A 57,671-nucleotide genomic window follows, 5' to 3' on the forward strand; every position below is an offset into this window, starting at 1 on the left:
AAGGTAAGCGGCACGGCAATTTCGCCCGCGCCTTTTACCGCCGCATCGCGCAGCGAATAGCCTTCTTCACGGTAGCTGTAGATGTTTTCGCCCACCATGATTGCATCATCGACCACAATCCCTAGCGCGATGATGAAGGCAAACATCGACATCATGTTCAGCGATACGCCGATCCAGGGGAGAAACAGCATGGCGCCCAGAAACGCCGTGGGAATACCCAGCGTGACCCAAAAGGCCAGCCGTGCTTCAAGAAACAGCGCCATGAGAATCATCACCAGCGCCAGACCCATCCAGGCGTTTTTCAACAGCAGGCTTAACCGGTCTTCGTAGACCTCTGAGCTGTCGCGTGAGACATCCAGGCTAACGCCCGGGGGCAGTCCCGCTCTCAGGCGCTCCAGCTCGCCGTATACCGCCTCGGAAATGCTGGTCGGGGTCTGGTGGCCGATCTGATAAATATTGACCGATAGACCCGGTTCGCCGTTATAGAACTCTTCGCGATCAGTTTCGGCGAAGCCGTTACTCACGCGGGCGATATCCCCCAGCACAATGGGCGACCCCTGAGCGGTGGTAAGAATCGGTAGGTCGGCAAACTCGGCCGCGCTGTTGCGACGTCCCTGATAGCGAATCAGCCATTCGCCTTCGGCGGTGGTTAGCTGGCCGCTCGCCAAGTCCAGCGCTTCAGCACCAATACGGCTGGCAAGCTGCTGGTGATCAAGCCCGTAGCGTTCAATGGCTTCTTCATCCAAATGGATCTGAATCTCCCGCTCGCGGTTGCCCGAAAGCTCGGCGCGCGAAATACCCTCGGCGGCCTGCAGCTCAGCGCGGACATCCTCGGCGGCATCGTGAAGAGCTGCAAGTCCAACCGAGCCGTAAACCTGAAGGCTTACCACGCTGCGTGAACGGCCAGCCAAGGTGAAGCGCGGCGGGTCGGCGGCGCTGGGCAGGGTGGTAATCGCATTGACCGCCTGCTGAATGTCCTGATAAACGCGCATTACATCAACGCCGTCGATCAGCGTGGCGCTGACCATGCCGCTGCCTTCACCTGCGCTGGACGTCAGCTCATCAATGCCTTCCACATTCGATACCGCCGCCTCAACGGGGAGAAGCAGACTCTGCTCGACATCTTCTGGTGTGGCGCCGGGGTAGCTGATGCTGACCTGAACGATTTCAATTTCAAACTCAGGGAATACCTCTTTTTTTATCGCGAGTGATGCCATAAGGCCCCCCACGATAAACAGCAGCATCAGCAGATTAGGCGCAACACCATGGTCGATCATCCAGGCAAGCGGGCCACGGCGCATTAGATATTCTCCCTATCGCTTGCAGGAGTATCGCCACGCGAGCGAACGCGCACCTGCTGCCCTTCACGGGGTTGGGCAAGCCCTGAGATCACGACGCGCTGGCCAGCTTCTAGACCACTACGCACCAGCGCTTCCTCTTCACCCCGGTAGGCAAGTGACACCGTTGTGCTGCGCAGGCGGTCCTCATCATCCACCCACCAGACGCGCTCGCCCGGGCGCAGCGCCGCCGAGGGCAGAGCGATCAGGCCTTCCTGCGCCTGAGTCTGAAATGCAACCCGCATGACATCGCCCAAGCGTAGCGCCGGGCCATCGGTTTCCAGCGCCAGCGGGTCATTCACCGCAATCAATAGCTGCGCCTGAAGTCCGCTCTCTTCCAGGTTGGGTAAAATGGATACCAACGTGCCGTCCCTCGTGGCCCCTTCCGGCCAGCCTCGGCTGGTAAGCATGACCTGGCTACCCGGGGCCAGCCATTCAAGCGCATCGCCGGGTAGCGAGGCGCGCACCCAAAATTGCTCAATGCCGACCAGGTTCAGGATCTCGGTTCCTTGGCTTAGCAAGCTGCCAGCGCCCACCAAGCGCTCTTGCACCATGGCCTTCCAGGGCGCGGTCAGCGTTGCCCGCTCCAGATTGAGCGCTGCCTGGTCACGTACCACGCGCGCCTGGGTAAGCTGGGCCTGGGCCTGACGAAGCTGGGGCTCGCGCAGCACCAGGGAACGCCGCTCGGCGGAGAGTTGGCGTCCAAATGACTCATACTCACTGCGGGCACGCTGCTGCTCGGCATTTTCCAGCGCCAGCTGCGCCTGGGCATTACTGAGCTGAGCTTCGGCGTCTTCCAGCGCAAGGCGCAAATCGGCCTGGTCGATGTAGGCAACCGGCGCGCCATCCTCGACCACTCGGCCGGGTAGAACGCCTTCCCCAAAGCGCTCCAACTGACCCGCCACACGGCTGGCAAGCATAGCTGTCTGCTCTGCTTCCACGCGGCCAAAGCCGCTAAGCAGCGGCGACTGGGGGCTTTGAACGACCGTCATGACGTTTACTACGGGCGGTGTGGGAGGCGGTGGAGGACGTCGCTCAATACGCGGTGGCTGGCTGATAATCCACCAGGCGCAGGCCAGGCCGACGGCAAACACCAACAGGGCCATCAAGGCGCCCAAATGGACACGGCCCTGTTGCGTCGAGGAGAAAGAGTCATGAGGTTTTATCAACACGGGGTACCCGTAGTAAGAGCGAAAATTCCGGTAAAAGAAGCGTATCATGCTAGCATCGCGCATTGGCTCGCAGCGATTGGGTAAGCATTATGAAAATAGCGTGTAACTCTTCGCTAACCCTTGATGCCTGCGACTTTTTATAGCGTGATCTATCCATCATGAAATAACGGCCGGCCGATGAGTCTTGTGCAAGCGTATGAAAAACACCGCCACTCGCGATAAGTTAATTGATACTGGTGCCGAGCTGATTACCCAGCAAGGGTATAACGCAACGGGCATCAATGCCGTACTTAAAGCATGCGGCGTACCTAAGGGATCGTTTTACCATTACTTTTCCAGCAAGGAAGATTTTGGCCTGGCGGTGATCGAGCACTTTGCCAACGACTACGAGGCAAGTCTAGTCGCATTGCTTGAAGATCCGATGACGCCTCCACTGGAACGCTTGCGGCACTACTTTGCCGTTGGCCGGGCCTATATGAGCGAGCATGACCATGCGACCGGCTGCTTGATCGGTAATCTGGGCCAGGAACTCGCCGGCCAAAGCGTTCGTTTTCGCGAGGCGCTTAACCATGCATTCCAGCGTTGGGAGGCCCGCTTTGCCCACTGCCTGCAGGCCGCTCAGTCCCAGGGGGCGCTCACGTCAGGTCTTGATCCTCATCAACTGGCAAGCTTTATCCTTTCCGGCTGGGAAGGGGCTATTCTGCGGGCCAAAACGCTGAAGTCGGACGCCCCCATGGAAGTGTTTGAGACCTTGTTGTTCGAACAGGTGCTTACCCCGCCTGCTGGCTGAGTGGCTAGCCTGGAAATGTCGTAAACTGCTCGCTTGCGCTTACCCATTCCAGGACAGGAGCCCGCCATGTTTACCGGCTATGAAAAACATACCCGTCAGGTCAACGGTGTCGAAATCGCTTTTCGTCGGGGTGGCAGTGGCCCCGCGCTTCTGCTGTTGCATGGCCATCCGCAAACCCACGTGATTTGGCATAAGGTAGCTGAGGAACTTGCCCAGCACTTCACCGTGATCGCGGCGGACCTGCGCGGCTACGGCGATAGCGGCAAACCCGACGATGATGCCGAACATATCAATTACTCCAAGCGCACCATGGCGGCCGATATGGCCGAACTGATGAGTAATCTGGGATTCGAGCGTTTTAAGGTCCTGGCCCACGACCGGGGCGCGCGGGTGGCTCATCGTTTGGGCATGGATCATGCCGACCGGGTCGAACGCATGGTATTTCTGGATATTGCCCCCACCCTTGCCATGTACCGCGGCACTAATGAGGCGTTTGCGCGCAGCTACTGGCACTGGTTCTTCCTGATTCGTCCCCAGCCGCTGCCCGAAATGCTCATTCAGGCCGATCCGACTCAATACCTGAAAAGCGTGATGGGCGCGCGCAGTGCAGGTATGGCGCCTTTCTCTTCAGAAGCGCTCGCTGAATACGAGCGGTGCCTGGCACTGCCCGGCACCGCCACCGGTATATGCGGCGATTACCGCGCCAGCGCCACGATTGACCTAGTTCATGATCAGACGGATATCGAGTCAGGGGTTAAGCTTACCTGCCCGCTAAAAGTGATGTGGGGCGCTGAAGGTGCGATTGAGGCCTGTTTCAATGCCTTGAGTGAGTGGCGCAAGGTGGCCACTCAGGTTGAAGGCAAGGCGCTGCCCTGCGGCCACTATATAGCCGAAGAGATCCCGGAGATTCTTTTAGACGAGGCCTTAGCATTTCTACTAGGTAGTGAATAAGCGCTTAACGAGACTTACCAAGACGAAGCGGGTCAAAAACTGGATAATGGGTGGCAATTCGCCGACGGCTCTGTGTTCAACAGCCCAGGCACACTCATTGCTCCGGATGCCCGCTCATGGAAATCAAAGTCAACTATCTCGACAACCTCCGCCTGGAGGCCAAATTCGACGACTTCACCGTTATTTCAGACCAGCCGATTCGCTACAAGGGCGACGGCTCGGCGCCTGGTCCGTTCGACTACTTCCTGGCGTCATCCGCCATGTGCGCCGCCTACTTTGTGAAGGTGTACTGCAACGCTCGGGATATTCCCACCGAGAATATTCGCCTTTCCCAAAACAATATCGTCGACCCGGAAGATCGCTATAAGCAGATCTTCAAGATTCAGGTCGAGCTACCCGAAGATATTTCTGAAAAGGATCGCCAGGGTATTCTGCGCTCGATTGATCGCTGTACGGTCAAGAAAGTCGTTCAAACCGGGCCTGAGTTTCAGATCGAAGTCGTCGAGAATATCGACGAGGACTCCCAGGCGCTTTTGATGGGCGCGCCGGAAGGCGGCGAGCGTACCTACATTGAGGGTAAGGATTTACCCCTTGAAGAGACCATCGCCAATATGAGTGCGCTTCTTGCGGATCTGGGCATGAAAATCGAGATCGCTTCCTGGCGCAATATCGTGCCTCACGTGTGGTCGCTGCATATTCGCGATGCGGCATCGCCCATGTGCTTTACCAATGGCAAGGGCGCGACCAAGGAGAGCGCGCTGTGCTCGGCACTGGGCGAGTTTATCGAGCGCTTGAGCTGTAACTTCTTCTATAACGACCAGTTCTTTGGTGAAGAGATTGCCAATAGCGACTTCGTGCATTACCCCAATGAGAAGTGGTTCAAGCCGGGTCCAAACGACGAACTGCCCGAGGAAATCCTCGATGAACACTGCCTGGCGATCTACAACCCCGAAGGCGAGCTTTGCGGCTCGAACCTGATCGATACCAACTCCGGGCGTGAAGACCGCGGCATCGTTTCGCTGCCCTTTGTGCGCCAATCTGACGGTGAGACGGTTTACTTCCCCTCTAATCTGATTGAAAACCTGTTCTTGAGCAACGGCATGAGTGCGGGCAACACGCTGGTGGAAGCCCAAGTGCAGTGTCTGTCGGAAATATTTGAGCGGGCCGTTAAACGGGAAATTCTGGAGCAGGAGCTCACCCTGCCGGACGTGCCACAGGACGTGTTAGCCAAGTACCCAAGTATCGTCGAAGGTATCAAGGCGCTGGAAGCCCAAGGCTTCCCGGTGTTGGTAAAAGATGCCTCCATGGGCGGGCAGTTCCCGGTGATGTGCGTGACCTTGATGAACCCGCGCACCGGCGGCGTGTTTGCCTCCTTCGGCGCGCATCCAAGCTTTGAAGTGGCGCTCGAGCGCAGCCTGACCGAACTTTTACAGGGGCGCAGTTTCGAAGGATTGAACGATCTGCCTCTGCCCACCTTCAACTCGCAGACGGTGTCCGAGCCCAACAACTTCGTCGAGCACTTCATCGACTCGGTGGGCGTGGTGTCCTGGCGCTTCTTTAGCGCGAAGCCTGACTTTGAGTTTAGCGAGTGGGATTTTTCCGGCACCAATGAAGAAGAGGCTGCTACACTTTTCAGTATTTTTGAAGAGCTGGATGCCGAAGTGTATATGGCGGTCCACGAAGATCTGGGCGCGCCGGTCTGCCGTATTCTGGTGCCGGGCTACTCCGAGGTGTACCCGATTGAAGACCTGATCTGGGACAACACCAATAAGGCGCTGGATTACCGCGAGGATATTCTCAATCTGCACCAGCTGGATGATGATCAACTGCTTGGTCTGGTCGAGCGGCTGGAAGAGAGCCAGATGGATGATCACGCCGATATCATCACGCTGATCGGCATTGAGTTCGATGAGAACACGGTGTGGGGCCAACTGACGATTCTGGAGCTCAAGCTTTTGATCTACCTGGCGCTTGGCCGCCATGAAGAGGCGCTGGACTGCGTACAGATGTTCCTGCAGTACAACGACAACACCGTTGAGCGCGGACTGTTCTACCAGGCGGTGAACGCGGTGCTGGAAATCGCGCTGGATGATGAGCTTGAAATCGACGACTACCTGCCCAACTTCCAGCGCATGTTTGGTGAAGAGACCATGGCGGCGGTCGTGGGTTCGGTGGAGGGCAGCGTACGTTTTTACGGCCTGACGCCCACCAATATGCAGCTCGAAGGTTTGGAGCGCCACCAGCGCTTGATCGAGAGCTACAAGAAGCTTCACGCCGCGCGGGCGGCTCGAGCTGAGTAAGTTCGGCGTTTGATCGCGCCTAGTTTTCACTTATTTAACGGGAATGCCATGACTTCGATGACATATAGCTCGCCCTTGATTGCTGCGGCGCTCACACTCGTTTCCACCGCAACCCTGGCCCAGAGCTCCGAGCAGAGCCAGGCTGAGGTGCGCAAGCTCTACAGCGGGCGCATGATGCCCGACGAGCAAGTGGAGCTTTCCCGCCATATCGACCGGCTTTTCCCGACCCGTACGGTGAAGGCGGCAAGTTCCCCGCACGAGTTCGGCACGCGCGATGCGTCGCTCGAGGATTTCTCGCTTACCCATGAAGGCGTGACCTACGATATTTACGACTTCATGGCGCTCAACCGAGTGAGCGGCCTGATGGCGGTGCACGACAACGACGTGGTGTTCGAGCAGTACGCCTTGAGTAACACGGCGGACACGCCCTGGATGTCGATGTCGATCGCCAAGTCGATCTCCTCGACACTTATTGGGGCCGCGCTCAACGACGGCCATATCGAAAGCCTTGATGATGCCGTCAGCAAGTACGTGCCCGAACTCGAGGGCAGCGTGTATGACGACGTCACCGTCGAGCAAATTCTGCTGATGGCCTCCGGCGTTGCCTGGGATGAAACTTACGCCGACCCGGACTCCCAGCGCCGTCAGATGCTTGAAGTGCAGCTTTCTCAGGAACCCGGTGCACTGCTGGAGTTCATGGGCGGGCTCGAGCGCGCCGGTGAGCCGGGCGAGGTGTGGAACTACAGCACCGGCGAAACCCAGCTGCTCTCGGCAATCATCAACGGCGCAGTGGGCAAAAGCGCTTCCGAGTATCTGTCTGAGAAGATCTGGTCAGGCTACGGCATGGAAACCGATGCCAAATGGTGGCTGGATAGCGAGGACGGCCAGGAGATTGGCGGCAGTGGACTATTAATCACGCTCAAAGACTACGCCCGCTTTGGGCAGTTCGTTCTGGATGAATATAACGAGCCAAACGTGCTGCCCGAAGGCTGGGTGGCGGAGTCGGCCAGGCCTCATGAGATCGGCGGTGAAGAGATCGAGTACGGCTACTCCTGGTGGCCGGAAGGAGAGGGCGCCTTCTCGGCGGTGGGTATCTTTGGCCAATGGGTGTTTATCGATCCCGACAACGACATGGTGATTGCCATGACCGGCGCCCAGCCCAAGGCTGAAGCCTTCGAGATCGTCCCGGTCACTCAGTTCTTTCACGCGCTAAGCGATCATCTGGCTGGCGAAAACCAGTAAGCGCCTAGCCGAAGAACCAGTAACAGACGCCGATTGCCGTGAGGATACCCGCGGCATCGGCGATCAATGCACATCCCAAGCCGTGACGAATACGGCTGATCCCCACCGCACCAAAGTAGACCGCGAGCACGTAGAAGGTGGTTTCGGTGCTGCCTTGCAGCGTGGCCGCCAATAGCCCCGGGAAGCTGTCCACGCCGAAGTTGTTCATGGTCTCTATCATCATTGCCCGCGCGCCGCCGCCGGAAAGCGGCTTTATAAAGGCGGTAGGCAACGCATCCACAAAGCGCGTGTCCCACCCAAAACCTTCTACCAGCCAGCGCACGCCGGCAAGTCCTGCATCCAGAACACCGCTGGCGCGTAAGACGCCCACTGCGACCAGCATGGCGATCAGATAAGGCAGAAGCGTCAGGGTAAAGCTCACCCCTTCCTTGGCACCTTCGATAAAGGCGTCGTATACCTTGACGCCCCGCAAGGCGCCCACCACCAAAAACATGATCACAATGCTGAACAGCGTCAGATTGCCCACCAGGGTCGAGGCCGCGGCCAGCGCTTCGGCGGAAAGCCCAGCCAGTGTGGTAATCAGCAAGCCCAGGCCAAGGGCCGCCACGGCAAAGTAGGCAAGCACCGTGGGGTGCCAGAGCTTCAAGCGTTGAACCAGCGCGACTGCCAATAACCCCACAAAGCTGGAGGCGCTGGTGGCAAGCAGTATGGGCAGAAACACTAGGGTGGGGTCGGCAGCGCCTTGCTGCGCCCGGTACATGAAAATAGTCACCGGCAAGAGGGTCAGCGATGAGGTGTTGAGCACCAGAAACAGGATCTGCGCGTTGCTTGCCGTATCGCGACTGGGATTAAGCGATTGCAGCGAGTGCATGGCCTTGATCCCGATGGGCGTGGCGGCATTGTCCAGACCCAGAATATTGGCCGCAAAGTTCATGCTGATCAGCCCCATCGCCGGGTGGCCCCGGGGTACTTCCGGCATCAACCGGCAAAACAGCGGGTCCAGCACCCGGCCTAGCAGGCGAATCATGCCCGCCTTTTCAGCGATGGATAAAAACCCCAGCCATAGCGTCATGGCGCCCAGCAGCACCAGAATGATATCCACACTTACCTTGGCCATATCGAAGAGCGACTGAACCAAGCGTGCAAACACTTCCCCATCCCCACCCACCAGCCACTGCCAAAGCGCGCCGGCAAACGCGGCCATAAAAAAGCTTAACCAGATTCCATTGAGCATGGCGGGCGGCGATCCTGAGCAGGTAAATAAAACGTGGCGGTTATCCTACCTAATTTATGCACGTGCCACAGTAGCGGCTCACCAACGGTTAATGCGATGCTAATCAGAAGCTAGGCGTTACCTTACTCATTTCAAACAGGAGGGGGCGGCGGTGCGTAGACATTTAAACAGCAAGTTGAAAAGCTGTCGTACTCTCTGATTGGAGCCGTCATTTACTGTATTTCGAAGTAAAAAAGCCCCTGGCGCGTTATCGCGCCAGGGGCTTTAGGGGTCTTAATTTATAAAGGCTGAGCCTAAAGCGCTCCAGCAGGACGTAGCAGCAACACCGCCAGCGGTGGCAGAGTGAGTTCAAGGCTGGCGCTTTGGCCGTGCAGCGGGGCATCTTTTGCGGTGATGCGTCCCAGATTACCCATGTTGGAGCCGCCGTAGCACTCAGCGTCACTGTTCAGGCGCTCTTCCCAATCGCCCGCCAGCGGTACGCCCAGGCGATACCCATGGCGGGGAATCGGCGTCATGTTGGCAACCACCAAAAGAGGCTCGCCGGATGCACTCAGGCGCAGCCAGGCAAACACGCTGTTGGTGTCGTCGTTGCCCACCACCCAGGTGAATCCCTGAGGTTCGCTATCGCACTCGTGCAGTGCGGGCAGCTCCTTGTAGCAGCGGTTGAGGTCACCCAGCAGCCGCTGAATGCCGGCGTGGCGGGGCTCGGCAAGCAGCGACCAATCCAGTTCCCGGTCATGGTTCCACTCACGCCACTGGCCAAACTCGCAGCCCATAAATAAAAGCTTCTTGCCGGGCTGCGACCACATGATGGAAAGGTAGGCGCGCAGGTTGGCAAACTGCTGCCACTCATCACCGGGCATCTTGCCGATCAGCGACCCCTTGCCGTGTACCACCTCGTCGTGGGAAATCGGCAAGACGTAATGCTCGGAAAAGGCATAGACCATGGGGAAGGTCATTTCGTGATGCGAGTAGGCACGATAGACCGGATCTTTAGAGATGTACTCCAGCGTGTCGTGCATCCAGCCCATGTTCCACTTGTAGGCAAATCCCAGCCCGCCTTTCTCGGTCGGCTGGGTGACGCCGGGCCAGGCGGTGGATTCTTCAGCGATGACCACCGTGCCCGGGACTTCTTCGGCGATGACCTCATTGAGGTGGCGCAAAAAGTCGATGGTCTCGAGATTCTCCTGGCCGCCGTGGCGGTTGGGAATCCACTCGCCTTCCTTTCGCGAGTAGTTGCGATACAGCATCGAGGCTACCGCATCCACGCGCAGCGCATCAATATGGAAATGTTTCAGCCAATGCAGCGCCGAGGCCAGCATGAAGCCGTGCACTTCGCGTCGGCCCAGGTTGTAGATATAGGTATTCCAATCCTGATGAAACCCCTCGAAAGGGTGTTCATACTCATACAGGGCGGTGCCGTCAAAGCGGGCAAGGCCGTGAGGGTCGGTAGGAAAGTGGGCGGGTACCCAGTCAAGAATCACGCCGAGCCCGGCGCGGTGGCACTCATCGACGAAATAAGCGAAGTCGGCAGGCGTGCCGAAACGGGCGCTGGGGGCAAACTGGCTGAGCGGCTGATACCCCCAGGAGCCGCCGAAAGGGTGCTCCATGATGGGTAAAAGCTCAACGTGGGTGAATCCCATGTCGAGCACATAAGGGATCAAATGTGTGGCCATATCGCGCCAACTGTAGAGCTCGCCGTTGTCGCCACCATGCTTGCGCCAAGAAGCCGCATGCACTTCGTAGATACTGATGGGGCGTGATGCGGTATGAGCCTTCCCGCGTCTGGCGAGCCACTCGTCGTCATGCCACACAAAGGGCGTGGTATCGGTCACCACCGAGGCGGTGCGGGGCGGTGCTTCGGTGGCGAGTGCCACGGGGTCTGCGCGCAGGCCGAGTGTGCCCTGGGGTTCGAGAATCTCGTATTTATACGATTCTCCTGGCCCAAGCCGTGGCACGAACAGCTCCCACACCCCGGCTGGGTGGCGCAGGCGCATGACATGGCGACGCCCGTCCCAACTGTTGAAGTTACCGACCACCGATACCCGTCTTGCATTGGGTGCCCAAACGGCGAAGCGCACACCCTGCACGCCTTCCACCGTCATGGGCTGCGCGCCCAGGCAATGCCCCAGGTTGCGGTGATTGCCTTCGCCCAGCAGGTAAAGATCCATTTCACCCAAGAGCAAACCGAAGCTGTAAGGATCCTCGGTTATCTGCTCGCCTTGGGGCCAACGAATACGCAGCCGGTAAGGTGCGCTGTGAGACAGCCTGGCGGCGAATAGCCCGGGGAGCTGCATATTCGTCAGGCAACTGCGCAAGGTATCGTCGTCACGGTCGAGGACATCTACCCCCACGGCGCCGGGCATAAATACCCGCAGGAAAGGGCCTTTGTCATCAGTATGCAACCCGAGCAACGAGAAGGGATCACGATGGGTACCTTGTACCAGCGCATTGGCGTCGTCTTCGGTCAGCCACAGGGTACGATCAACCGTGAGACTTGAAGTGGGTCTGGTGTGCATAGCCTCATTCATGGGGCTCTCCCGGGCTTAGTTGTTCGACAAGTGCTGCCAGGCCGCGCAACGGTACTCCCAGCCAGGCGGGGCGGTTGGCGGCTTCGTAGGCAATTTCGTAGGCGGTCTTTTCGAGAACGAACAGATCGACCGCTGCCGCGGCGCCGTTTGCCTGTTTCCATTCGTGAGGAATATCCAGCGTGGCCTGCCAATAGGCATTCAGAAATACCTGACGTCCTTTAAGCAGGTACTGCTCTACCACGTCGTGGTTGGTACCTGTGTGGGTATCAGTGCCTTCATTGCCGCTGGGCTGGGATTCTTCAATCTTGGCATAGGCGTAGTCGAAGGAGCGCAGCATGCCGGCCACATCGCGAAGCGGGCTATCCTTGGCGCGTCGCTCCTCAAGGGGGCGGGCAGGCTCGCCTTCAAAGTCGATGATATAGGCGTCGTCATGCGCCACCAGTACCTGGCCAAGATGCAGGTCGCCATGAATACGGGTGATGAGGCTGCCCTCGGCAAGGTCTGCCATATAAGCAATGGAGGCCAAGAGAGTATCGCGCTGTGCCAGTACGTCAGAGGCAAGCAGCTGTTCGGCTTTATCCGCGGCGCCAATGTGACGTTCGAGCAGGTCAAGCGCTTCTTCAACGCGCTGAGTCACACGCTGTTTCCAGTGCGTGACATGGCTGGGGCCGGCCACTTCGGTAGCGAACGCCGGGTCATTGCTGGGCATTGCCAGCACCATATGCAGCTCGCCCAGCCGCTGCCCCAGAGTGGCGGCAAACGCTTCCAGCTCCTCAAACGCACCGTAATGGGCCTCATCCCGGGCGAACTCGCGCCCTTGATGATCATCCGCCAGCGCTTCACGAATGGCGCGCTCAAGCGTGGTGCGGGTCCATGACCAGGCATCACCCTGGTTATCGATAAAGCCCTGCAGAATCATCAGGGTTTGCGGTGCGCCCTGTTCGTCGATCTGAGTCACTTCCCCAAGCAGCGGCGCGGTGTTGATAAAGCCCCGCTCGGTCAGGTAGCGACCGATTTCTGCCTCCGGGTGAACGCCTGACTCCAGGCGGCGAAACAGCTTGAGCACCAGTTGTTGATTGATCACCACCGAGCTATTGGACTGCTCAGCACCCTGCTGCGAGATTTCGGGATGCTCGGGTAGCGTGAGTTCAACAAGCTCCGGGGTGGGCAGGAAATGGATGGCGCCTTTTGAGCTTGGCAGCACAACTGCCTGGCGCATGGCGTCAAGCACGGCCAGGGTAAAGGCATCCAGGGTAAGCGCATCGGTGAGCAGGCCCACTTCATGGAAGCGGCGTACTCGCGCCATGGCAAGCTGTTGGGCAAGGGGACTGCTCTGCTCATCCTCACCTAGGAATGCCAGGGGTAATTGGTAGCGCTCGATGCCTTGGGCATGGGTGATTTCCAGCTCGCTGAACAGCAGGGTATGCCCGCTATGCTCAAGGCTTGCCAGCGAATGTAAACGGATATCCTCGATACGCGCCTGCTTGGACGCGAACCAGCGCCGTTTGGTCAGGTAGTGAGGCAATGTCTCACGTTCAAGCAGCTGCTTTGATGAGCCTGTAAAAATCTCTTCAAGGCGCTTTTTAATAATCAGGGTGACATAATCCGGCATTGGCTCGGGTACCGGCGTGTGCCACTCGGGCATGGCGGTTGCCGGAGCCAAGAAGAACCAGAAAAAACCGTAGGGCTGAAGCGTCAGCAGGTAAGACAGGCTGCCCACCGGCGGAAAGGCGCTGCCACCGACCATTTCCACCGGCACCTTGCCGGCGAACGCTGAAAGGTCAAGCTCCACCGCTTGTGCCGTACTGGCGACGTTAGCCACGCAGAGCAGCGTTTCCGTCTCCCCATTGTCGAGCGTCATCTCGCGCAGATACGCCAGGATATGCCGGTTGGTCGGGTGTAGCGGTCGCATGGTGCCACGGCTGAAGGCCCGGTGCTGACTACGCACCGCGAGTAGCCTGCGCATGTTATTGAGCAGCGAGTGCGGATCACGCACCTGCGCCTCGACATTGACGGTCTGGTAGCCATACAGCGGGTCCATGACCGGCGGTAGTACCAGGCTTGCCGGATCGGCGCGGGAGAATCCGCCGTTACGGTCGATTGACCACTGCATGGGGGTGCGTACGCCGTCACGGTCGCCAAGGTAAATATTGTCACCCATGCCGATCTCGTCACCGTAATACAGCACCGGAGTGCCCGGCATGGAAAGCAATAGACTGTTGAGCAGTTCGACACGTCGCCGATCACGCTCCAGAAGCGGCGCCAGGCGTCTACGGATACCCAGGTTAATACGTGCCCGACGATCAGCCGCGTAATGGTTCCACAGGTAGTCGCGCTCCTTGTCGGTGACCATTTCGAGCGTCAGCTCGTCGTGGTTACGTAAAAAGATCGCCCACTGGCAGGTAGCGGGGATTTCCGGCGTCTGACGCAGGATGTCGGTGATCGGAAAGCGGTCTTCTTGGGCGAGAGCCATGTACATGCGCGGCATCAGGGGGAAATGGAATGCCATGTGGCATTCGTCACCATCGCCGAAGTAGGGGCGGGTATCTTCAGGCCACTGGTTGGCTTCGGCGAGCAGCATGCGATCAGGGTAGCGCTCGTCGAGTACCGCACGGATCTTCTTGAGCACCACGTGAGTTTCGGGCAGGTTTTCGTTGTTGGTGCCTTCGCGCTCGACCAGGTACGGAATCGCGTCTAGGCGCAGGCCGTCGACCCCCATATCAAGCCAGTACTCCATGACCTTGATTATTTCGTCGAGCACCACGGGGTTATCAAAGTTGAGATCCGGCTGGTGGGAGTAAAAACGGTGCCAGTAGTAGGCACCTGCTACCGGATCCCAGGTCCAGTTGGAGGATTCGGTATCCAGGAAAATGATGCGCGTGCCGGTGTACGCCTGATCGGTGTCTGACCAGACATAAAAGTCCCTTTCTGGTGACCCTGCTGGGGCATGCCTGGCACGCTGAAACCACTCGTGCTGATCAGAGGTATGGTTGATGACCAGTTCGGTGATTACCCGCAAGCCGCGTTGGTGCGCTTCCTTGATAAAGCGCTTGGCATCTTCCAGCGTGCCATAGTCGGGGCTGACGCCGGTATATTCGGCAATATCATAGCCATCATCGCGACGTGGTGACGGGTAGAAGGGCAATATCCAGATCGTGTTGACGCCTAAGCTGACGATATAGTCCAGCTTCTGGATCAGGCCTTCAAAATCGCCGATACCGTCATCGTTGGCATCAAAGAACGACTTCACATGCACCTGGTAGATCACCGCATCCTTGTACCAGAGTGGGTCATCCAGAAAATCCAGGGCCTCGACGGCGTGTGTTTCACTGCTGGCATCCATCATGGGTTTGCTCTCCCTGCTTTGATCGGTGTAAACGAATCAACCGGAGCCTCGATAGAGCGGCTCATCGTTGAATCCACTACAAATACATTGCCCTGAATAGTGAGTTAGCCGACTAGTGAACCGGGTAAATGCGCCAGACGGCGAATGGCAGGACGTCGGGTTCGAGCCGCACCGACTGCCATTTGCCCTGCCACGTCCAGCGTTTTCCACTCATCAGATCCTCTACATGCAGCGCTGCCTCCTCCGGTAGACCGAACAGCGCCAAAGGCAACTCGAACGTGCCCTCCTGAGGTTCGAAAGGATCAAGATTCACAGCAACAAGAATCACGTTATCAAGTGCGTCGGTGGCCTTGGTGAAGAGCAGCAAGCGGTCGTTGTGTACCGTGTGGAAGGTCACACCCAGATGGGTATGCAGCGCCGGGTTTTCGCGCCGAAGTCGGTTAAGCTGGGTGATCTCGTAGACGATATTACCGGGTGCGCTGTAATCACGCGGGCGAATCTCATATTTTTCAGAGTCGAGATACTCTTCCTTGCCTGGCACCGGGGCGCCTTCGCAGAGCTCAAATCCTGAGTACATGCCCCATAAGCCTGAGCCCATCGTGGCAAGTGCGGCGCGAATTAGAAAACCGGCCCGCCCGGAAGACTGCAAAAAGTAAGGGTTGATATCTGGCGTGTTGACGAAGAAGTTCGGCCGGTAACCATCGCGCAGCGGCGCCTCGTTCAACTGGGTAAAATATTCCGTCAGCTCGGCCTTGGTGTGCCGCCAGGTAAAGTAGGTGTAGCTCTGGGTAAAACCCAGCTTGCCCAGGCGCAGCATCATGGCCGGGCGAGTGAAGGCTTCCGCCAGAAAGATCACATCAGGGTCACGCCTGCGGATATCGCCGATTAGCCACTCCCAGAAAGGCAGCGGCTTGGTATGCGGATTATCAACGCGAAAGATCTTCACTCCTTCATCGACCCAGCCCTGCACCACATCGCGCAGCTCGGTCCACAGCTCAGGAACAGCATCCTTGGCGTAGAAATCGACGTTGACGATGTCCTGGTACTTCTTGGGTGGGTTCTCGGCGTAGCGGATCGAGCCGTCGGGACGCCAGGAGAACCAGCCGGGGTGCTCCCTAAGCCACGGGTGATCCGGCGAGCACTGGATGGCGAAATCAAGCGCTATCTCCATGCCATGTTCGCCAGCCACACGCACCAGCTCGCGGAAATCCTCGCGGGTGCCGAGCTCAGGGTGAATGGCCTCGTGACCACCTTCATTGCTTCCGATCGCGTAGGGGCTGCCGGGATCGTCTGGCCCGGCTTCCAGGCTGTTGTTGGGCCCTTTGCGATGCTTGCGGCCAATCGGATGAATGGGCGGGAAATAGAGCACGTCAAAGCCCATGTCGCGGATGATGGGTAGCCGCTTGTGAACGTCCTTGAACGTGCCGTGGCGGTTGGGGTTGTCAGTTTCCGAGCGGGGGAACAGCTCATACCAGCTGGCAAAGCGTGCCTTGAGCCTTTCCACATCTAAAGGATAGGTAACATCGCTTTGCGTGAGGTGCGGGCGTGAGTCCGCTTCGTGCATCAACTGTGCCGTGTCGCTATCCAGCAGCAGCGCAACACGTTCGCCCTCCTGAGGAGCCAGTTGAAACTGTTCATGAAGAGCAACCAGTGCCTCGTTGAGCGCTTCATTGTTGTTTCCAGAAGCGCGCTCAGCGGCGCGTTCGATCAGTTGTCTGCCTTCTTCGAGTTCGAGGCTGATGGGAACGCCTGCCTGGTGCTTCTTGGAAAGCTCATAGCGGTAGGTAGCGTAAATATCCCACCAGGCTTCGATAGTAAACGTGTGGCGGCCCACGCGCGTCGGGGTGAAGCTGCCTTCCCATACATCCAACCCCAGAGGCTTGGCCGGCTGCATGGGAACACGCTGCTGTCGTCCCTCATCATCTTGCCAGCACACGGCTGCCGCCAGCACATCGTGGCCGTCAGCGAAAATTGTCGCCTTGACCAGTACTGGCTCGTCAATCACCGTCTTAGCTGCAAAACGTCCGTTATCTAGGGAGGGCATGACGGCTTCAATCGCAATGCGCGGTGCCTGGACAGCCGTCAGAACATCGTTAGGTTCCTGCTCTTGCGCCGGTAGGGCAGGTGAGGCTGGAGTGACAGATGAACTCATTGCATGCTTCTCCTTGCAGCACGAAAATGCCCTTAAGCTTAGACGCGCTGCCTCATGGCTAGGTTGCGGCGTTATCAGCCTGCTGCACTTGCTCTAGTTGAACCAGCTCCAGCAGGGCCAGCGAACGGCTTTCCATTACATGTTCCTCTCCAAAAGAACGTTGGCCAGAAGAACGCTGGCCATTAGCGCCCTGGAAAGCTTCTTCCTCGGTGGACCAACTGGTATCGAGTCGGCATAACCAGCCCCCACCGCTGGGTGCTTCGGGTAAGTGAAACGCCACTGAGTCATGGTGAGCATTAAAAATCAGCAGTAAGGTAATGTCGGCACCGGCACGGCGTATGCCGCTGGGCTGGGCACGACCGTCCAGCATCAATCCTAGTGTTCGGGCCTCAGAGTCTTCCCAGCGCTCAACGCTCATTTCATTGCCATCCGGGGCCAGCCAGGTCACTTCCTTGAGCCCCATTTCCTCGTTATATTCACCCGAAAGGAAGCGTCCGCGCCGCAGGATGGGGTAGCGCAGCCGCAGCGCCGTCACTCGGCGCACATACTCGATCATGGCGTGGGCGTTACCGTCGAGGTTCCAGTCCAGCCAGCTGATCTCGTTGTCCTGACAGTAGGCGTTATTGTTGCCCTGCTGGGTGCGCAGCAGTTCATCGCCCGCCAGCAACATGGGTGTGCCCTGGGAAAACAGCGTAGTGGCGATAAAGTTACGAATCTGGCGTAACCGCAACGCCTGAATCTCGTCATTGTCGCTCTGACCCTCTTCGCCGTGGTTCCACGACAGGTTGTCGCTGTGGCCATCCTGGTTATTCTCGCCGTTTGCCTCGTTATGCTTATCGTTGTAGGCCACCAGATCAAACAGGGTATAGCCGTCGTGAGCGGTGACGAAGTTGACCGACGCAAACGGTCGCCGACCGCGGCGATTGAATAAGTCCGCCGAGCCCATAAGCCGTGTGGCAAGCTCTGGAAGTTTGCCTTCATCGCCGCGCCAGAAAGCACGCACGGTATCGCGGTAACGGTCGTTCCACTCCGCCCAACCCGGCGGGAAACCACCTACCTGGTAACCGCCGGGGCCGCAGTCCCAAGGTTCGGCAATCAGTTTGACCCGGCTAAGTACCGGGTCCTGGCGGCAGGAGTCGAGAAAGCCGCCACCTTCATCAAAGCCGTGAGGCTCGCGCCCGAGTATGGTCGCCAGATCGAAACGGAAGCCATCAACGCGCATTTCCGTGGCCCAGTAGCGCAGGGAGTCGGTAACCATTTGCAGAACGCGCTGGTGGCTCAGGTTCAGCGTGTTACCGGTGCCGGTGTCGTCGATGTAGTAGCGCGGCTCATCCGGCATCAGTCGGTAGTAGGAGGCGTTATCGATCCCCTTGAGGGAGAGCGTTGGGCCGAGCTCGTTACCTTCAGCCGTGTGGTTGTAGACCACGTCAAGAATAACTTCCAGGTCGGCGGCATGAAAGCGCGCGACCATCTCCTTGAATTCATTCACACTTTCACCAGACAGATAGCGCGAATGAGGGGCAAAGAAGCCTAGCGTGTTGTAGCCCCAATAGTTGTGCAGCCCTTGCTCCTGCAGGTGCTGATCGTCGGCAAACGCGTGGATGGGCAGAAGCTCGACCGACGACACGCCCAGCGAGCGAATGTAGTCGACCACATCGTTGACCATCAGCCCGGCAAAGGTACCGCGTAGCGCTTCAGGTACCGACGGATGACGCATGGTGTAGCCACGAACATGGGTCTCATAAACAATGGTCTTGTCCCAGGGAAGCTGCACCCCTCGCGAGCGCCCCCATGTGAAGGCCGGGTCAACTACTTTGCATTTCGGCATGAACTCGGCACTGTCGCGTTCATCGAAGCTCAGATCGCCATCCGGATGGCCAATGGTGTAACCGAATAGCGCCTCGTCCCACTTGATCTCGCCCACGATCTGCTTGGCGTAGGGGTCAAGCAGCAGCTTATTGGGATTGAAGCGATGCCCCTCTTCGGGTGCGTAAGGCCCATACACACGGTAGCCGTAGAGTTGACCAGGCCGCACGTCTGGAAGGTAGCCGTGCCACACTTCGTCGGTATATTCGGGGAGTTCGATACGTTCCAGCTCGTGCTCGCCCGTTTCATCAAACAGGCATAGCTCAACCCGGGTAGCATGCGCCGAAAAAAGCGCGAAATTCACCCCCAGGCCATCCCAGTTAGCGCCTAAGGGAAACGACCATCCTTCGTGCACGCGCGAGCGCCGCATGACGCTAGGGGCTTCGTCGGTCGCAACGGAGTCATCGCCGTCCCGCGTGGTTTGGCTTGTCTGCATCTCATTCATCCTTGAGCCTTTTGAGTGCTCTTATGAGTGGTCGCTTTACTTCCGCTCGCTTGGCTTCTTCGCTTTGGTCGTGGTTTTCTTGGTAACTGTTTTACTGGACTGTGATTTTCCTGATCCGGGCGTCTTTTTAGGCTGAGCGGGTGTTGATTTCTTGGCCGGTTGGGGCGCATCAGCCTCGTCGGTTGCAGTCAAAGCTTCACTGCTACGACGCGGGCGCTGGGCGCGTTTTACAGTGGCGGACTCTTCCGGCATTGGCTCCATTGAGCCTACCGCTTCGTCGGGTGTAGGTTCCTGGGGCGGATGGCCACGGTCCTGTACAGGCACGTCCTGTCCTACCGACATATCATCTCGAAAGGGGGCTTCATCGAATGAGGGATCGCCATTGGGATCCTCTAGCGGCAGGCGACTCTCCTGAATGCCCATCTCGTCCTCTTCCAGAGGGAGGTCATCTTCCAGAATGGGCGCCTCGTCAAGGGGTTCGCCCACTTCGTCAAGCTCGGCTTCGTTGCCAGCGGCTTGTTCGGCAGCCACTATCTTGGTTGCCCTGTCCCAATGTTGTTGCTGCTGCCCTTCGGGGCGCCCTTCAGCTTCCCAAATGCTGTAGGCCAATTGACGTACGCGTTCTTCGTCAGTCATCTCAGCTCTCCCTATGCCTATTTCGATAATTCACTATGTGGATGGAAGGGCGGGGCTTCAGTGCTGCTGTCCATGTGGTCAGCGCGCAGAAAAACTCCCACGGGTAGCTCAGCAAGCAAGCTGGCAACAGAAATGCCGGCGCTGCCTGCTTCCAGGGTTGCCTCGGTTAAAACGCTTCGCCAACAACCGGGGTCAGGTTGCAGGCACGTGTCCTCCCAGCGTTCTTGTGGAATATGCGGCCTGTCGGTGTTATCCAGCAGGTTGGCGGTGAGTCGGGGGACCACCACCAATAATTGGTAGCCGGTATAGCGGCGGGTAAAAGCCACCACGTGATTGGCAAGTTCGCCGTCTGCCATAAGCGGGCGATAGTCGCCTTGGTCGAACAGCAGCGGATGGCGTTGGCGAAGCTTGAGCAAACGGGCAATCAGTGCTTGTTTTACTCGCCCATCACGCCAGGTGCGCAGGGCCTCGGCGGGCGGCAGCGCCTGATCAAGCCCTGTTTTACGCAGGCCGTAGTCGACTGGGCGGCGGTTATCCGGATCTACCAAGCTGTAGTCCCAGAACTCGTTTCCCTGATAAAGATCCGGCACGCCGGGTACGGTTAGGCGCAGTACCGTCTGTACCAGGCCGTTAATGGCGCCCGGAAGGTCAAGGGTGCGCGCAGCTGCGGCGATCGAATCTCGCAAGGGCGCTGTGGTCAGCAACCCTTCTAAAAATGTGCGGCAAGCCGATTCGTAAGCCTCGTCGGGCCACAGCCAGTGGCTACGCAGCTTGGCTTCGCGCAGGGCTTTTAACTGCCACTCGGCGAGTCGCTGGTTAAAATGCTCAAGCGCCTCATTGTCCTGCGAATCAAACGTCGGCGACCAGGCGCCCAGTACAATTTGATAGAGAATCAGCTCATCGCCCGGTGAGGGCGCAAGCCCCTCAGGCAATGACTGGCGCAGCGGTGCAGCCATTTTCCGCCAACGCTCAACCTGGCTTGTAAACATCACCGCGTGCTCGCTCAGCGCGGCAAGCCGGGCACGTACATCTTCGCCTCGCTTGTGGTCGTGGGTAGCGGTGGTCACCATGGAGCCAGGGAAGTCACGGGCACGCCGGGCATTCGCCTTATGGAAGTACTCGGCGGAGTGGCTAAAGTGCTCCCCGTCAAAGCCCACATCGTTACGCGAAATCAGTACCGCACTACGATACCCAGCGGTATCTTCCACCGCCTTGGCGGCAACCGGCGAGGTCAGCTGTTGAAAGCGAGTAATCGCGCGCTGGCGCAGCTGTCGCTCGTTATCCTTGGTGCAATCATGCGGTGGCTCACCGCCCAGCCAACGCTCAAGCGCTTCAAGAACGCCAATGTCCGGCGGGTTAAGCGCTTTGCGTGCACCCTGCATTGCCTGGGTAAAGAAAGGGTGATCGGCATCGGGGCGGCCGGTGTCATCGGCATAGCTGCGGTAGATAGGGAAGTGGACAATCAACGCTTCCAAGGCACGGCGAATCGCGGCCAGGGTAATGTCGCGACTGCTCAATTGAGCACGCGCGACAGCATGCAGGGCGCGGGCGCAGGCAGAAAACTCGCTGGCCAGCAAGGAGGCAAGTACCTCGCGTCTGGCCAGGCGCACCTCGGACGAAAAGTCAGGATTACGACCACTGACTTCATGCCATAGTTGACGTAGGGGGGCAGCGTTAGCTGGGTCGTGCTGTATCCCCGAGACTTCGTTCATGAACTCGTAGCCGCTGGTGCCGTCTATGCCCCAGTCGGTATGTAGCGTCTCGCCGTCGCCCAGAATCTTTTCCACATACAGGGTGACATTGCGCGGCGCATCGCTTGGGCGTTTTTCCTCTAGCGCATCCAGGTGCTGGCGCAGACGCAGGCAGTAGCCCCGAGGGTCGGCCAGCCCATCAACGTGGTCAACGCGCAGGCCGTCGACCCAGCCTTCCTCGACCAGACGTAACGGCAGGGCATGTACGGCCTCAAAGACTTTCGGGTCTTCAATGCGTAACCCGCCCAGTTCGGTAACGTCGAAAAAACGCCGCCAGTTAATCTCATCGGATGCGGTGCGCCACCACGCCAAGCGGTAGTGCTGACGTTCCAGCAAGGCATGAAGCCTAGTGGCGGCGTTAGTACTCGTGCCATTGAACAGTTTCATGACGGCGCTGAGCGACGCCTGGGCCTCGGGCGATTCCATCACCTTGTTTAACTGACGACGCGCATCCTGGGTAGACGTGTAAGCGTCTTCGTCTTGCTGCAGGGCTTCAAAAAAAGCCGCCTGCTCATACAGCGCGTTGTGCTCGGAAAAATGCAGTATGTCGCCGTAGTGACGCGGGTCGATAGGAAAACGGTGCTCGTGATAATCGACGTGAAAGCTTGCCGCCTCGGCGTCGTAGTCCAGTGTCAATTCGCCTGAGTTGAGTACTTCGGCATAGGCGGCGCCAAGAAACGGCACGAGCAGTTTGCCGTTAAGCGTAGGGTCAGGAGAGTGCCAATCGATATCGAAGAACCCTGCGTAGGGGCTGTCGCCACCCCAGGCCAGCACGTCCTGCCACCACGGATTTTCCGAGCCGCCCACCGCCAAGTGATTGGGCACAATATCCAGAACCAATCCCATATCGTGGGCGCGCAGTCGGGTCACCAGGCTTTTCAGAGCGGCCTCACCGCCTAGTTCAGGGTCGATGCGGGTGGGGTCAACGCCGTCGTAGCCATGCGGGGACCCCGCGCGTGACATTTGAAGCGGTGAAGCATAGATATGGCTGATGCCTAAAGCAGCATAGTAGTCTACCCAGCGTTCAGCATCCGCCAGTGTAAAATCGCGATGAAACTGGAGCCGAAGCGTCGCGCGAATCTCATTCATGAGACGGCCTCCCAAACAGGGCAGATGGTGAGGTCGGTTCTTTTAGCTCACCGCTGCGCGAAAGCGCCAATGCGCCAAGCCGCTGATGAACTTCGTCGGATGCCAGCAGGTCGCTGGCATCCGTTGCCCAGCGACGGCGCCAATTCGGATGTTCAGCTGTGCTGTTGGGCAGGTTGGCCTGCTCTTCGAGCCCCAGAACATCCTCTACCGGCAGTAGTACCAGCGGGGCGGAGGTGCCGCCCAGATGGCGGGCACAGGCATCAAGCACCTGCGAGGCGGGAATGTCGGCAGCTTCCAGGGTCTGGGTGGTCGGTTTGCTGCCCAGCAGTCCAAGCGTTGTGGCAAGCTTGGCCCGTTCATGACGACGGGCCTGTTGTTCGCCCTCCAGGCTCTGGTTAGCCTTGAACAATCCAAGACGGTCGCGCCATTCAATATCGCGGCCCGCCCACCAGCCGGCTACAGTGGGCAGGTCATGAGTTGAGGTGGTAGCCAGCGCATCGGGGGACCACTTATCTACAGCCAAGTAGTTTTGCTCCTCATCCTGCTCGAACCATAGCACCTGCATGCCCAATATGCCGCGTGCGGCCAGCTGCTGGCGAAAACCCGGCGCCACGGTGCCAAGATCCTCGCCAATGACAATGGCGCGATGACGCCAGGATTCCAGCGCCACCAGGCGTAGCATGTCGTCCAATGGATAACGCAGGTAGCCACCCTCAGTGGCGGAAGCACCTTGAGGTACCAGCCATAGGCGCATCAAGCCAAGAACGTGATCAATCCGCAGTCCACCGGCATGGGCAAAGGCACTACGCAACATATCGATAAAGCTACGAAAACCCGAACGTTTCAGGCCGAAGGGCGAAAAGGCAGCCAGCCCCCAGTTTTGACCCTGGCCGTTAAACAGGTCAGGGGGCGCGCCTATGGAGACGCCTTCCAACATATCTTCCTGGCGGCTCCATGTCTGACTACCCGCGGCGTCCGCGCCCACGGCCAAGTCAGCAATTAAGCCTATCGCCATGCCGTTCTCGCGAGCAGCATGCTGGGCGCGCGTCAGGCCATCGGCGGCTAGCCACTGCAGAAAGACGTGAAAGCCTATTTCGTGGGCGCGGGTCTCGGCAAAACGAGCCAATTCAGGGCTGGCAGGGTCGCGAAGCGCCGTCGGCCAGTCACGCCAGTTACTGGGCCCGAACTCCCTTTGCAGGGCCTCAAAACGGCAGTGATCTTCTAGGAGTTCGCCCCCCACCTCGCGGAATGTCTGCATTTTACGGCGTAGGGCTTGAGTGTCGTCATCCTGGCAAGCCATAAAATCATCGTAAAGAAACCGCAGCCAAGAGAGCTTGGCCCGGGCCGCCTCGGGCCAGTCGAGTAAATCGTCGGCTTCCAGGCGGCGAAGTTCTGCCTGCAGCCCATTGCGTGCCTGGGCATCGCGAACGCGGTCTTCACCTAACATGGTTTCCGGTGCGCTATACAGCACGTTGTTAAGAAGCCGCGTAGAAGGCGAATAGGGGCTGTAATTATCAGGGTTGGCACTGAACATGGCGTGCGTGGGGCTGATAGCCAGCGCGTCCGCGCCAAGTTTTGCCGCCGGGGCGACAAAGTTTTCCAGCGCCAGGACATCACCAATGCCCCCATCCCCAGAGCGGCGCAGGGCGTAAAGCTGGGCGGCCAGGCCCCATAAGCGGGGCGTGGATTCATCGCCAGCTCCATTAGGGAAAAAACACCGCTGTGGAGCGACCGCCAGGGTCAGTTGGGTATCGGCGATGTGCAACTGGTGATAACCGATTTCTGCAATACCGGGCAGCGTGCCATCGCTATCTAGCGTGCCCTCTACGCGGCTGCCTTGCTCAAGCATTAATATAAATGCTGTGCCGGGGGCCAGTGACGATGGCAACGTGATGGACGTATCAAGATCAGCGGTGATCAACGGTGGCCACTCGGCAGGGCGTTCCGGCGCGTGCAGACGTTTCAGACGCTGCAGGCTTTCATCAAGCGCCGCTTCATTCTCGGTTGGAAACCCGAGTATTTCCAGCAGGGTACGTTGAACCGACTCAGGCAACTGGCACGGTTCGCCGTCACTGTTTTCCCAATCAAGCAATAACCCGGCGGCTTCAGCGAGTTGTCTCAACTTATCTTTCATGCGCTTACCTCCTCGTCACCCGGGTTATGGAGTAACCAGGCGGTAGCGGCGCGGGGCGGTATCCGGCCGCTTTGGGCAGCCTTCGCAACCCCCACGTCGGTTTCATAAAGTAATTGGCCTACCCCCAGGCCCCGAGTGGCTGCCGGATGCTCCCCAAGATTGAGTACTATCACCAGGTGGGTTTCGTCACTCATTTGCCAGCGGGCCAGTATGGCCTTGTCGCCGATTTGCTCGGCGCCTAATGACCGTGCGCCTTGAAGGCGCGGCACGATATGCTGATGACGGAGTGCCAGCAGGGTGCGATAGCGTTCCAGGCAAGCGTCATGGGGAGCCGTTCCACGTGCGTCAAAGTCGGGAATTGAAGCTTCAAAGGTACTCAGGGCATTGGGGTCAGGTATGCGCTCACGGGCCTTCTCATCCAGAAAGGCGCTGAAATCGGCAAACTCAGCCCGGCGCCCCTCGCGCACTGCCTGAGCGAGCTCTTCGTTATGTTCGGTGAAGAATAAAAAGGGCTGAGTAGCCCCCCACTCTTCGCCCATGAACAGCAAGGGCACCATGGGTGAAAGCAGCAGTAGTGCTGTGGCGGCTGCTAGGGCGTCGGGGTTCGCCAGAGAGTTTAGCCGCTCGCCAAGGGCGCGGTTGCCGGTCTGGTCATGGTTTTGCAGAAACGCCACAAAGGCCGTGGGAGGCAAATGGGCGCTAGGCTCGCCGCGGGTATGGCCATGGCGTGTCTGCGCGCCCTGATAGATAAATCCTTCGCTTAAGCAGCGGGCTAGCCGAGCTGTGGCATCGTCGACAAAATCACTGTAATAGCCCTCGGTCTCATCGGTCAGGAGAACATGGATAACGTTGTGCCAGTCATCATTCCATTGGGCGTTAAACTGCTCAGCATTGAGTAGGCTGGCGGTATTGCCTTCGTTCTCCAGCACCAGATGAACATGCCGCTCAGGAGTTATCCGGGTGCGTACCGTTTCGGCCAGCTCGACCAGGAAGTCCTGCTCGCTGATGGCATGAACGGCATCGAAGCGCAGGCCGTCCAGGCGATACTCCTCAAGCCACATCAAGGCATTGTCGATAAAGTAGCGCCGTACCTGGGGCTGACGAAAGTCGATGGCAGGGCCCCAGGGCGTGGTGAGATCTTCACGAAAGAAAGTACTGGCGTAGCTTGCCAAGTAGTTACCGTCCGGGCCGAAGTGGTTATACACCACGTCGAGAAACACCATCAGGCCCAGGCCATGGGCTTCATCGACCAGAGCTTTCAGTTCATCAGGGCTGCCGTAGGAGGCTTCCACCGCGTAGGGCAGCACACCGTCGTAGCCCCAGTTGCGCGCGCCGGGAAACTCCGAGACCGGCATAAGCTCGATGGCCGTGATACCCAGTTCGGCAAGATAGGGAAGGCGTCGGCGAACGCCCTCAAAGCCGCCCAGCGTGCCAGCATGAAGCTCGTAGAGCACCGTTTCATGCCAGGGGCGCCCTTGCCAGCTTTGATTCCGCCATTGATAGTGGTTGGGATCAATCACTACACTAGGCCCGTCGATATCACCGGCCTGAGCGCGAGCGGCAGGGTCGGGTATCAGGCTGCCCTCATCGTCATCATCACCGAATATGCGGTAGCGGTAACGAGCGCCGTGTCCGCAAGCAATCTCAGCGGTGAGACAACCGTCATCAGCTTTCACCATGGTGGCGCTGGGTAGGTCTTCGACCTCCACATCTACCCGTTGCGCGTCCGGCGCCCAGAGCGCAAACCGTGTCTGCTCTTCCCCGATAACCTGCGCGCCGAAAATGGGTTGAAATCGAGTTGGGTCAGACATTGTTTACCAACTCCTGCTCAAGTGCCTGCTGGTAAAGCTTGGTATAAGGCACGATGGACTGGCGCCAGTGATAGCGTCCGGTCATGGCCGCGCCGCGCATGGCGTTGAACAGATCAGTCGACTTATGTACCGCAAAAGCGCGCTGAATCGCCCTCATATAGCTGCCGAACTGCATGTCGTCGAACAGAAAGCCCGTCACGCCATCTTCAATCGTGTCTGCCAGTCCGCCGGTTCTGTGGGCAATGGGAAGTGAGCCGAAACGCTGGGCATACATCTGGCTCAATCCGCAGGGCTCAAAGCGTGACGGCATCAGCAGGAAATCACTCCCGGCGAACAGGCAGCGCGCCTGGTATTCGTCGAAACCGATGTAGGCGGCAATGGCCCCCTGAAAGCGCATGGCCAGCTCGCGCAGCGCTTCCTCAACATCCCACTCACCGCTGCCCATAAACACGATCTGCCCACCGGCATCGACAATCGCCTTGGCAGCCTTGATGGTCAGGTCAAGCCCCTTTTGATGGACAAGGCGCGAGATCACCACGAATAGCGGCCCCTGACTGGGCCGCAGGCCGAAATGACGGCGGACATGGTCAGCATTGGCACGCTTGCCGCGCCAATCGTTGGAGGAGAAGGCCTGAATCAGGTGGCTATCCGTACGCGGGTCCCAAGAGTCATCAATACCGTTGGGAATACCGCTTAGTAGCCCCTGGTCGGCTTTGCAGCGCAGCAGGCCATCAAGGCCACAGCCGAATTTAGGCGTAGTGATTTCCTGAGCGTAGGTAGCACTGACCGTAGTGACATGCGAGGCATAGACGATGCCTGCTTTCATGAACGAAAGGTCACCGTAGTACTCAACACCTTCAATATGAAACGCCTCATCGGGGATGCCGAGCGCTCCCAAGCGCGAAGCATTGAATATGCCCTGATACGCCAGGTTGTGAATCGTGAATACGCTTGGAATGGACCGCCCTTGCCAGTGCATATAGGCCGGCGCCAGGCCGCACGCCCAATCGTTGAGGTGCAATAACTGGGGCCGCCAATCAAGATTTGCCTCGCCTAGTGCGATATTGGCCGCCGCCTTGGAGAGTCTGGCAAAACGGATATCGTTATCCTGCCAGCCGTTATCTTGACCATCGCCATAGCCGCTGGAGCCCGTCCCGTAAGGAGTACCTTCGCGGTCATAAAGTTCAGGGCACAGCAGTACATACAGGATCAGACCATCGCGGCAAGTTATCTTGCCTATATCGCAAGCAGGTAAGTCGGCGAAGGCGGGCAAGTGGCCAACGGGAATAATGTCATACCCGGATTCGAGTATTTCCCGATAGGCAGGAATGAGTACACGTACATCGTGATGTACCGACAGGGCTCTGGGTAAGGCCGATGAAACGTCACCTAAACCACCGACTTTAACGAAATCGGTAATTTCGGTGGTAACAAATAAAATGCGTTGTGGAGAATCAGGGGGATTTTTATTGTTTTTAACAGTAACATTATTATGAGGGTTATCAGTAACGCTGCGGTTACAATAATTAGTAACTGCATCATGAGAGATAAAAGAAGTTCTGACTGGGGTTAGCTTCAAGTTTCTGCCAACTTCTTTTATGCTCTCGTCCGGCTCGCTTTTATCAGTAGTAACCTCACCCAAAGCCACTCCCCCCATGGTCCACCTCCCTGGATTATCATGGTAATACTTGCTTAATTAGATAACTCACTTTTTCTAAAAAATTCCTGTCTCTTTGCCACCAACCGCTCAGCCATGCCTCTCGTTGAAAGTTTTTATGAAAGTAGCTTAGTTGAAAAAGCATACGCTGGTGAGGTTTTAATCAACCATAACCTAAATCAACCCTCCACGTTGGGCAATGGTGAAGTAGATATCCCTAACGTTGAAAAAAAGGCTCTTTAACGTTAATAAGCATTTAAAAAATATGGTGTTTAAGTAAGATATTAACGAGAGTTAAATATTTCCTTTTTTTATACTTATTTGAATTTATTTTATTTCTTAACAGATTGGTAAGTAAGTGTGGATCATTATTTGAATAAAATTTCTATTCATTTGTTAAAAGTTTAAAGAGGTTGAGTAAAGTGGCCTGAAAATTGGATGATGAGAAAACGCTCTCTGGAGCGAATTGAGTCAGAGAGCGTTTTGGCTTGCAGGTAGACCGTTCGGCAGAAAACGATGCCGTTAGTTATTGCAGATAGCTTGGATAGATAGCCTGACAGCTAAACACCCGCCACCTTAGGCAGAAAGTGAAAGAAAGAACAAAATCAGCGGAGGGGAAAGCAGCGACAGGATAAACCCGCTGACAACCGCGATGGGTACACATGCGACGCCGCCATGCTGCTGAATCACAGGGAGGGTAAAGTCCATAGAGGTCGCACCGCCATAACCAATGGCGAGTGCCGTATGGCGATGAATTACTAGTGGGATCAGAACAAAAGCCAGTAACTCGCGAGCCAAATCGTTAAAAAACGCCACGCCGCCTAGTAACGGGCCTAACTGGTCACCGATCAAAATGGCTGAAAGCGAATACCAGCCAAAGCCAGAGGCCATGGCAAGGCCTTGATTCCAACTAAGTGAGAGTAGGGGCGCCGCGGCCAGCCCAGCCAGAAGAGAGCTAATCGCCAGCGTTATAGCAATAGCCAGCCCTAGCCGGTTGAGCAGTATTTGCCTAAGCGGCATGCCGGAATTACGCAGCTGACAGCCAATCAGCACCAATAGCGCGTAAAGCACCCACTCGGCCATGAGGTCGGCAGTGGTAAACAGCGCTTCACCTAGCCAGGGGCCAAGCAGCAGGCCTGTTATAACGCCGCCCGCTACCACGGCCAGCAAGAGCAATGAACCCTTCATCGCCGCAAGCTTACTGGTAGGTGCATCTTTGACCACGGGTGAATTGCCCGCTTTTAACGCTACCCGGCGCGATAGCCACCAGAGAGCGGCCAGATTAAACGCCGTGGTGATACCAAACAGCAGTAACGCATTACCCCCCAGGCGTGAAAGCTGGTTTGCCAGATTCTCAAGCCCGGCCAGGCTAATCCCCATGAATAGCAAAATAAGATAAACCGAGCCGCTGACGGCCCGGTTGATAAATTGCTGCAGATGAGTAGAACGAATGCGTATTAAATAGCCCACTATCAGGGGCAAAAGAACAATCAGTAATCCAGACAGCATCTAAAGAGTGAGCTCACGCTTAGGGGTTAAATTGAGTAAGCCTGATACGGGTTTGACGACGCTCTTCCTTGCGGTACTCCGCTGAAAGAATCAGGCCAGGCCAGTCAGGGTGAAAGTTGATTTCCAGGTGGCGGTCGGGTTTTTCGATATCGCTTAATATCACCCGCTGAGCTTCGAATTCACCCGCTGGCACGCTCACCGCCTGCAGTCCTGGCACGGAGTAATACTGAAAATGCTCATCGCGGCCGCGATGGTCAACAAACTCGATATCGCATGGTGCGCTTTGTGTGCATGCCTCATGGCCCGCACGACGGGACAAATCTACCAGGGCAGCCTGGCGGTCAATGCTTGGTATAGCGTCTTCATTCAATTGGTAGCTATCGCCCACGCCGAGTAGCGAGTAGCTACTGCTATACAGCAGCGAGTGGATTGAATCCTCGCTGACCGAGAAGCGGCTGTACTCCTGGCCGCGCGCAATGGTGACTGAAAAACTCATATCGCTTAGCCAATGCAAGCCTTCTTGAGTGAGCGTATGGGTGATCGTGGCCCCAGGCCAGCCACGGGTTTCCAGCCGGTATTGAGCTGTAAAAGGCATAAGATCGGCAAGTCTGCCGGACGCCTCTTCGCCCGCATTTGCCTGCAGGGAAAATAGGCACAGGCAGGCACTACCCAGTAATGTACTAGCCGATAAAGCATCAACAGCGCTGAACGGGAACTTTAAACGGGTTACTCGCATGATCACTCTCCTTGTTAACAAGCGATTGCCCAATAAGTCGGGCAGTAGGGTAGGGCTAAAGAGTGTTTAACAGAAAAAAAGCGACGGCACTGATCCCTATGTATAGTCTTCGCTCTTTATCCATAACGTACCTAGGTATGAAACGATGCCTGCCCCGCTTCTCTATAGCCAGATATAAACATATCTAAACCCACAAACGTAAATCTTAACATTTAGCATAGACTGATTCTTGGCCTCCTTATGACATATCCACGGGAATGTCGTCGGCGTTTATCAGGCATGCGGGTTATCGGCAGTTTAAACGTGCTCAATAACCTTGGTCTGGATTGACGGTAGGAAGTGTTTCACCCGCCTCAAAGGCATGTAAATAAGAAATTACCTGGTCAATCGCGTCATTAAGCGGAGTCGGGCCCGCCATATGGGGCGTTACCATGACGCGCGGATGCTGCCAAAGAGGGTTATCGTCAGGTAGCGGCTCGTGGTGGAAGACATCCAGCAGAGCACCGCGCAAGTGACCCGTTTTACGGTGATTACCAAGGGCATCAACAAGCGCTTGTTCATCAATAAGACTGCCCCGGCCAGGATTGATAATACTGGCGCCTTCAGGTAGCTGGGCCATCCGCCTTGCATCAAGAATATGTTTGGTTGCCGCCGTGTCGGGCAAAATAGTGACCAGGCTTTTCACCTGAGGCAGGAGGATGTCGAGTCCATCGTCACCGTGCAAACACTTCACCCCTTTTATGGTTTTAGGTGAGCGGCTCCACCCCAGCACGGGAAAACCTGCCTGCTGCAAGGCACTGGCCACATACGCACCGATGGCACCCAACCCGAGTACGCCTACCGGCCAGTCGGTTTTTTCAACCACACCATGGGGCTGCCAGCGGGCGATGGCTTGCTGAACGGCATAACGGTCCATGCTGCGGTAAAAGTGCAAAACGCCGTAGAGTACATAGTCAGCTATAAGCTCGCCCATGCCCGCATCACGCAGTTTAACGATAGGCACATGCGAGGGCAGGCCCGGCGTATTTAACAGGTGATCCACTCCAGCGCCCAGGTTGATAATGCCTTTCAGCTTCGTTTGTTCTTTCAAGAGGTGTGAAGGCGCTTTCCACACGGCAAGATAGTCGGCCCCCTGGCGCTCTTCTTCAGCGGCGTCGCTGGTCACGACGGTTGCGTTGGGCAGCGCCTGTGTCAGGGCGTCACACCACTCCTGGGCGTTGTCGGTATGCACAACAATTTTCATCTCGCCTCCGCAAACATGATGACATTATTAGATTCTCTATCATGAGCGAGGCGCCTTGTGTGCTGCAAGCTGCCCATGCCGTGGGACACGTACTGCTCGTCGTCCACTACGAAGAAATGCCAAGGTTGGCCTACGCTTAGATGAATATCCGGTAAAGGGAAATTACCATGCACGAGACCTCACTTCGTAAGGTGACTCGCCATCGCAGTGGCAAAGGGTTCACCTATAAAACGGCAACAGGAAACACCCTTCGCGATTCGCGCTGGCGTGAATGGATTGATTCGCTGGCCATTCCACCCGCCTGGCATGAAGTCGAAATAACGCTGAACCGCCGCCACCATATTTATGCGGTAGGGCGCGATGATGCCGGGCGCAAACAGTACATCTATAACCCCAAATGGCGTGAAGCCCGCGAGGCGAAAAAATTTGATCGCATTGTCGATTTCGCCCAGCGGCTGACCACCATGCGGCGTATAACGGGGCAGCACCTAACGCTTGAGGGCCTGCCCCGGGAAAAGGTGTTAGCCTGCATGGTACGCCTGATCGACAGCGCCTATTTTCGCCCAGGCAGCGAGCGCTATAGGCGCGAAAACGACTCTTACGGGCTCACCACCATGCGCTCCAAACATCTTACCATTGAGGGCGACGAGCTTATTTTCGATTATCAGGGCAAAAGTGGTCAGCATCAGCATCGTGTCGTGGAGGACGCTAAACTCGCCCAAGTGGTCGCCGAGCTTGATGACGTTCCCGGTTACGAAATCTTTAAATATTTCGATGAGGAGGGTAATAAGGTACGCGTCGATAGTACTGATCTGAATGACTATATCCATGAGGTGATGGGTGAAGCCTTCAGCGCGAAAGATTTTCGTACCTGGGCAGGTACTTCGCTGGCAGCACTAGCGCTTGAAGAGTTAGGCATTGGCGAAAACGAGAAAGTCAGTCAGAAAAACGTGCGCCAAGCAGTCGAACGGGTGGCCCAATCCCTAGGCAATACGCCCAGTATCGCTAAGGCCAGTTACATTGACCCTCGAGTGGTCGAGAGCTATCTGGATGGTCGTACGCTGGAGCATTTTCGCCAGTTAGTTGAGCATGAGCTTGAAAAGGAACAGCTAATTGGCCCAGATGAGCGCGCCGTACTGGAGCTTTTACGTAGCCGGCTAAGAGAAGAGGCAACCTGAGTTAAATAAAGCCTTTGACCCGCAACCACGCAGTGGTGCTAGTATCGGGCTAAGGCGACGTTGGCAAGCCCTTCTGCGGCGGGGCCAGGTCGAACCTTTGGCCCGTTGCTTGGCGTAACGTAAACGCGCACCGGTTCTTGGTGATCTTTGATGGTGAGTTGCCCGATGACTCAGGTTTCCCTGCCCTTCACGCGCGAAGAGTATGCCCAACGCCTGTGGAAGGTACGTACTGAAATGGCCGTCCGCGGCATTGATGTATTGATCGTTAGCGACCCCTCCAACATGGCGTGGCTGACCGGCTATGACGGCTGGTCGTTTTATGTGCACCAATGTGTTCTGGTCGGATTGGAAGGCGAGCCAGTATGGTTTGGGCGTCGTATGGATGCTAACGGAGCACTGCGCACCTGCTGGATTGACCCTGCCAATATTACCTATTACCCCGATTACTACGTCCAGAATCCGGATATGCACCCGATGGACTATCTGGCCCAATCAGTCTTGCCCGACCGCGGCTGGCATACCGGCGTGGTGGGCATGGAGATGGACAACTACTACTTTTCCGCCAAGGCCTATCAGAGCCTGCTGCGAGAGCTGCCTCACGCCCGCTTTATCGATGCCAACGCACTGGTGAACTGGTGCCGGGCGATCAAGTCGCCCCAGGAAATCGCCTACATGCGCATTGCCGGCAAAATTGTCGAGGGCATGCACTCGCGCATTCTGGAAGTGATCGAGCCTGGCCTGCCCAAGAGTAAGCTGGTCTCGGAAATCTACCGGGTGGGGATCGAAGGTTTTGTGGATGAAAATGGCAAGGTGTACGGCGGCGATTACCCCGCCATTGTGCCCATGCTGCCGACCGGTAAAGATGCCGCTGCCCCGCACCTGACCTGGGACGACACGCCATTTCGTGAAGGCGAAGGCACGTTTTTCGAGATCGCCGGCGTGTTCAAGCGCTATCACGCGCCCATGTCACGTACCGTGTTTCTGGGCCGGCCGCCTACCGACTTTATTCGCGCAGAATCCGCTCTGCTGGAAGGTATCGAAAACGGCCTGGCGGTCGCTAAACCGGGGAATCGCACGGCGGATATCGCCATGGCGCTGGGTGCTGCCATGGATAAATACGGCTTTGACCGGGGTGGGGCGCGCTGTGGTTACCCCATCGGTATTTCCTACCCGCCGGATTGGGGCGAACGCACCATGAGCCTTCGCCCCTCGGATGAATCTATCCTGCAGCCTGGCATGACATTTCACTTTATGCCTGGGCTTTGGGTGGATGAGTGGGGGCTGGAAATTACCGAAAGCATACTGATTACTGAAACAGGCTGTGAAACGCTGGCCAATTTTCCCCGGCAGTTATTTGTTAAATAATAAGTCGTTAAATGACGATAAGCCGTTAAGTAACTTATAAAGGATTCGTTATGACTCTGCGACCGAGCCCGATTTCCGCAACTGTCGATTTTGATGCCGACGGCGTGCAGCACGGTTTTTTAAAGCTGCCCATCTCAACCGATATTTCGGCCTGGGGGGCGGTAATGATTCCGATCACGGTGGTCAAGAATGGCGATGGCCCGACGGCACTGCTAACCGGTGGCAACCATGGCGATGAATACGAAGGCATTACCTCGCTGCTCAAGCTTGCCAATGCACTTACCGCAGAGGAAGTCAGCGGCCGCGTCATCATCGTGCCGTGCATGAATACTCCGGCCGTAATGGCAGGCAAGCGAACCTCGCCCATGGATAAAGGTAACCTCAACCGCAGTTTTCCAGGCGACCCCAACGGTAGCGTAACGCTGCAAATTGCCGACTACTTTACCCGCGTGCTGGTGCCCATGAGCGATGTAGTGCTGGATCTACACTCTGGCGGCCGTACGCTGGATATCCTGCCGTTTGGTGCCTCCCACGTACTCGACGACAAGGCCCAGCAGCAGGCCGCTCTGGAAGGTGCCAAGGCGTTTGGCGCACCCTATGCCATGGTGATGTTCGAGCTGGACGCGGAAAAACTTTTCGATACCGCCTGCGAGCGTCAGGGCAAGGTATTTGTGGCCACTGAACTTGGCGGTGGCGGCACCTCCACACCTCAAAGCATGACGATTACCGAACGCGGGGTGCGCAATTTCCTGATCCATTACGGGCTGGTTGCGGGCGAGGTGGAAATGCCGGAAGGTGGGCAGGTCTATCTCGATATGCCGGATGCCAGCTGCTATGTGCAGAGCCAGCACTCAGGTGTGCTGGAGCTGACCGTGGCGCTGGGCGATGCCGTCACTCAAGGGCAGGTACTGGCCTATGTTTTTGATATGACCCGCACCGGTAGCGAGCCGGTTGCCTACCGCGCCGAACGCGATGGCGTTTTGATGGCCCGGCGTGCTCCGGCCCTGGTCAATATGGGGGATACCATTGCGGTAATTGCCGATGTTGTCGAACGCCTGGAGGCGTAGTCCCCGGCATGATGAAACTTGACCGCTATGATCTGAAAATTCTCGATATTCTCTCCCGGGATGGGCGCATCACCAAATCCAAGCTGGCCGAGGCGATCAACCTTTCGATCAGCCCCTGTTGGGAGCGCGTGAAGCGCCTGGAAAAAGCCGGGGTTATCGAGGGCTACACTGCGCGTATCAATGCAGATGTGCTGGTGCCGCGTAACCCGGTATGGGTGCAGATCGAGCTCAAGGCCCACCACGCCGAAAGCTTCACCCGCTTCGAGGCGCTGGTGCTCGACACTCCGGAGGTCACCGAGTGCGTGGCCGTCGGCGGGGGAGTGGATTATTTGGTGAAGTTCGAAGCCCGAAGCATCGATAGCTATCAGCGCCTGATGGATCGCTGGCTGGTGTCCGAGGCAGGCATCGAGCGCTACTGTACTTATATCGTGACCAAGACCGTCAAACAAAGCGTCATCGGTATCGACACCACCGACATTCATTAATGCTTACCAAAAAGCGCGCACTAGACGTCGGCCAGGCTGCCGTTCTGATCTTCGCTCACGCGGTTGCGTCCTGTGTCCTTCGCGGCGTAAAGCGCCTGATCCGCGGCTTTTATCAAGTGCGTCAATGCCTCGTCGTGTTCTAAAAGCCCTGCGCAGACGCCCACGCTCACCGTTACATGCCCATGATCGGATTTTCGATGGGCAATATCGAGCTTAGCCACCGTCTCCCTAATCCGTTCGGCCAGCAGTGCGCCCGTTATACCGCTGTTTGAGCTGTCTGCATGGAGTACCAAAAACTCTTCGCCGCCATACCGGCAGGCCGTATCCTGCGGGCCGCAAGCGCCTTGAAGGGCGCTGGCGATTTTCCTGAGACAGTCATCGCCCGCGTCGTGACCGTAGGCGTCGTTGAAGGCCTTGAAATGATCCACGTCGATCAGAATCACCGCGACGTACTGATCTGGCACGTGCCTGGAACGCGTCAGCGAGGCGGCGCGCCGGTTCAGGCCACGCCGATTGGCAAGTCCGGTCAACGGGTCTATGTGGGAGAGTTTATCCAGCGTCTCGTTATGCAGGGCAAGCTCAGCGCGAAGCTCCTCGGCATTGACGCGCTGTAGGTAAAGGCGTAACGATTCGGCTGAAAAGCGGTAATTCGCCATCAGCGTAAGGACTACCGTCGGTACACCCACCACCAAGTGATTGGTAACGTACTCGGCATCCGCGCCGGGTAGAAACCAGATGATGGTATAAAGGCATACACAGAGGAATATCGAGGCGTACACGCTGTACTCGAAAGGGTGCGCGAGCACGATGGTCAGGGCCAGCTGGAAAACCAGCCCGGCGTAGAAGTAGTGCAGCACCCGCGGGTCGCTAGTTCCCAATAGCCCCAGACACCAGATCAGCGTAGCCAAACTGACCGTAATAATACTGGCAAGCTCCTTGTGGCGAATGGGGCCGGGGCGCCCGAAGTAATACAACATCAAGATAACCAGCGGACCCACTACGAAAATGCGTAACAGCACCGAGCGAAGGCCTATGTCCGGCAGCAGGTACATATCCACGGGAATATACGAGAAGTAAAAAATCGTCACCAGAATGCTCAGCAGGCGCAGTGTGCGAAGCCGCTGATCGTGGCGGTCGATATCGTAACGCTCTTTTACCGTGGTGGTGCCACTGGCCTGGGCCAGCAGTTTGAAGTAGGGCAGTTGGTACACAGTAGTCTCACAGAGTGATCGTTTTGTTCTGCGCTACTGCGCAAAGAGAACTCTTTAAGGCACTAGCCCATGCTCTAGTCAATTTAGATTAGAGTAGTCGGATATATGTTAGCACCAATGCCTGATGGTGATAGTGATGTTCTTATGCATATGAAACGCTCTCTAAACGTTTTGATTTCTCTTGAAAGCGGGACTTGCCAAAAAAAAAGCATGCAAGGACTAGGTTTGGAAGAAATATTGCTCTCAAGGATGATGTTTTCGAAAACACTTCGTGCGGTGTCTTCTTTAAGCTATATCGATTGCATACGGTAAGTCCTTAGCCGTTTGCCTATCGTTCACGCGCCCAGGCCGGGGCTTTTATATGCGTCGGCTTAAGGAAGATGCTCATGACCACGCTATCGACAACGCTTGCCAAACGCCTAGAAGACCCGCGCCTGTTTCGTCAGTATGCCTACGTGAACGGCAAATGGGTCCATGGCGAGGGCGGTCGTGAAGAGGCCGTGTATGACCCGGCGACCAACGAAGCCATTGGCCATATCCCGCTACTTGAAGCCAATCAGATTACCGCCGCGGTTGATGCGGCCGAGGTCGCCTTTGTTCGCTGGCGCGCGCTGCGTGCCGATGAGCGCTGCGAGCGCCTGCTCGCTTGGTACGATTTGATTCAGGCCAACCGTGAAGACTTAGCGACCATCATGACCCTGGAGCAGGGCAAGCCGCTGCCCGATGCGCGTGGTGAGGTGGAGTACGGAGCAAGCTTCGTGCGCTGGTTCGCTGAAGAGGGCAAGCGCACCTACGGCGAGACGATTCCCAGCCATATTCCTAATGCATCGCTGGGTACCATTAAAGAACCTGTGGGTATCGCTGCGATGATTACGCCGTGGAATTTCCCGCTGGCAATGATTACCCGTAAAGCGGCGGCCGCGCTGGCGGCAGGCTGCCCAGTCATCGTCAAACCCGCCAACGAAACGCCGTTTTCGGCGCTGGCATTGGCGGAGCTTGCCGAGCGCGCGGGCATTCCGGCGGGCATCTTCAACGTGGTGCTGGGCGAACCCGCCGAGGTGTCCAAGATACTGTGTAGCGAGCCGCGCATTCGGGCGCTGTCGTTTACTGGTTCCACCCGTGTGGGGCGCCTGCTCATGGAACAGAGCGCCGGTACCGTTAAGCGCCTTTCCTTGGAATTGGGTGGCAACGCGCCGTTTGTCGTCGGCCCGGACATGGACCCCAAGGAAGCTGCTTACGCTGCGGTTGATGCCAAGTTCCAGACCGCGGGGCAGGACTGCCTGGCGGCTAATCGTATCCTGGTACACGAATCCATTCACGATGCGTTCGTTACGGAGTTTACTGAGCGTATGGCCGCGCTCACCGTGGGCAACGGGTTGAAAAGCGAGATCGATCTTGGACCGCTGATTCACCGCCAGGCAGTAGAAAAAGCTGCCGCGATTGTCGATGATGCGATTTCCCGGGGCGCAACCCTGGTCATGGGCGACCAGAGCCAGGCGCCGGGCGAGAACTTCTTCATGCCGGTGCTGCTAACGGGCGTAACGCCACAAATGAAAGTCTGGCGGGAAGAGAACTTTGCACCTGTGGCCGGGGTTACCGCTTACGGCAGCGACGAGGAAGTTATCGAGCTTGCCAACGATACCGAGTATGGCTTGGCGGCCTATGTGTATACCCATGATATTCGCCGGATCTGGAAGCTGATGCGTGCACTCGAGTACGGCATGGTGAGCGTAAACTCGGTGAAGATGACCGGCCCGCCGGTGCCGTTTGGCGGCGTGAAGCAGTCCGGCCTTGGACGTGAGGGCGGCGCCACCGGTATCGATGAGTATCTTGAAACCAAGTATTACTGCCTTGGTGCGCTGGGTTCGGTCTCGGGGAGCTAGCTGCGCTTATTGCATGTAAATTTAAGTCTTATTAATTTTTAAAAACCTTCCTAAATGTAGGGAGGTTTATCGTACAGAGAGAACGTTATGAGCCAGCATCAGGACCTAATCGAACGCGACCGCAAGGTGACGTTTCACGCTTCTACCCACCTGCGTGATTTCGCCCATGGCGATGCACCGGGCCGCGTAATTACCGGCGGTAAAGGCATCAACATCATTGACAAGGATGGGCGCGAGTTCATCGACGGCTTTGCCGGACTTTACTGCGTCAATATCGGCTATGGCCGCACTGAAATTGCCGAAGCGATTTACAAGCAGGCGATGGAACTTTCTTACTACCACACCTACGTGGGCCACTCGAATGAGCCGCAGATTGCGCTTTCCGAACGCATTCTGAAAATCGCCGGCATGAACATGTCCAAGGTCTATTACGGCATGTCAGGCTCAGACGCTAACGAAACCCAGCTCAAAATCGTGCGTTACTACAATAACGTGCTCGGCCGCCCGCAGAAGAAAAAAGTCATTTCACGCATGCGTGGCTACCATGGCTCAGGCATTGCCTCTGGCTCGCTGACGGGCCTTAAAGCATTCCACGATCATTTTGATTTGCCGATTGATACCATTCGCCATACCGAAGCGCCGCACTACTACTTGCGTGCCGCCGAGCAGCACGGCATGACTGAACTTGAATTCTCTTCCTTCTGTGCGGATAAGCTCGAAGCCATGATTCTGGAAGAAGGCCCGGATACCGTGGCGGCGTTTATCGGCGAGCCGGTATTGGGCACAGGCGGTATCGTACCGCCGCCAGAAGGCTACTGGGACGCGATTCAAGCCGTGTTGGCCAAGTACGATGTGCTCTTGATTGCTGATGAAGTGGTGTGTGGATTTGGCCGTACCGGCTCGGACTTCGGCAGCCACCACTACAACATGAAACCGGATCTGGTCACGATTGCCAAAGGCCTGACCAGCGCTTATCAGCCGCTTTCCGGCGTGATTGTCGGCGATAAAGTCTGGCAAGTGCTTGAGCAAGGCACCGGCGAGTTTGGCCCCATCGGCCACGGTTGGACCTATTCGGGCCACGCGCTGGGCTGTGCCGCGGGTATCGCTAACCTGGATATTATCGAGCGGGAAAACCTGGTGGGTAACGCCGCCGAAACTGGTGCCTACTTCCAGCAGCAGCTGAAAGCCCATTTCGACGGCCATCCGCTTTTAGGCGATGTGCGCGGTGTGGGCCTTATGGCCGCACTCGAATTTTCTCCGGATGCCAAACAGCGACTGCACTTTGATCCGGCACTGAAAGTTGGCCCGCGCGTGGCGGCAGCGGCAATGGAAGAGAACCTGATTGCTCGCGCCATGCCTCAAGGCGATATCTTGGGCTTTGCGCCACCGCTGACCATTAACCGCGCGGAAGTCGACGATATGATTGGCCGCGCCAGACGCGCCATCGACCGGGTTACCGATGAACTTACGCGTTCAGGTGACTTGAAAACAGGGCGCCAGGAAGCGGCGTTTACCGTCTGAGTGATCGACCCTGACCCTGTAAATGCCGCTGCTTGTGCAGCGGCATTTTTGTTTTTGAACGGGGCGGCTATGCTGAACACTGTGCATGATCAACGGATAGGTAGGAGGGGCTATGCAACCGGTATTAGCTTTCGATGTGTACGGCACGCTGATTGATACCCTAGGCGTTACCACAGAGCTTGAACGTCGGCTTACTGATGCCTCCAAGGCAGGGGAATTCGCCAAGCGCTGGCGAGAAAAGCAGCTTGAGTACAGCTTTCGCCATGGGTTGATGAGCGCCTATGTTCCCTTTGAAGAATGCACCCATGACGCTCTGGCATTTACCAACCGCGCACTACAGGCGGGGCTTTCGGATAATGACCGTGATCATTTAATGGCCGTGTATGGTGAGCTTCCGGCCTTTCCTGACGTGGTGCCGGCGTTGGATCAGTTACGCGATGCAGGCATCCGTTGCGTGGCTTTTTCAAACGGCACCTCGGATGCCGTATCGAAGCTGCTCACGCGGGCAGGAGTAGAGAGCCATATGGATGAAGTGGTAAGCGTTGATGATATTAAGCGTTTTAAACCTGACCCGGCTGTTTACGCCTACCTGCGTAGCCGCCTGGAAACGCGCCCCGAGCAAACCTGGCTGGTATCAAGCAATGCCTTTGACGTGATCGGCGCAACCCACGCCGGGCTGCGCAGCGCCTGGATACGACGCCACTCCGATGCGCCTTTTGACCCCTGGGGGGTTGAGCCTGATATGACGGTGCCTGACCTGGAAGCCTTGGCTGAACGTATTATTCGCTAGGTTGTTATCCCATAAGGACAACCCGCATAATGACGCACGCTTAACGAACCAGGATGGGATCATGTCTGAGAAAATTTACTGTGTTGCCGGTTTTAAACCCAAACCGGGTAAAGAAGAAGCGGTGTTCAAGGCGCTTCAGTCACTGGAGCCCAATACTCACCGGGAAGACGCTTGCATTCACTACACGGTAACGCGCCAGATCGACAACCCATTCGCGCAGGGCACCAGCTACCCAATCGTGTTTCACGAAATCTGGGCAAGCCGCGAAGAGTTTGAGGCCCATTGCCAGCGCAAAGAAATTCAGGATTTCTTTGCCAAGCACGTTGAATCGCCCGATGGCGATATCGAAGATGCCAACGTGTGTGTGTATACCGATGAGCCGTGGAATTTTGACGCGCCCAAGGTATAAATCCAGCATGTAGAATAGCCCCACGACACCGATAGATGCGGAGCGAACATGACCGAAAAGAAAATGAACGTTGAAAGCTTCAACCTGGACCATACCAAGGTAAAAGCCCCTTACGTACGTCTGGCTGATATCAAGCAAGGCCAGAACGGCGACAAGATTCATAAATACGACCTGCGTATCTGCCAGCCGAACAAAGAGCACATGGAGATGCCTGCGCTGCATTCTCTTGAACACTTGATGGCTGAACTATCGCGCAACCATACCGATAAAGTCGTCGATATCAGCCCGATGGGCTGCCAGACCGGTTTCTACATCGCGATGATCAATCACGATAACTACGACGATGTGCTGAGCATCATCGAGCAAACGCTGAACGACGTACTAGAAGCCACCGAAGTACCTGCCTGCAACGAAATGCAGTGTGGCTGGGCCGCGAGCCACAGCCTGGAAGGCGCCCAAGAATTAGCCCGCAATCTGCTCGCTAAGCGTGGCGAATGGACGGAAGTGTTTGCTTAATGAGTCACTGAGTAAACCTGAAACGCCTCCCAAGTGGAGGCGTTTTGTACTTAAGCAGGGTCAATTGTGAGTAATAAGCGCTTTTGGCCTGGGCTTAACGAAGGGCTGCGATGGACAAGCGCACTATGCTCACTGCCTTCCCAACCGCTGCCTTTTATAAGCGCGATGTCGCCTGCTTTAAGCATTTGGACAGCATCAGGGTTAAGTACTATTTCTGGCCGATCAGGGTGCGGGGCACCTAACCCATCGCGATTAACGGCTTCTTCGGGCAACCATTCACTATCGGGACCCAAGTAGGTCGTCACCAAGCGCACGGGAAGGTTGTCGCAATGAAATCGTGGACACATCGCCTCGGTCAATACTCTAAGCCGTATACCCACTGTTTGTGTATCGAATAGATAAGCAACGGCTTGGGCGACGGACACGATATCGTCAATAAGGGCATCCGCCGCTTCAGGCTGTGGCGCACGACGCTTAAGTTCTGCTACCAACCGTTCATCCGGAGCGCCTAGCCATGAAAACTGCCAAGGGCGCTCTATTTGGTATTGTGCCTTGGCACTCAGCGCAACGTCGGCAGGTAAGCGGCGTTGCATCACGGCAATATTAATAGCGTCTTCAAAAATGCGTGGCAGCACGCTGATATCCGTACCCAGCGCGGCATGAAGAGGAAGTAGGGCGGTCGAGGAGGCGGTGGCGGTCATGGGTTTAACCTCGTCAAATAAGAGCGCAGTCGATTATCAAACCGTATTTGTTGATATGTTATAACATTAATTTTCAGGCAAGATAAACCATAACTGTTTTTCTGGATGCCGCTAGCTTTAAAAACTTTCAGCACGAGCCCTGGGAAATCCCTTGAGCAGCGCAATTGCCAATGTCAGAAAAGGTATGAAGAGGTTTATTGACAGGTACCCATATTGCTCCTATAAACACGCTATGCCCCACCACTTCAGGTTCCTATGTTCCTGCTCATCACGATTGCCACGCTTTCCATCGCACTATCTTTTTTATGTTCCATCCTTGAAGCGGCCTTGCTCTCCATTACGCCAAGCTATATCGCTAGGCTAAAAGAAGAGAAGCCAAAGCTGCATGCATCGCTTAACCAACTTAAAACCAGTATTGACCGACCGCTGGCGGCGATACTGACGCTTAATACAATTGCTCATACCGTTGGTGCAACGGCGGTCGGGGCGCAAGCGGCAGTGGTATTCGGGGAAGCCTCAATTGCCATTGTATCTGCCGTCATGACGATGCTGATTCTGGTGCTTTCTGAGATTATTCCCAAGACGATTGGCGCCACCTACTGGCGCGGCTTGGCACCACTTTTGCCGCGCTTGTTGAAACCGATGATAGTGGGATTACTGCCGTTTATCTGGATGTCGGAGCAGATTACGCGCCGCCTGGGCACTTCTGAGCACGATGTTGATCTGCGCGATGAAATCAAGGTGCTGGCGCGCGTAGGGCTCGAAGAGAAAGTGCTGGATGCCGATGAATCGCGCACCATCATCAATATGCTTAATCTGCATGAAATTGCCGTAAGCCAAGCCATGACACCAAGAACGGTGTGCGTGACAGTGCCTCCTAACATGGACGTCAAGACGTTTGATCAGCAGTTCGGCAAGGCGCCGTTTACGCGTTTCCCGGTTATGGATAACGGCGAAATGGCATTTGGCTATGTGCATAAAGCTGACATGTATCACGCCGATGACGCTAAGACCATGCGGGAGCTTATGCACCCCATTGCCAGTGTCGATATCGCGCACAATGTAGAACATGTCTTCGCTTCAATGCTCAAGGATCACATGCATATGCGCGTTGTGTATGACGAGCATGGCACCTTTGTGGGCCTTATCACGCTTGAAGATATTATTGAAACCATTCTGGGGCAGGACATCATTGATGAAACCGATAGCGTAGCTAATTTGAGGCATTACGCTAAGCAGCGATGGTTGACACGTATAAAGCATAAAAATCCCAGTCCCGCCGCTTAGGTAGCAGTGCGCATGGATGGCACAGAAGATTCGTGCGCGCTGCCGTATAAACGAGAGAGAGTGAACGTGGGATAACGTTCGTAGTCTTAGCACTAAATGTTCTATAGTGAATTATCTACAGGTGGTTTAAGGTATTAAAAACATTAATCACCCGCGAAGGAGGCACTATGTCACTACGTATCAATGCGGTCGTTCCCGATTTTGAAGCCCAAACTAGCCAGGGTCCTATCCAGTTCCACGAATGGATCGGCGACAGCTGGGCTATTTTGTTTTCACATCCCAAAGATTTTACCCCGGTCTGCACCACCGAATTTGGTGCTGTGGCCACGCTAAGTGCCGAGTGGAAAAAGCGCGGTACTAAAGTAATTGGTGTGTCGGTAGATGGTGTTGAGGATCACAAGCGCTGGGCGGACGATATCGCGAAGTACAGCGGTAGCGACGTTGATTTTCCGATCATTGCTGACGAAGGTCTTAAGGTTTCAAAGCTTTTTGACATGCTTCCTGAAGATGCTTACCTACCGGATGGCCGCACGCCTGCCGACAGCGCCACCGTGCGCTCAGTCTTTATTATCGGCCCAGATAAGCAGCTCAAACTCTCCATGACTTACCCCATGACGGTAGGGCGCAACTTTGCAGAAATTCTGCGTGCCCTCGACGCACTCCAGACCACCGTTAAACATGGTATTGCAACGCCTGCTGATTGGACCATTGGTCAGGACGTGATTATTCCGCCAAGCGTCTCAGATGATGATGCCAAGCAGAAATTTGGTGAGTTTGAGGCCGTGCTGCCTTACTTGCGTAAAACGTCACTTAAATAAACGCTAAGTCACTGTGCATAGAACTGTGCATGGAAAAGCCCCAAGGTTATTAAAACCTTGGGGCTTTTCTAATGGGGTTTGATAAAGCTTACGAAGCTTCTAACGCAAGCTGTTCAACCGTGTTAGATACGTTACGTGCGCCCAACAGGATTTCATTAACAATAATCTCAATTTCACCGACGCTTGCTTGGCTTGATTTGCCCTGTTCAACGACCTGCTGCATGGCCTCGGTGGTTTTCATTACCAACGCCGTATTCTCTTTAAGCAGCTGAGTAATTTCGGTTACCGCGTTACTTGAGCCTTTCGCAAGCTGACGTACTTCGTTGGCAACTACGGCAAAACCGCGGCCCTGTTCACCGGCACGGGCAGCTTCTACAGCAGCATTCAATGACAATAGATTGGTTTGGTTGGCAATACGGGCAATCGAGGCCGTGATGCTATTGATACTCTTGGCCTGTTGGTTCAGGGCTTCGATCAGCCGCTGGGCTTCCGCTATGGTTTGGGCGGCCTGGTCTGTATCGCGCATGACCCGCTGCAAATGGTTTAGGCCGCTTTGGGCTATTTGTTCTGTCTGCGTTGAAGTGCTTTGTGCCGAGGAAACCGCCTGCTTAGTCGCTTCCGCTTCTTCGACAGAACGAGTGATATCGGTGGCAAACTTGACCACCTTAAACACTTTCCCGTTAGAATCTAAAATAGGGTTATAGGTGGCTTCTAGCCAAACACTTTTTCCCTGTGCACTAATGCGCTCAAATTTACCCTGCATAAGCTCGCCCTGAGATAAGGACTGCCAAAAATGCGGGTACGCTTTATAAAAGCCCTCAGGACAAAAGAGCTGATGATGTAATCCAACAATCTGTTCATTGCGGTAGCCCATGGTGCGCTCGAAATTTTCGTTGGCATGGAGCACGTTACCCTCGGGCGTAAATTCAATCACCGCCATGGAGCTGTGCAGCGCCTGAAGAACGGCATCTTTGCGCTCAGCCTGCAGGTGGGCATCGGTTATATCGTTGGCTAACTTAACAACTTCACGAACACGTCCACGCCGGTCGCAAATGGGAAGATAAGTAGCTTCCAACCACACTTCCTTGCCGTGCGCATTAAAGCGTCGAAACGTACCCCGATGGCTTTCACCGGCTGCCAATGCCTGCCAAAACGCCTGATACTCCGACGCCTGGGTTTCAGTCTGGCTGCAGAACATGCGATGGTGCTTGTCGCGTATGTCGTTAAGGGTATAACCCATGACGTCTAAGAACAGCGGACTTGCGGTTTTGATATAGCCTGTCGGTGTAAAAGTAATAAACGCGGTATGCTGCTCAACAGCAACGCGTAAATGAGAGCTGGAACGTAAAGGTAGCATTAGGGGGGGATGCTCTTTGTACAGGGTTGGTATAGTTTTATTAAGAGTAGTATAGCTTTCTATTAAATGCACTTGTTAAATGGCCCCAATTTAAATACACAGTGTTACAAATTGGAGTTTATTCGTCACAGGCGGACTTTAATTAGTTTAATTTTAGAGGCTTAGTTATTCAAACGTTTGATTGAATCAGGGAAGATACTTTTTATTTTTTTCAGTAATTAAGCGTTATTGGCGAGTATGCAAGAATAAAAAAGCGCCCTTAATCACTAAGAGCGCTAAATTGTTTTGAACCTGACGTTTTTAAGCCTGCACGTATTCCACCAGCGCTTGAGCAAATGTATCGGTGTTGCCGGTGCCGCCCATATCGGGCGTGACCATATCGCGGCGGGTTTCCAGTACGCTACGGATACCGCGACGAATCGTTTCGCCCTTTTCTGTCATTCCCAAATGGTCAAGCATCTGCGCAGCGGCCAAGAGCAGGGCGCAGGGGTTGGCGAGTTTTTTACCGGCAATATCCGGCGCTGAACCGTGAACAGCTTCAAAGATCGCGGCTTTTTCGCCAATGTTCGCCCCAGGTGCCAGGCCTAAACCGCCCACCAGGCCAGCGCAAAGATCTGAAAGGATGTCGCCAAACAGGTTGGTCGTGACCACCACATCAAACTGGTGCGGGTTCATCACCAGCTGCATGCAGGCGTTATCCACAATCATTTCCTGGAACTCGATCTCGGGATACTCCTGGGCCACTTCACGTGCCACATCCAGGAACAGCCCTGAACTGGTCTTGATGATGTTGGCCTTGTGTACCGCCGTTACCTTTTTGCGACCATTGCTTTTGGCCAGCTCAAAGGCGTAACGTACGATTCGCTCGGAACCCTTACGGGTTACTTTGATCACCGAAATACCGGTGTTACCGTCGTCGATCATCTCCTGACCGTCGGAAAGATACGCACCCTCGGTATTTTCGCGCACGGTAATCATGTCAATACCTTCAAAACGCGATCGGGTGCCGGGAAAGCTGATTGCCGGGCGTACGTTGGCGTAAAGATCAAAATGGCGGCGCAGTTGCACGTTGATGGAAGAAAAGCCCTTGCCAATAGGTGTGGTCAGCGGGCCTTTCAGAGCGATGCCATGCTTTTCGATAGCATCAAGCGATTCTTGGGGGATCAAGGTGCCATGGTTTTCCAGAGCGGCGAGACCCGCATCCACAAACTCATAGTCAAACCCGCACTTTAATGCATCAAGCACGCGCAGGGTGGCGTCCATGATTTCAGGCCCGATGCCATCGCCCTTGATTACTGCAATCGACTGACTCATGTACTGCTCCTCTGGTTGGGATGTTACTTGCCGGTGTCGCGGCCAGGCGTATCAATAGGTCGCCACGTTGGTGGCCCATGGTAAGCCATGGTAAAGCGCAAGGTCACCTTAGCCTTGCCAAACGTCTAGCGTAACGGGTGCAACAGGCGTGCTTTACTGGTAGAATCCGCGCCTTGCTGGCCTGCAATTTAGCAATTTGTTGCCAGGTGACAACCTAAAACACGTTTTCACGGCAAGGCATATCGCAATGAAACGCTCACAGGTAACCCCTGTACGACTGATTGTTGGGTTGATGACTCCACCCTAGGTAACATCCCTCCTTAAAAAAAACGCCACGGCGCTGATGCGCTATCCCGGCGTTACGGCACTTTGCGGCCGTAATTTGGCTACTGGCGCCTTGGGCGTCTTCACTATGTAGCGTATCACTTACAACCTGATTCTAATGGCGTGACTTCTGCCTCTGTGCAGCGGCATTGGCGCGTCCTGTTCGGCTTCAACCATGGACTCCCTGAATGGCACTTTTCAGCAAACATGAGTGGTTTTCCAATATCAAAGGCGACACGCTTTCGGGCCTGGTGGTCGCGTTGGCACTCATCCCCGAGGCCATTGCGTTCTCGATTATTGCCGGTGTTGACCCGAAGGTAGGTCTTTACGCCTCGTTCTGTATTGCGGTAATCATCGCCTTTACCGGTGGACGGCCTGGAATGATTTCCGCAGCCACCGGTGCTATGGCCCTTTTAATGGTCACGCTGGTGCGCGAGCACGGCCTTGAGTACCTGCTGGCCGCTACACTTCTAACCGGCGTGTTCCAGATTGTCGCCGGGTATTTAAAGCTCGCTGAGTTGATGCGCTTTGTGTCGCGCTCGGTGGTGACCGGGTTCGTCAACGCGCTGGCTATCCTTATCTTTATGGCCCAGCTACCTGAGTTGACCAACGTCACCTGGCATGTGTATGTCATGACCCTGGCTGGCTTGGGGATTATTTACCTGTTCCCTTACCTGCCGGTGATCGGCAAGTCACTTCCTTCGCCGCTGGTGTGCATTGTGGTGTTAACCATTGTGTATATGGTCAGCGGCCTCGATATTCGCACCGTGGGGGATATGGGCGAGCTTCCAGATACGCTGCCGGTTTTCCTATGGCCAAATGTCCCACTTAACCTTGAAACACTGATGATCATTCTGCCTTACGCATTGATGCTATGCGTTGTGGGTCTTTTGGAATCCATGATGACAGCCACCATTGTGGACGACTTGACAGATACCCCCAGCGATAAGAACCGCGAGTGCAAAGGGCAGGGTATTGCCAATATTGGTGCTGGTTTGATGGGCGGTATGGCGGGCTGTGCGATGATTGGCCAGTCAGTGATCAATATTAAATCCGGTGGCCGCACGCGCCTCTCGACGCTGATTGCCGGGATTGTGCTGCTGTTGATGGTGGTGTTTCTTTCTGATTGGGTATCCCAGATCCCCATGGCGGCGCTGGTGGCGGTCATGATCATGGTATCGATCGGTACCTTTAGCTGGGAGTCGATTCGTGATCTGAAAAAGCACCCCTTGAGCACCAACATTGTCATGCTGGCAACCGTTGCCGTCACAGTAGGTACGCATAACCTGGCCATCGGGGTATTTGTCGGCGTACTGCTGGCGTCGCTGTTCTTTGCCAACAAGGTTGGCAACATCATGGTTATCAGCTCTACTGAAGTTAAGGCGGGTAAAGAGCGCGAATATCAGGTGATAGGACAGGTATTTTTTGCCTCTTCCCAGCGTTTTATGGCCGCCTTTGATTTCAAGGAGAGTCTCGATAAGGTCACGATCAATCTATCCAGGGCGCACTTTTGGGATGTGACTGCCGTACAGTCGCTTGATCGCGTGGTGATCAAATTCCGCCGCGAAGGTACTGAGGTTGAGCTGGTGGGATTAAGCGAAGCCAGTGCTACGGTAGTCGATCGCTACGCGGTGCATAACGATCCCAAAGCGGTTGAAAAGCTGATGGGTGACCACTGACATCCGGTAAGGAGAGCAGCATGACTGAGCACGTAGTCGCCGCGATTGACGGCTCCCGGTTTTCAGAAGGCGTATGTGATTACGCCGCCTGGGCAAGCTTGGCGTTAGAGGCACCGCTGACCTTTGTGCACGTGGTCGATAACCACTCGGCCGGGCCGGGTGAGCAGAACCTGTCGGGTAACCTGCATTTTGGTGACCGCGAGCACCTGATGGAAGAACTCTCCACGCTGGACGAACAGCGTGCCAAGGTGAACCGGGAACAGGGCCGGTTAATGCTGGAAGCCACCCAGAAGCGGGTTGTTAATCATGGTGTGACTGCACCCCTTACACGTCAGCTGAACGGCACGCTGGTGGAAACGCTGGTCGATATCGAAGAGGACGTTCGCTTGCTGGTAATGGGCAAACGTGGCGAAACCGCCCACCAGGCTAGTGATCATTTAGGCGCGAACCTAGAGCGTGTCGTGCGCGAAATGCACCGCCCCATCCTCATTGTACCGCCAACCTTCAAGCGCCCTGAAAAGTTACTGATCGCTTTCGATGGCAGTAAAACCGCCCGAAAAGGGGTGGAAATGCTGGCTCGTTCATCGCTATTTAAAGGCATCGACTGTCATGTCTTGGTTGTTGGCGCAGACACCTCTGAACATCACCTGGAGCTTGGCTGGGCGTTGGGCGCTCTGCGTAATGCAGGTCATCAGGTGGAGGGCTGTATTCGTGCTGGCAAGGTAGATGAAGCGCTGCAAGCCTATGTAGCACAGCATGATATCGACCTGCTGGTGATGGGGGCTTACGGGCATTCACGTATCCGCCACCTGTTGATCGGAAGCACCACTACAACCATGCTGCGCGGTAGCTATATACCGGTACTAATCTTGCGCTAATCGGCACCAAACCGCTGGGAAAGCCGTCTCGCTAACTGTTGCGGGGCGGCTTTTGCGTTTAAGCGCGGTCAGGAAGCAGCGTGCCGGGCACCCAGCGAAGATAAACAATCATCCCGAAAAGCTCGACCAGCGACTGAAAGACAATCACCACGACTGCCGCCTGCCACGCTTCGGGAAGAGTAAGGGCGATGGGCAGCATTACAAAGGAGTTACGCGTGCCAAAGCTGAAGGCAAGCGTTCTGGCGCTAGCAACAGGGAGTTTGAACAGTTTGCTTAGTACTCTCCCCAGCCATCCCGCAAACACCAGAAACCCCACAAAGATAAGCACCACTTGGGCCATCACCTGATAAAGCCCGCTCAAGCTATTGACCTGAGAAGCCGCGATGATGAAGACCACCAGCGCTAGCAGCGGAACGGGCAGTATGCCCAGAGGGTGGGTGATCTCCTTGATACGGGGTTGCCGGGCGCCAGCGTACTCAGTCAGCCAAGCCAGTGCCAAGGGCAGCAGGATAAGACCTGCAAAGGCGCTCAGTAGCGATGCAGAAAGCGTCAGTTGGAACCACTCGGCTCCCAGGAACAGCCACAGATAAAGGGGCAGGGTGAGCATTTGTACCAGCAGCAGAAGCGGGGCGGCGGCAACGGCCTGGGATGCGTTGCCCTTGCCCAGGTGGGTAAAACTGATAAACCAGTCGGTGCAAGGCACCAGAAGAACCAGCAATACTCCGGCCAGTACCGCCGGGGAAAGCGGCAGCCAAAGCACGCAAAGCGCTAGAAAAGCCGGAATAGCTATAAAATTACCCACCAGTAGTGCCGCCATAAAGCGCCCATCGGTAACGCTGCGGGCGACACCTAGCAAAGGAATTTGGGTAAAAGTGGTGTACAACAGCAGGCCCAATAATGGCCACAGCAGCTGTTCAAACGCTTGTGCAAGGGCTGGCATGAGGATGCCCGCCGGTAGCCCCAGGCCGATGCAAACCAGATATAGCCAGCACTGGTGTTTTTCTAACTGCTTGCGCATGGCGTTACTCTTCAGTGGGGGAGCGGGTTGCGTGATGCCAGACGCTCGCCCGCCATGGCCACCAACAGCCACAGTGGCAGGCTCACCATCACGTATAAAAGCCCCAGCCACGCTTGGCCAAGGGTAATGAAATGCAGGGTTTCCAGACTAAACACTGAGAAGGTGGTAAAACCACCGCAAAAACCCGCGACCAGAAACGGGTGCCTGTGGGCAAGTTTACCGTGGGGCGCGCGCAGCGCCGTAGTCGCTATCCAGCTAATCAGGCCAGAGCCTATTACGTTCACAATTAGCGTGCCCCAGGGGAAATAGCTGCCGAGCACTGCCTGAGAAATAAGGGAAACAGCGTAGCGCAGTACGCTACCCAAACCGCTGCCCAGGCCCACGGCTAGATAGGTTTTCCAGGGACTCATGCGTGGCCCCCTGCCAGTCGCCAGCCTAGCGCAACCATACTCATACCCAGTAAAAGCGTGGCGCCTATATTGAACGCGGCACGCCCCGCCTGGCCGCTTTGCCAGAGTTCAAGGGTTTGCAAGCTGAACGAGGAAACCGTGGTATAGCCGCCCAGCAGGCCGACGACCGTGAAGAGCCATAAAGGGTTAGGGGTGCTGGGTAAGCCTAACCTGCCGAGCAGCCATCCCGCTAGAAAAGCGCCACTGGTATTAACCGCGAGTGTTCCCCAGGGAAACGCTTTGCCTAAAAAGCGGGACATAAGGTTGGAGATGGCGAACCGGGCCATCCCCCCAAGCGCGCCGCCAAGCGCGACCAGCGATATAACTGCTACTTCGTGCCCCATGTGTGTCTTTTAGCCGCCTAGTGGGTAGGCGGCTAATTCTAGCATAGGCGCTGAATCAACTAGACGGTAAGCGCGCTTTCCTGAAGGGCTGACGTCGTCTGGTCAGAGGAGCCTGCGACCAGGTTGATCCCTGAGATCAGCGCTTTCAGAGAGGCGCTCACGGTGTCGCTATCCTCAGCAAAAGCGCAAATACGCTGTCCGTCTATGTTGAGTTGCACAAAGGCAATGGCATTGGCTTCGCTGTCGCCACCCAGCGAGTGCTCGCTGTAATCGATAATACCGATATTAACGCCGGAATGTTTTTGCCAAGCGTCGGTAAACGCGGACATAGCGCCATTGCCTGAGCCGGACAGGCGCAGGGTTTCACTGCCGTGCCACAGGGTAACTTCAAGGCCTTCACGCTGGCCCTTGGAGAGCTGATAATCCGCCAACGACAGCGGCGCTTCCCGAGTGAAGTTATCCAGCATCACCTGCCGAACCATCTGGCTTGAAAGCTCGCTTGCGCGCTCTTCACTCTCTTTTTGCACATAGGGAGCGAGTGCCAGCATCATCCAGCGCGGCAGGTTAATGCCGTAGTCGCGCTCAAGCAGAAACGCCATGCCGCCCTTGCCGGATTGGCTGTTAACCCGAATGACGGCTTGGTAGTCGCGGCCAATATCATGCGGGTCGATGGGCAGGTACGCCACTTGCCAGGGCTCATCGGGTTTCTGGTGCTTGAGGGATTTACGAATCGCATCCTGATGGCTGCCGGAAAAAGCGGTATATACCATCTCGCCCACCCAGGGGTGGCGCGGGTGAATGGCAATGCCGGTACACTCGTGAACGACCTGGATGATTTCATCGGGGTTGGAGAGATCAAGCTGCGGATCAATGCCCTGGCTGTACAGGTTCATGGCCAGTGTCACGATATCCATGTTGCCGGTACGCTCACCGTTGCCTAAAAGCGTGCCTTCCACGCGATCAGCGCCGGCAAGTAAAGCAAGCTCTGCTGATGCCACGGCGCCGCCACGGTCATTATGGGTATGCACCGAGATAATCACGCTATCGCGACGGCTGATATGCTGGCAGAAGTATTCAATCTGGTCGGCATGGTGATGTGGGCCGGCCACCTCTACCGTTGTGGGCAGGTTGAGAATGCACTTGTTGTCAGGCGTGGGTTGCCAGACATCCATAACCGCTTCACAGATGGCCAGTGAGAAGTCGATTTCGGTGCTTGAGAAGCTCTCCGGGGAATACTGAAAGCGCCAGGCTACATCCGGGTAGCGTTCGGCATACTGCTTTACCCAAGTCGCGCCTTGCACAGCGATCTGGGTAATCCCATCGCGATCCATTTCGAACACCCGCTCGCGTTGAATCGTCGAGGTCGAGTTGTATAAATGGATGATGGCGCGCTTGGCGCCTACCAGCGATTCAAAGGTTTTTTCGATCAAGTGCTCGCGGCACTGCACCAACACTGCGATGGTCACGTCTTCAGGAATCTGGTTTTCCTCGATCAACCAGCGCACGAAATCAAAATCGGGCTGGCTTGCTGAAGGAAAGCCGACCATCACTTCCTTGATACCCACCTTGATGATCTGGTGCCAGAAGCGCTGCTTTTGCTCAACGGTCATAGGGTCCAGCAGCGCCTGGTTGCCGTCGCGAAGATCTTCACTCACCCAGATCGGCGCACGATCAAGGTCACGATCAGGCCATTGACGGTTAAACGCAGGAACGCGAGGGGCTGGACGATATTTACGATGATCAAAGGCAGACATGGTGAGATTCCTAGGGGTTAATGACTTGGAAATTTGGCCGCTTGTGGCGTAGGCCGTGGTTCATTAATACACACTCATCGGTGCAGACTCATTGATGCAAGCTCTCTGTAAAGAGCAAGACACGAAATCGCCAACGACTTTTGGCAGTTTCAATAGTGTAACGGGTTTGTGGCGCTAGGTTGTTGCTTAAAACAGATAAAAACGATATTAATTGGCAGAATATGTTAATAAACACGTTATTTTTAGCAGAGGCTGCTTTTTATGTCGGTAACGCCATTAACCCTTGATCGTTTTGATCGACAGATTCTTACCATTTTGCAGCAAGAGGGGCGGATTAGTAATCAGGAACTAGCGGACCGAATAGGCCTTTCCGCCTCGCCCTGTCTAAGGCGCGTTCGCGCGCTGGAAGAGCATGGCCTGATCATGCAGTACCGCGCTGAAGTGGATGCCCGCCAGCTGGGCTATCAGCTTATGGTACTGCTGCATATCGCCATGGACCAGCATACCTCGGAGCGGTTTGAAAATTTTGAACGCCATATTCGCCAAATTCCCAATGTCATCGAGTGCCTGATCATTACCGGCCAGGCCGCCGACTTCCAACTGAAGATTCTGGTGCGTGATATGGATGACTATCAGCATCTGTTGCTGCATGTCATCAACCGTATTGAGGGGGTGACCGGCGCCCATACCAGTTTTGTGCTGCGTCGGGTTTTTGAGCATCGCCCGGTACCCACCGAGCGCTGAGCAGCAAAGCATGGTCAGCCTCTGGTTAGCCGTTTACACTGCCTTTTTGAATTTTTTAGTGGAGTGTTCCATGACAATTGAACGTCACGATACCAAAGCCCGTATGAGCCGTGCCGTTATTCACCAAGGCGTTGCTTATCTGTGTGGCCAGGTAGCCGGGCCAGATGCACGAAACGGCGATATTACCGAGCAGACCCAAAGCATGCTGGCCCGGGTGGATGCGCTTTTAAAAGAGATTGGTTCAAGCCGCGAGCAGCTGCTGAGCGCTACCATTTATCTAAAAGACGGCAGTGATTTTGCAGCCATGAACGAGGTATGGGACGCCTGGGTGCCCGAAGGCTATGCGCCGGCACGCACCTGCGTTTGCGCGCCGATGCCAGCTGATGAGCTCAAAGTGGAAATTACCGTTACTACCGCCGTTTCGGCGTAAGCCGTTACTGGCCGGGGGCGTCTAGAGGAAACCGGGTGTCGCGCAGGCTATCCTTGATCTTTTTCAAATGCGGCAGAAAGTCTTCCCCGCGGCGCAGTGTGACCCCGGTCGCCAAGGCATCTATCAAGGTAAGCTGAATCACTCTTGAGGTCATCGGCATATAGTGGTCGGTATCTTCTGGGGTAGCAACGTCAAGCGTGGCGCTGCACTCATTGGCAAGCGGAGATGCGGGGGCGGTAATACCCAGCACTACGGCCCCTGCCTCGCGGGCGACCCTTGCGATATCCACCAGCTCGCGGGTGCGTCCTGTGTAGGAAATGATCACTACCACATCCCCGGTATGGCAGGATGCCGCTACCATGCGTTGCATCAGGACATCGGCGTAAGCCATCACCGGCAGATTGAACCGAAAAAACTTATGCTGGGCATCTTGAGCGACAGCCCCTGAAGCACCCAGGCCAAAAAAGTGGATCTGTTTGGCCTGGGTCAGGTAGTCCACCATGCGCTCAACAGCCGCCATGTCAATATCGCGCTGCGCTTCATCGAGGGCAGCAATGGTCGCACCGAAAATCTTGTGTGTGTACTGGGTCGCCGTATCGCCCGGTTCTACCGCTCGGGTTACGTAAGGTGTTCCGCCTGCCAGGCTTTGGGCAAGCTTGATTTTGAAATCCGGATAACCCTTGGCGCCAAAGTTGCGGCAAAACCGGTTGACGGTGGGCTCGCTGACGGAGGCCGCCTGGGCAAGGCTTGCAATGCTTAAGCTGGTGGCCGCTGCCGGGTCGCTTAAAATCACGTTAGCGACTTTACGCTCGGAGCGATTCAACTCTTCCAGGCGTTCACGTAAGCGGACAAGCAAGTCATGCGCCATTAAACAAGCTCCATGGCCGTTAGTGGGGGAGGCGTCGATGCCCTGTTATTACACCATGCCACAAAGTCATCGGCAGGCAGTGGTCGGGCATAATAGTAACCTTGTGCGGCTTCGCAACCAATAGAATGTAGATAGGCCGCTTGGGAAGCGGTCTCGATTCCTTCCGCTACGACGTCGCAACCTACGGCATGCGCCAGTTGGGTAATCATGTTGGCAAGCTGGCGATCGACGGGGCTTTTATCGATATCCATTACAAACGCACGATCAATTTTGAGCGTCGAAAAAGGCAGTGTTTGTATATAAGCGAGCGATGAGTGCCCTGTGCCAAAATCATCAATAGCCACTGCCACGTTCATCTTGGCAAGCTGAGCTAGTTGGAGGCGCGCATTTTGCATATCGCTCAGCAACCCTGATTCGGTCACCTCCAAGGCGAAAAAGCGTTCGGGAATCCCGTAGGTTGCCAAGCGGCTAAGCAGTTTCTGGGCAAAATCTTTTCGCGTTAACTGACGTGCTGCCACGTTCACTGCGACGTGGAAGCGGTCGTTGAGCATTCCCATGCGTCGCCATGCCACGATATGTCTCATGGTTTCTTCAAGCACCCAGTCGCCAATGTCCAGAATATCACCGCTGGCTTCAGCAAGCGGGATAAAATCGCCCGGTGAGATATGACCAAGCTCTGGGTGGTGCCAGCGCAGTAGCGCTTCTGCACCAATAATTTCTTGCGTAGTCAGGGATATTTTAGGCTGAAATACCAGCGACATCTCACCGCGCTGGGTGGCGCCGCGAATAGCCTGTTGCAGATTAAGCCGGCGGCGTTGCTGAGCCTCCAACGTTGCGTTGTAGCTCTGGATGCGTTGAGGGCTATTTTTTTGCGGCAGTGCCAACGCCGCCATATGTACAAGGCGTTCTATATTAAAGAATTCTGTTGTCCAGCTAATGCCGATACGTGCGTTCAAGGGGATCAGAAGGTCGCCCAGCGCCTGATCCTGCTCAAAAGAGCCTAGTAACTGTGCGGCCAGTCGTTCAAGTGTCGGCTGGTCGGTACATTGGGTAATAGCTAGAAGCTCGCTTCCGCCCCATAGGCCAAGGACGCTACCGCTATCCAGCTGTGAGTAAAGCGTTTGACTGATGTGCCTGACGAGCTGATCGGCAATGCTATATCCATGCAGGCGAACCGCTTCATCCAAGTGATCAAGTGCAATAAACAAAAGTCCCGTGCCTGAATCCCCAATCGATGCTTCACGCAGGGTTTGCATCAGGCCCCGGCGATTGGGGAGTTGGGTAATAGGGTCGGTACGCGACTGGTGATTCAACTGCTGGGTGCGTTTGGCCACCATGCGCTCTAGCGT

The 57,671-nt window shown here is 56.0% G+C and carries 44 protein-coding genes and 1 pseudogene (2 of these 45 cut by a window edge); 19 read left to right on the top strand and 26 right to left on the bottom strand.

The window, feature by feature from the left end:
- Positions 1-1,301: the start of an efflux RND transporter permease subunit gene (locus tag ELY25_RS09880; protein WP_126951120.1), read on the bottom strand. It extends 1,795 nt beyond the left edge of the window; only the first 1,301 of its 3,096 coding nucleotides appear in the window; the start codon lies at positions 1,299-1,301; its stop codon lies beyond the left edge, outside the window.
- Positions 1,301-2,443, bottom strand: coding sequence for an efflux RND transporter periplasmic adaptor subunit (locus ELY25_RS09885; RefSeq protein ID WP_236995707.1), 1,143 nt, complete (start codon positions 2,441-2,443; stop codon positions 1,301-1,303). Before ELY25_RS09885 ends, ELY25_RS09880 begins: the two co-directional genes overlap by 1 nt.
- Before the next feature lie 262 nt (positions 2,444-2,705).
- On the opposite strand from ELY25_RS09885, the gene ELY25_RS09890 reads away from it, so the two are divergent.
- The 4 genes from ELY25_RS09890 (at position 2,706) to ELY25_RS09905 (ending at position 7,792) form a co-directional block, all read left to right on the top strand.
- Positions 2,706-3,299: a TetR/AcrR family transcriptional regulator gene (locus ELY25_RS09890; protein WP_126951122.1), complete on the top strand. Its 594-nt coding sequence runs from the start codon at positions 2,706-2,708 to the stop codon at positions 3,297-3,299.
- A gap of 66 nt (positions 3,300-3,365) precedes the next feature.
- Positions 3,366-4,250 carry an alpha/beta fold hydrolase gene (locus ELY25_RS09895; protein ID WP_126951123.1) on the top strand — a complete coding sequence of 295 codons (885 nt, stop codon included), beginning with the start codon at positions 3,366-3,368 and terminating at the stop codon, positions 4,248-4,250.
- Between the two features lie 116 nt (positions 4,251-4,366).
- The gene (locus ELY25_RS09900) at positions 4,367-6,550 is read left to right on the top strand and encodes an OsmC domain/YcaO domain-containing protein (RefSeq protein ID WP_126951124.1); all 2,184 of its coding nucleotides are present in this window, start codon (positions 4,367-4,369) and stop codon (positions 6,548-6,550) included.
- Positions 6,551-6,598: 48 nt separating this feature from the next.
- Entirely contained in the window at positions 6,599-7,792 is a 1,194-nt protein-coding gene (locus ELY25_RS09905; protein WP_126951125.1) for a serine hydrolase domain-containing protein, read from the top strand.
- A gap of 4 nt (positions 7,793-7,796) precedes the next feature.
- Here ELY25_RS09905 and ELY25_RS09910 read toward each other — a convergent pair whose 3' ends face one another.
- The 13 genes from ELY25_RS09910 to ELY25_RS09970 all read right to left on the bottom strand — a co-directional run bounded on the left by ELY25_RS09910 (position 7,797) and on the right by ELY25_RS09970 (position 31,932).
- Positions 7,797-9,026 carry a nucleoside recognition domain-containing protein gene (locus ELY25_RS09910; protein ID WP_126951126.1) on the bottom strand — a complete coding sequence of 410 codons (1,230 nt, stop codon included), beginning with the start codon at positions 9,024-9,026 and terminating at the stop codon, positions 7,797-7,799.
- A 293-nt stretch (positions 9,027-9,319) separates the two neighbouring features.
- Positions 9,320-11,557, bottom strand: a complete 2,238-nt coding sequence (gene glgB, locus ELY25_RS09915; protein WP_126951127.1) for a 1,4-alpha-glucan branching protein GlgB — start codon at positions 11,555-11,557, stop codon at positions 9,320-9,322.
- On the bottom strand, positions 11,550-14,903 hold the full coding sequence (treS, locus tag ELY25_RS09920; protein ID WP_126951128.1) for a maltose alpha-D-glucosyltransferase: 3,354 nt from the start codon (positions 14,901-14,903) through the stop codon (positions 11,550-11,552). The genes glgB and treS overlap by 8 nt, the downstream gene beginning before the upstream one ends.
- Before the next feature lie 112 nt (positions 14,904-15,015).
- A complete protein-coding gene (locus ELY25_RS09925) occupies positions 15,016-17,055 on the bottom strand; it encodes an alpha-1,4-glucan--maltose-1-phosphate maltosyltransferase (RefSeq protein ID WP_221885499.1) in 2,040 nt (679 codons plus the stop codon).
- A 58-nt stretch (positions 17,056-17,113) separates the two neighbouring features.
- The gene (gene glgX, locus ELY25_RS09930) at positions 17,114-19,357 is read right to left on the bottom strand and encodes a glycogen debranching protein GlgX (protein WP_126951129.1); all 2,244 of its coding nucleotides are present in this window, start codon (positions 19,355-19,357) and stop codon (positions 17,114-17,116) included.
- A gap of 45 nt (positions 19,358-19,402) precedes the next feature.
- Positions 19,403-20,002, bottom strand: coding sequence for a DUF2934 domain-containing protein (locus ELY25_RS09935; RefSeq protein ID WP_126951130.1), 600 nt, complete (start codon positions 20,000-20,002; stop codon positions 19,403-19,405).
- A gap of 17 nt (positions 20,003-20,019) precedes the next feature.
- The gene (treY, locus tag ELY25_RS09940; protein ID WP_126951131.1) at positions 20,020-22,842 is read right to left on the bottom strand and encodes a malto-oligosyltrehalose synthase; all 2,823 of its coding nucleotides are present in this window, start codon (positions 22,840-22,842) and stop codon (positions 20,020-20,022) included.
- On the bottom strand, positions 22,835-24,976 hold the full coding sequence (gene malQ, locus ELY25_RS09945) for a 4-alpha-glucanotransferase (RefSeq protein ID WP_126951132.1): 2,142 nt from the start codon (positions 24,974-24,976) through the stop codon (positions 22,835-22,837). Before malQ ends, treY begins: the two co-directional genes overlap by 8 nt.
- Positions 24,973-26,787 carry a malto-oligosyltrehalose trehalohydrolase gene (gene treZ, locus ELY25_RS09950; protein WP_126951133.1) on the bottom strand — a complete coding sequence of 605 codons (1,815 nt, stop codon included), beginning with the start codon at positions 26,785-26,787 and terminating at the stop codon, positions 24,973-24,975. The genes malQ and treZ overlap by 4 nt, the downstream gene beginning before the upstream one ends.
- Positions 26,780-28,444, bottom strand: a complete 1,665-nt coding sequence (gene glgA, locus ELY25_RS09955) for a glycogen synthase GlgA (protein WP_126951134.1) — start codon at positions 28,442-28,444, stop codon at positions 26,780-26,782. The genes treZ and glgA overlap by 8 nt, the downstream gene beginning before the upstream one ends.
- A gap of 576 nt (positions 28,445-29,020) precedes the next feature.
- Positions 29,021-29,953 carry a LysO family transporter gene (locus ELY25_RS09960; protein WP_126951135.1) on the bottom strand — a complete coding sequence of 311 codons (933 nt, stop codon included), beginning with the start codon at positions 29,951-29,953 and terminating at the stop codon, positions 29,021-29,023.
- A gap of 19 nt (positions 29,954-29,972) precedes the next feature.
- Positions 29,973-30,689 (bottom strand): hypothetical protein, encoded by a 717-nt coding sequence (locus ELY25_RS09965; RefSeq protein ID WP_126951136.1) that lies wholly within the window; start codon positions 30,687-30,689, stop codon positions 29,973-29,975.
- A gap of 307 nt (positions 30,690-30,996) precedes the next feature.
- Positions 30,997-31,932, bottom strand: coding sequence for a 2-hydroxyacid dehydrogenase (locus ELY25_RS09970; protein ID WP_126951137.1), 936 nt, complete (start codon positions 31,930-31,932; stop codon positions 30,997-30,999).
- Between the two features lie 167 nt (positions 31,933-32,099).
- Between ELY25_RS09970 and ELY25_RS09975 the strand changes: the two genes are divergently transcribed.
- The 4 genes from ELY25_RS09975 to ELY25_RS09990 all read left to right on the top strand — a co-directional run bounded on the left by ELY25_RS09975 (position 32,100) and on the right by ELY25_RS09990 (position 36,027).
- Positions 32,100-33,110, top strand: a complete 1,011-nt coding sequence (locus tag ELY25_RS09975) for a DNA topoisomerase IB (RefSeq protein ID WP_126951138.1) — start codon at positions 32,100-32,102, stop codon at positions 33,108-33,110.
- Between the two features lie 165 nt (positions 33,111-33,275).
- Positions 33,276-34,475 (top strand): ectoine hydrolase DoeA, encoded by a 1,200-nt coding sequence (doeA, locus tag ELY25_RS09980; RefSeq protein WP_126951139.1) that lies wholly within the window; start codon positions 33,276-33,278, stop codon positions 34,473-34,475.
- A 50-nt stretch (positions 34,476-34,525) separates the two neighbouring features.
- Positions 34,526-35,542, top strand: a complete 1,017-nt coding sequence (doeB, locus tag ELY25_RS09985; protein ID WP_126951140.1) for a N(2)-acetyl-L-2,4-diaminobutanoate deacetylase DoeB — start codon at positions 34,526-34,528, stop codon at positions 35,540-35,542.
- An 8-nt stretch (positions 35,543-35,550) separates the two neighbouring features.
- A complete protein-coding gene (locus ELY25_RS09990; protein ID WP_126951141.1) occupies positions 35,551-36,027 on the top strand; it encodes an Lrp/AsnC family transcriptional regulator in 477 nt (158 codons plus the stop codon).
- Positions 36,028-36,047: 20 nt separating this feature from the next.
- On the opposite strand, the gene ELY25_RS09995 is transcribed toward ELY25_RS09990, so the two are convergent.
- Positions 36,048-37,238, bottom strand: coding sequence for a GGDEF domain-containing protein (locus ELY25_RS09995; protein ID WP_126951142.1), 1,191 nt, complete (start codon positions 37,236-37,238; stop codon positions 36,048-36,050).
- A 386-nt stretch (positions 37,239-37,624) separates the two neighbouring features.
- Here ELY25_RS09995 and ELY25_RS10000 point away from each other — a divergent pair, with 386 nt between their 5' ends.
- From ELY25_RS10000 to ELY25_RS10020, 5 genes are all read left to right on the top strand, one after another.
- Positions 37,625-39,121, top strand: coding sequence for an NAD-dependent succinate-semialdehyde dehydrogenase (locus tag ELY25_RS10000; RefSeq protein WP_126951143.1), 1,497 nt, complete (start codon positions 37,625-37,627; stop codon positions 39,119-39,121).
- Positions 39,122-39,208: 87 nt separating this feature from the next.
- A complete protein-coding gene (locus tag ELY25_RS10005; RefSeq protein ID WP_126951144.1) occupies positions 39,209-40,642 on the top strand; it encodes an aminotransferase in 1,434 nt (477 codons plus the stop codon).
- 112 nt (positions 40,643-40,754) lie between these two features.
- Positions 40,755-41,432: a haloacid dehalogenase type II gene (locus ELY25_RS10010; RefSeq protein ID WP_126951145.1), complete on the top strand. Its 678-nt coding sequence runs from the start codon at positions 40,755-40,757 to the stop codon at positions 41,430-41,432.
- 61 nt (positions 41,433-41,493) lie between these two features.
- Positions 41,494-41,841 carry a putative quinol monooxygenase gene (locus ELY25_RS10015; protein ID WP_126951146.1) on the top strand — a complete coding sequence of 116 codons (348 nt, stop codon included), beginning with the start codon at positions 41,494-41,496 and terminating at the stop codon, positions 41,839-41,841.
- A 48-nt stretch (positions 41,842-41,889) separates the two neighbouring features.
- Complete coding sequence (locus tag ELY25_RS10020; protein ID WP_126951147.1) at positions 41,890-42,357, top strand: S-ribosylhomocysteine lyase; 468 nt, start codon at positions 41,890-41,892, stop codon at positions 42,355-42,357.
- A gap of 50 nt (positions 42,358-42,407) precedes the next feature.
- Here ELY25_RS10020 and ELY25_RS10025 read toward each other — a convergent pair whose 3' ends face one another.
- Complete coding sequence (locus ELY25_RS10025; protein WP_126951148.1) at positions 42,408-43,058, bottom strand: DUF1826 domain-containing protein; 651 nt, start codon at positions 43,056-43,058, stop codon at positions 42,408-42,410.
- A gap of 255 nt (positions 43,059-43,313) precedes the next feature.
- Between ELY25_RS10025 and ELY25_RS10030 the strand changes: the two genes are divergently transcribed.
- The gene (locus ELY25_RS10030; protein ID WP_126951149.1) at positions 43,314-44,345 is read left to right on the top strand and encodes a CNNM domain-containing protein; all 1,032 of its coding nucleotides are present in this window, start codon (positions 43,314-43,316) and stop codon (positions 44,343-44,345) included.
- 167 nt (positions 44,346-44,512) lie between these two features.
- A complete protein-coding gene (locus ELY25_RS10035) occupies positions 44,513-45,163 on the top strand; it encodes a peroxiredoxin (RefSeq protein ID WP_126951150.1) in 651 nt (216 codons plus the stop codon).
- An 88-nt stretch (positions 45,164-45,251) separates the two neighbouring features.
- Here ELY25_RS10035 and ELY25_RS18180 read toward each other — a convergent pair whose 3' ends face one another.
- From ELY25_RS18180 to ELY25_RS10045, 3 genes and pseudogenes are all read right to left on the bottom strand, one after another.
- Positions 45,252-45,689 carry a methyl-accepting chemotaxis protein gene (locus ELY25_RS18180; RefSeq protein ID WP_422822377.1) on the bottom strand — a complete coding sequence of 146 codons (438 nt, stop codon included), beginning with the start codon at positions 45,687-45,689 and terminating at the stop codon, positions 45,252-45,254.
- Positions 45,690-45,788: 99 nt separating this feature from the next.
- Positions 45,789-46,520, bottom strand: a pseudogene (locus ELY25_RS18185) (PAS domain-containing protein); the annotation flags it as partial.
- 300 nt (positions 46,521-46,820) lie between these two features.
- Positions 46,821-47,834, bottom strand: coding sequence for an isocitrate dehydrogenase (locus ELY25_RS10045; RefSeq protein ID WP_126951152.1), 1,014 nt, complete (start codon positions 47,832-47,834; stop codon positions 46,821-46,823).
- 512 nt (positions 47,835-48,346) lie between these two features.
- Here ELY25_RS10045 and ELY25_RS10050 point away from each other — a divergent pair.
- On the top strand, positions 48,347-49,837 hold the full coding sequence (locus ELY25_RS10050; RefSeq protein WP_126951153.1) for a SulP family inorganic anion transporter: 1,491 nt from the start codon (positions 48,347-48,349) through the stop codon (positions 49,835-49,837).
- Positions 49,838-49,857: 20 nt separating this feature from the next.
- Positions 49,858-50,715 carry a universal stress protein gene (locus tag ELY25_RS10055; protein ID WP_126951154.1) on the top strand — a complete coding sequence of 286 codons (858 nt, stop codon included), beginning with the start codon at positions 49,858-49,860 and terminating at the stop codon, positions 50,713-50,715.
- 58 nt (positions 50,716-50,773) lie between these two features.
- Here the strand turns inward: ELY25_RS10055 and ELY25_RS10060 are convergent, their stop codons facing one another.
- From ELY25_RS10060 to ELY25_RS10075, 4 genes are read right to left on the bottom strand one after another with little or no spacing between them, the layout of a single operon-like run.
- Entirely contained in the window at positions 50,774-51,733 is a 960-nt protein-coding gene (locus tag ELY25_RS10060) for an arsenic resistance protein (protein WP_126951155.1), read from the bottom strand.
- A gap of 11 nt (positions 51,734-51,744) precedes the next feature.
- Entirely contained in the window at positions 51,745-52,143 is a 399-nt protein-coding gene (locus ELY25_RS10065; RefSeq protein ID WP_126951156.1) for a fluoride efflux transporter FluC, read from the bottom strand.
- Positions 52,140-52,526, bottom strand: a complete 387-nt coding sequence (crcB, locus tag ELY25_RS10070) for a fluoride efflux transporter CrcB (RefSeq protein WP_126951157.1) — start codon at positions 52,524-52,526, stop codon at positions 52,140-52,142. The genes ELY25_RS10065 and crcB overlap by 4 nt, the downstream gene beginning before the upstream one ends.
- 59 nt (positions 52,527-52,585) lie before the next feature.
- Entirely contained in the window at positions 52,586-54,280 is a 1,695-nt protein-coding gene (locus ELY25_RS10075) for a 2-isopropylmalate synthase (protein WP_126951158.1), read from the bottom strand.
- A 261-nt stretch (positions 54,281-54,541) separates the two neighbouring features.
- Between ELY25_RS10075 and ELY25_RS10080 the strand changes: the two genes are divergently transcribed.
- Both ELY25_RS10080 and ELY25_RS10085 read left to right on the top strand, forming a co-directional pair.
- Complete coding sequence (locus tag ELY25_RS10080) at positions 54,542-55,024, top strand: Lrp/AsnC family transcriptional regulator (protein WP_126951159.1); 483 nt, start codon at positions 54,542-54,544, stop codon at positions 55,022-55,024.
- A gap of 70 nt (positions 55,025-55,094) precedes the next feature.
- Entirely contained in the window at positions 55,095-55,454 is a 360-nt protein-coding gene (locus ELY25_RS10085; RefSeq protein WP_126951160.1) for a RidA family protein, read from the top strand.
- Positions 55,455-55,458: 4 nt separating this feature from the next.
- Here ELY25_RS10085 and ELY25_RS10090 read toward each other — a convergent pair whose 3' ends face one another.
- Positions 55,459-56,322 carry a MurR/RpiR family transcriptional regulator gene (locus ELY25_RS10090; protein WP_126951161.1) on the bottom strand — a complete coding sequence of 288 codons (864 nt, stop codon included), beginning with the start codon at positions 56,320-56,322 and terminating at the stop codon, positions 55,459-55,461.
- Positions 56,322-57,671, bottom strand: the 3' portion of a protein-coding gene (locus tag ELY25_RS10095; protein ID WP_126951162.1) for an EAL domain-containing response regulator. Its footprint extends 414 nt past the window's final position; only the last 1,350 of its 1,764 coding nucleotides appear in the window; its start codon lies off the right edge, out of view; its stop codon occupies positions 56,322-56,324. The genes ELY25_RS10090 and ELY25_RS10095 overlap by 1 nt, the downstream gene beginning before the upstream one ends.

The organism is Vreelandella populi, assembly GCF_003989825.1.
Taxonomy (GTDB): domain Bacteria; phylum Pseudomonadota; class Gammaproteobacteria; order Pseudomonadales; family Halomonadaceae; genus Vreelandella; species Vreelandella populi.

Excerpts from the sequence above, each read along its gene's own strand:
- ELY25_RS09885 (WP_236995707.1), bottom strand. The coding sequence starts at position 2,443 with ATGGCCCTGTTGGTGTTTGCCGTCGGCCTGGCCTGCGCCTGGTGGATT.
- ELY25_RS09890 (WP_126951122.1), top strand. The coding sequence starts at position 2,706 with ATGAAAAACACCGCCACTCGCGATAAGTTAATTGATACTGGTGCCGAG.
- ELY25_RS09895 (WP_126951123.1), top strand. The coding sequence starts at position 3,366 with ATGTTTACCGGCTATGAAAAACATACCCGTCAGGTCAACGGTGTCGAA.
- ELY25_RS09900 (WP_126951124.1), top strand. The coding sequence starts at position 4,367 with ATGGAAATCAAAGTCAACTATCTCGACAACCTCCGCCTGGAGGCCAAA.
- ELY25_RS09905 (WP_126951125.1), top strand. The coding sequence starts at position 6,599 with ATGACTTCGATGACATATAGCTCGCCCTTGATTGCTGCGGCGCTCACA.
- ELY25_RS09910 (WP_126951126.1), bottom strand. The coding sequence starts at position 9,026 with ATGCTCAATGGAATCTGGTTAAGCTTTTTTATGGCCGCGTTTGCCGGC.
- glgB (WP_126951127.1), bottom strand. The coding sequence starts at position 11,557 with ATGAATGAGGCTATGCACACCAGACCCACTTCAAGTCTCACGGTTGAT.
- treS (WP_126951128.1), bottom strand. The coding sequence starts at position 14,903 with ATGATGGATGCCAGCAGTGAAACACACGCCGTCGAGGCCCTGGATTTT.
- ELY25_RS09925 (WP_221885499.1), bottom strand. The coding sequence starts at position 17,055 with ATGAGTTCATCTGTCACTCCAGCCTCACCTGCCCTACCGGCGCAAGAG.
- glgX (WP_126951129.1), bottom strand. The coding sequence starts at position 19,357 with ATGCAGACAAGCCAAACCACGCGGGACGGCGATGACTCCGTTGCGACC.
- ELY25_RS09935 (WP_126951130.1), bottom strand. The coding sequence starts at position 20,002 with ATGACTGACGAAGAACGCGTACGTCAATTGGCCTACAGCATTTGGGAA.
- treY (WP_126951131.1), bottom strand. The coding sequence starts at position 22,842 with ATGAATGAGATTCGCGCGACGCTTCGGCTCCAGTTTCATCGCGATTTT.
- malQ (WP_126951132.1), bottom strand. The coding sequence starts at position 24,976 with ATGAAAGATAAGTTGAGACAACTCGCTGAAGCCGCCGGGTTATTGCTT.
- treZ (WP_126951133.1), bottom strand. The coding sequence starts at position 26,787 with ATGTCTGACCCAACTCGATTTCAACCCATTTTCGGCGCGCAGGTTATC.
- glgA (WP_126951134.1), bottom strand. The coding sequence starts at position 28,444 with ATGGGGGGAGTGGCTTTGGGTGAGGTTACTACTGATAAAAGCGAGCCG.
- ELY25_RS09960 (WP_126951135.1), bottom strand. The coding sequence starts at position 29,953 with ATGCTGTCTGGATTACTGATTGTTCTTTTGCCCCTGATAGTGGGCTAT.
- ELY25_RS09965 (WP_126951136.1), bottom strand. The coding sequence starts at position 30,689 with ATGCGAGTAACCCGTTTAAAGTTCCCGTTCAGCGCTGTTGATGCTTTA.
- ELY25_RS09970 (WP_126951137.1), bottom strand. The coding sequence starts at position 31,932 with ATGAAAATTGTTGTGCATACCGACAACGCCCAGGAGTGGTGTGACGCC.
- ELY25_RS09975 (WP_126951138.1), top strand. The coding sequence starts at position 32,100 with ATGCACGAGACCTCACTTCGTAAGGTGACTCGCCATCGCAGTGGCAAA.
- doeA (WP_126951139.1), top strand. The coding sequence starts at position 33,276 with ATGACTCAGGTTTCCCTGCCCTTCACGCGCGAAGAGTATGCCCAACGC.
- doeB (WP_126951140.1), top strand. The coding sequence starts at position 34,526 with ATGACTCTGCGACCGAGCCCGATTTCCGCAACTGTCGATTTTGATGCC.
- ELY25_RS09990 (WP_126951141.1), top strand. The coding sequence starts at position 35,551 with ATGATGAAACTTGACCGCTATGATCTGAAAATTCTCGATATTCTCTCC.
- ELY25_RS10000 (WP_126951143.1), top strand. The coding sequence starts at position 37,625 with ATGACCACGCTATCGACAACGCTTGCCAAACGCCTAGAAGACCCGCGC.
- ELY25_RS10005 (WP_126951144.1), top strand. The coding sequence starts at position 39,209 with ATGAGCCAGCATCAGGACCTAATCGAACGCGACCGCAAGGTGACGTTT.
- ELY25_RS10010 (WP_126951145.1), top strand. The coding sequence starts at position 40,755 with ATGCAACCGGTATTAGCTTTCGATGTGTACGGCACGCTGATTGATACC.
- ELY25_RS10015 (WP_126951146.1), top strand. The coding sequence starts at position 41,494 with ATGTCTGAGAAAATTTACTGTGTTGCCGGTTTTAAACCCAAACCGGGT.
- ELY25_RS10020 (WP_126951147.1), top strand. The coding sequence starts at position 41,890 with ATGACCGAAAAGAAAATGAACGTTGAAAGCTTCAACCTGGACCATACC.
- ELY25_RS10025 (WP_126951148.1), bottom strand. The coding sequence starts at position 43,058 with ATGACCGCCACCGCCTCCTCGACCGCCCTACTTCCTCTTCATGCCGCG.
- ELY25_RS10030 (WP_126951149.1), top strand. The coding sequence starts at position 43,314 with ATGTTCCTGCTCATCACGATTGCCACGCTTTCCATCGCACTATCTTTT.
- ELY25_RS10035 (WP_126951150.1), top strand. The coding sequence starts at position 44,513 with ATGTCACTACGTATCAATGCGGTCGTTCCCGATTTTGAAGCCCAAACT.
- ELY25_RS18180 (WP_422822377.1), bottom strand. The coding sequence starts at position 45,689 with ATGCGCGATACAGACCAGGCCGCCCAAACCATAGCGGAAGCCCAGCGG.
- ELY25_RS10045 (WP_126951152.1), bottom strand. The coding sequence starts at position 47,834 with ATGAGTCAGTCGATTGCAGTAATCAAGGGCGATGGCATCGGGCCTGAA.
- ELY25_RS10050 (WP_126951153.1), top strand. The coding sequence starts at position 48,347 with ATGGCACTTTTCAGCAAACATGAGTGGTTTTCCAATATCAAAGGCGAC.
- ELY25_RS10055 (WP_126951154.1), top strand. The coding sequence starts at position 49,858 with ATGACTGAGCACGTAGTCGCCGCGATTGACGGCTCCCGGTTTTCAGAA.
- ELY25_RS10060 (WP_126951155.1), bottom strand. The coding sequence starts at position 51,733 with ATGCGCAAGCAGTTAGAAAAACACCAGTGCTGGCTATATCTGGTTTGC.
- ELY25_RS10065 (WP_126951156.1), bottom strand. The coding sequence starts at position 52,143 with ATGAGTCCCTGGAAAACCTATCTAGCCGTGGGCCTGGGCAGCGGTTTG.
- crcB (WP_126951157.1), bottom strand. The coding sequence starts at position 52,526 with ATGGGGCACGAAGTAGCAGTTATATCGCTGGTCGCGCTTGGCGGCGCG.
- ELY25_RS10075 (WP_126951158.1), bottom strand. The coding sequence starts at position 54,280 with ATGTCTGCCTTTGATCATCGTAAATATCGTCCAGCCCCTCGCGTTCCT.
- ELY25_RS10080 (WP_126951159.1), top strand. The coding sequence starts at position 54,542 with ATGTCGGTAACGCCATTAACCCTTGATCGTTTTGATCGACAGATTCTT.
- ELY25_RS10085 (WP_126951160.1), top strand. The coding sequence starts at position 55,095 with ATGACAATTGAACGTCACGATACCAAAGCCCGTATGAGCCGTGCCGTT.
- ELY25_RS10090 (WP_126951161.1), bottom strand. The coding sequence starts at position 56,322 with ATGGCGCATGACTTGCTTGTCCGCTTACGTGAACGCCTGGAAGAGTTG.